The sequence below is a fragment of the Streptomyces sp. NPDC001787 genome (genome assembly GCF_040297465.1).
In the GTDB taxonomy this organism is placed as follows: domain Bacteria; phylum Actinomycetota; class Actinomycetes; order Streptomycetales; family Streptomycetaceae; genus Streptomyces.
This window is the reverse complement of sequence record NZ_JBEOZE010000019.1, coordinates 114,192-169,228: the sequence shown is the minus strand read 5'-3', so window position 1 is coordinate 169,228 and position 55,037 is coordinate 114,192. Positions and strand designations below refer to the sequence as shown.

Here is a 55,037-nt window from a genome sequence, read left to right as displayed (position 1 = left end):
GTTGAACCTGATGCCTTCGAGCTCCTCCTCGGTCAGCGCCCGCTTCACCTTGGCGGGCACTCCCGCGACGAGCGAACCCGGCGGTACGCGCATTCCCTGCGGGACCAGCGCCTGCGCGGCGATCAGTGAACCGGCGCCGATGTGCGCCCCGTTGAGCACCGTCGCACCCATGCCGACCAGCACGTCGTCCTCGATCGTGCAGCCGTGCAGCACCGCGTTGTGACCGACGGAGACGCGCGCCCCCACCGTGAGCGGGAAGCCGGGGTCGGTGTGCACGCTGCAGTTGTCCTGGATGTTGCTGTCCGGTCCGAGCGTGATCGGGCCGCAGTCGGCGCGCAGCACGGCCTGGTACCAGACGCTGGAACCCGGGGCCAGTGCCACCTCGCCGATCACCACGGAGGTCGGTGCCACGAAGGCCTCCGCGTCGATGTCCGGCTCCTTGCCGCCCATGCCCGTGATCAACGCCTGTTCTGCCATGGCCTGCTCCTCCGTGCTCCGGTGTGGTGCGCTCATGCCATGGAAACGGTAGGTGAGGGTGCTCCGCCAGCCCTCTGGGTGGGGTGAACATCACAGGTCACCGCACGGATGGGCCGGTGCGCCGCCGACTACCGTGAGCCCGTGCCGAACAACCGGAACGTGTTCTCGTCCTTCGCCCGCTGGCGCCGCCGCGCCGCCTCCCGCGCCGTCCACCGCGGCTGGGCCTGGGTGCGGGAGTCCGGCGCGGTCACCGCCCAGCACCCCGGGAGGCTGCGGTTCGGGCGGATCGGCACGGGGACCAGGCTCGCGTTCCCGCAGGGCACGGTGTTCGGTGAGCCGTGGATCGTGCTCGGCGAGCACTGCGTCATCGGTGAGCAGGTGACACTCACGGCCGGGATGATGCCGGGCCTGGATCTGGGACCCGACCCGATACTGACCCTCGGCGACGGAGTGGTGCTCGGCCGCGGGAGCCATGTCATCGCCGATACGACGGTGACGATCGGCCCGGACACGTACTGCGGTCCGTATGTCTACATCACCTCGACCAACCACAGCTACGACGACCCGCACGAGCCCGTCGGCAAGCAGTGGCCGCGGATGGAGCCGGTCGAGATCGGCCCCGGCTGCTGGATAGGCACGGGCGCGGTGGTCCTGCCCGGCGCCAGGCTCGGCCGCAATGTGGTGGTGGCGGCGGGCGCGGTCGTCCGGGGCGAGGTCCCCGACCACGCGGTGGTGGCGGGGGCGCCGGCGCGTGTCGTACGCAGCTGGGATCCGGACCGGGGCTGGCAGCCGCCCCTGCGTACACCGGCTCCCGTGCCGATCCCGGCGGGCGTCACCTCCGAGCAGTTGCTGGCGCTGGCCCGGCTGGAGGAGTCGCCGGGCACCGGGTAGCGGGGCGGGAACCCGGTGTACGCGGGCGGTCCACGGACACGGGCGGTCCGACGGCCCTGCTCGTTCGCCGCCACGGAGGCCGGGGCCGCTCGGACCGTGGGCCCGGCGGCTGAAGCCGGGCGGCGGCAGTGCCGGGCCGACCAGGGGCCGTCCCCCGTCCCGCCCGCACGCCGAGCAGTCCACACGCCGAGCGGTCCGTACACCGAGCCGTCCGTACTCCGGGACGGCCCGGGGGACAGGCACCGGGCGCTGTTAGCGTGAGGCCATGCGCGCCCCCATCGGCACCTTCGAGGATGCCTCCCCCGCTTCGGAACGGCTCGATCTGCTGGCCGGACCCGTCGCCGAGGCACTGACCAAGGGGTGGGGGGAGGCCGGAGCCGAGCGGATCATCCATGTCGACACGGACCCGGCGATCGCCGACACCGCCGTCTTCGCGGAGCACCACGGCGCGGAACTGCTCGATGTCTCCGCCAACTGCGTCGTCGTCGCGGGCAAGCGCGGCGGCGAGGTCACCCTCGCCGCGTGCGTGGTGCTCTCCCGGACCCGGGTCGATGTGAACGGCGCGGTACGCCGCCATCTCGGCGCGCGCAAGGCGTCGTTCGCCCCGATGGACGTGGCGGTCGGCGGGAGCGGGATGGAGTACGGCGGCATCACACCGATCGGGCTGCCCGCCTCCTGGCCGCTGCTGCTCGACCCCGCGGTCGCCGACGAGGAATGGGTACTGATCGGCAGCGGCACACGGCGCGGCAAGCTGATCGTCCCCGGCAGGACCCTCGCGGCCCTGCCCGGTGCCGTCCTGGTGGAGGGCCTCGGAGTCTGAGCCGCGGGTCCGCTCCGGTGCCCCGGGCGAAGACACCGGAGCCTCAGCCCCGGACCTGCCGGTGGGCGGCGAGCCAGCCGGTGGCGAAGTCCACGGCCGGGGTGAGGCGCACGAGGCGGCAGGGCGCCGATCCCACCCGGCCCGTGCGCACGGTCCCCTCGCCGGCCGCACCGGCGAAGGCCGCCCCCAGGCCCCCGAAGTCGCTGTCGTCCAGGTCGACGTCCTCGTACTCCCACCACTGCCGCAGGCCCCCGCGGGTCACCACACAGCGGTAGCGGCGGCGGGGCGGATCGGGGCGCCGGTACTCGCCCAGGTGGAAGGCGGTGCAGGTGTCGAAGCCGGTGCCCAGCATCAGGATGCGGGCATCGGCCTCGTACAGCCGGGCCAGCGGCGAGTCCTCCCCGAGATGGCAGTCGGCGCGGTGCCCCGCGAGCAGCTCGCCCGCCGCCGGGCCGATCGCCGCGAACGAGGTCTGCGGATGCCCACTGCGCCCGGCCCCCGGCGTGGTCCGTACGGTCTCGGCGAGGCGGCCCATGGACGGTGCCGCCGAGGTGTCCCGGTCGAAGGGCGGCATCGACGCGCGCACCGCCTCCCGGGCCTCGGCGCTCAGTCCGTCCACGCGCTCGCGGTAGTGCGGGGAGGTGTCGGAATTCTCCGGGGTGAAGGCGGGAACCACCAGTGTCCCCCCCGGCCCCAGGACGCGGCGCAGGGCGTCCACCATGGCCCGCGCGCCCCCGTCGACCGGTCCCACCGCCCGCAGCGAGGCGTGCACGATCAGGACGTCGCCCGGCCGTACGCCGAGTGCGGCCAGGTGGGCGGCGGCCAGATCACCGCCGAGAGGAACGCTCACGGTGGGCATTCTTCCCGTCCCGGGGCGGGTGTCATGCCACCCCGGGGACGGCTCAGGAGCCGGGAGCCAGCCTCGGAATCTCGATGGCGGGGCACCTGTCCATGACCATGTCGAGCCCGGCCGCCCGCGTGCGCTCGTACGCCTGCTCGTCCAGCACCCCCAGCTGGAACCACACCGCCTTCGCGCCCACCGCGACCGCCTCGTCCGCGACCCCGCCCGCCAGCCCGCTGTTGACGAAGACATCCACCACATCCACCGGGAACGGGATCTCCGCCAGCGAGGCGTACCCCTGTTCACCGTGTACCGGCAGCGCCCGGGGATGCACGGGCACGACCCGCTTGCCGAAGCGCTGGAGCACCTCGGCGACGCCGTAGGCCGCCCGCGACCGGTTGTCGGACAGGCCCACCACCGCCCAGGTGTCGCCCGCGTGCTGAAGAATCCGCCGGATCGTCGCTTCGTCTGCGTACATGCCCGGACAACGGACGAGCCCCGCGCGCCATTCCCGCCCGGACGCACCCGTACACCGGCGCATAGGGTGGCCGGATGCAGGAGCAGTACCGGACAGTCGCCCGCGCGGGCGTGCACGAGACCGAGATCAACCGATCGCGCTTCCTCTGCGCGCTCGCCCCCGCCGCCACCGAACAGGAGGCGCAGGAGTTCGTCGCGCGTGTCCGCAGGGAACACCCCACCGCCACGCACAACTGCTTCGCGTACGTGATCGGCGCCGACGCCTCCGTACAGAAGGCGAGCGACGACGGCGAGCCCGGCGGCACCGCGGGTGTCCCCATGCTCCAGATGCTGCTGCGCCGCGAGGTGCGCTACGTCGTCGCGGTCGTCACCCGCTACTACGGCGGTGTGAAACTCGGCGCCGGCGGTCTGATCCGGGCGTACGGGGGAGTGGTCGGCGAAGCCCTCGACGAACTCGGCACCCTCACCCGGCAGCGGTTCCGGCTCGCGACGGTCACCGTCGACCACCAGCGGGCGGGCAAGCTGGAGAACGATCTGCGCGCCACCGGCCGGAACGTGCGCGAGGTGCGGTACGCGGAGGCCGTCACCATCGAGATCGGACTCCCGGACTCCGACGTCCCGGCGTTCACGGCCTGGCTGGCCGACGCGACCGCCGGATCGGCGACGCTGGAGCTGGGCGGCGAGGCGTACGGCGATGCCTGACACCGCGCCGTGCCCGGGGAAAACCGTGATCGATGCGGGTTCCGGGGCGCACCGGCGTTAGCGTGGTCGGTGCTGACAGCGTGATCACGGGCCGGACCGGCCCGGATCCGGTGCGGGGCCGGCCCGGCCCATGGGGTGGAGGACGAGAAACATGCAGGTCGGAGCCGGCGGAGTGATGTCTTGAGGATTCTGCACACCTCGGACTGGCACCTGGGACGGTCCTTCCACCGTGTCCCGCTGCTCGACGCGCAGGCCGCCTTCCTCGATCACCTGGTGGCGACCGTGCGGGAGCGGGACGTCGATGTGGTGCTGGTCGCCGGCGATGTCTACGACCGTGCCGTGCCCCCGCTGGCCGCCGTCGAACTCTTCGACAGCGCGCTGCACCGGCTCGCCGACGCGGGCGTCCCGACCGTCATGATCTCCGGCAACCACGACTCGGCCCGTCGGCTCGGCGTCGGCGCGGGCCTCTTCGGGCGGGCGGGCATCCATCTGCGTACCGACCCCGAGGGCTGCGCCACCCCCGTCGTGCTGTCCGACCACCACGGCGACGTGGCGTTCTACGGCCTGCCCTATCTGGAACCCGCCCTCGTCAAGGACACCCTGGGAGCCGCGAGGGCCGGCCACGAGGCCGTCCTCGGCGCCGCCATGGACCAGGTCCGCGCGGACCTCTCCGCCCGGTCCGGTGCCACCGGGAGCGGTGCCACCCGGTCCGTGGTCCTCGCGCACGCCTTCGTCGCGGGCGGGCGCCCCAGCGACAGCGAGCGCGACATCACCGTCGGCGGGGTCGCCGCCGTCCCGGCCGGAGTCTTCGACGGCATCGACTACGTGGCCCTGGGCCACCTGCACGGCAGCCAGACGGTCACCGAGCGCATCCGCTACTCCGGTTCTCCCCTCGCGTACTCCTTCTCCGAGGCCGACCACCGCAAGACCATGTGGCTGATCGACCTCGACGGCTCGGGCGGCCTCACCGCCGAACGCGTCGACTGCCCGGTCCCGCGGCCCCTCGCCCGGATCCGCGGCCGTCTCGACACCCTGATCGAGGACCCGGCCCTGGAGCGGCACGAGAACTCCTGGGTCGAGGCCACCCTCACCGACCCGGCGCGCCCCGCCGAGCCGATGGTCCGCCTCGCCCGGCGCTTCCCGCACATCCTCGGCCTGGTCCTCGACCCGGACCGCGCACCCGAGGACCCCCACGCCTCCTACGCCCAGCGGCTCAGGGGGCGTGACGACCACCAGATCGCGGAGGACTTCGTGGCCCATGTCCGGGGCGGCACCGGGCCCGACGAGCGGGAGCGCACCGTGCTGCGCGAGGCCTTCGACGACGTACGGGTGGACGACGGCGTGCACGAGGTGTCGCGTTGAGACTGCACCGCCTCACCCTCACCGCCTTCGGCCCCTTCGGCGCCACCCAGGAAGTCGACTTCGACGCGCTCAGCTCGGCCGGACTCTTCCTGCTGCACGGACCCACGGGCGCCGGGAAGACCTCGGTGCTGGACGCCGTCTGCTACGCCCTGTACGGCGCGGTTCCCGGCGCCCGCCAGAGCCCCGGCACCTCCCTGCGCAGCGACCACGCGCCCGCCGGGCTGCCGACCGAGGTCCTGCTGGAGATGACCGTCGGGGGCCGCCGCCTCGAAATCACCCGCAGGCCCGCCCAGCCCCGCCCCAAGAAGAAGGGCGACGGCTTCACGACGGAGAAGGCGCAGAGCTGGCTGCGCGAGTACGACGCCGAGCACGGCTGGCGGGCCCTCAGCCGCTCCCACCAGGAGATCGGCGAGGAGATCACCCAGCTCATCGGCATGAGCCGGGACCAGTTCTGCCAGGTCGTGCTGCTGCCCCAGGGCGACTTCGCCCGCTTCCTGCGCGCCGACGCGGAGGCTCGCGGCAGACTCCTCGGGCGGCTCTTCGACACCCGGCGCTTCGCCGCGGTGGAAGAGCGGCTCGCCGAATTGCGACGCGGCGCCGAGGCCAGGGTGAAGGCGGGGGACGAGAAGATCCTCGCCGTCGCCCAGCGCCTCGCCCAGGCCGCCGGCCCCGCGGCCGACGAGGCCGCACCGCCCGGAGCGCAGCCGGGAGAGCCGGGACTGGCCGAAGAGGTACTGGAGTGGGCCGCCATCGCCCGCAGCACGGCGCGCGAACGGCTCGACATCGCCCGTTCCGTCCTGTCCGCGGTGGAGGGGGAACGGGACGCCGCCCGCCGCGCACTGGACACGGAACGCGAGCTGGCGCGACTGCAGCAGAGGTACGAGGAGACCCTGCGGCGCGCCGCGGCGCTGGAGGAGCGGCGCCCCCGGCGGGACCGCCGGCACGAGCGTCTGGAGCGGGCACGCAAGGCGGACCGGGTCGCACCGGCCCTGGACCTCCGCGACGAGGCCGAACGGGCCTACCGCACGGCGAACGAGGCCCGTGAGCGTTCCCGTGCCCTGCTGCCCGGAAGTCTGCGCGACGCGGGCGCGGAACAGCTCGCCGAACTGGAGCGCCGGTTGCGCCAGGAGCTCGGCGGACTCGATGCCGCCCGCCGCGCCGAACGCCGCAGCGCGGAGATCGACGCCGAACGGAGCCGGCTGGAGCGGCAGTCCCTGGCCGACGACGACCTGATCCAGGAGGCGGCCGGCTGGCTGGCCGGCTGGGACACCGCCCACCGGACCCTGCGGGAGCGGATCGAAACGGCGCAGGAGTCCGCGACCCGCGCCGAACAGGTGGCGGGGCGTCTGGCCCCGGCCCGCAGGAGACTGGACGCCGCACGTCGCCGCGACGCGCTGGCCGTCGAGGCGGCGTCCGCCCGTCACCGGCTGGACGAGGCCCGCGAACGCGCCCTCGCCGCCCATGAGACCTGGCTGGGCCTGCGCGAGAGGCGACTGCGGGACATCGCGGCGGAGCTGGCGGCCGAACTCGTCGACGGTGCGGCCTGCACGGTGTGCGGCTCGGCCGAGCACCCGGCACCGGCCAGCGCGGGCGACGGCCATGTCGACCGGGCGACGGAGGAGGCGGCCCTCGCCGCCCACCGGAAAGCGGAGGAGACGCGAGCCCGTGCGGAGCACGCGCTCGGAGTCGTACGCGAACGGCACACCGCGGCGCGTGCGGAAGCGGCGGAAGGGCCTGATGCCGCCGGAGCCGGGGCCACCGCGGCGGGTACCGGGCCGGGGGCGGGCGATGCCGCTCGTGCCTCGGCCGTGGACCCCGCAGCCGCCGAACTGGAAGCGCTCGTGGAACGGTTGGCGCGCGAGCATGCCGAGGCGCACCGCCTCGCGGCCGGGACGCACGCCGCGCGCGAGGCCCTCGCCGCGGCCGAGCGGGAGCACCTGGGCCGCCTCGACGAGCAACAGCAGGCCGAGCGGAGGGCCGCCGCCCGGACCTCCCAGCGGGAGGCGCTGGACCGTGAGCAGTCCGCGCTGGAAGCGGGACTCGTCATGGCCCGGGGGGAGTCGGACTCCGTCGCCGCGCATGCCGACCTGCTCGCCCGCCGGGTCGCGCTGCTCGCCGAGGCAGCGGAGGCCGTACGCACCGAACAGGACGCGGCCCAACGGCGCAAGGAGGCCGACGACCGGCTCTCCGACGCCGCCTTCCGCGCGGGTTTCGGCACCCCGCAGGAGGCCGCGGAGACCCTGCTCGACGCCGCCGGCCAGCGCGACCTCCAGCAACGGATCGACGCCTGGCAGGCCGAGGCGGCGGCGGTGGCCGACCGGCGCGCCGAACACGACGCGCGCGCCGCCGCCGAGCGCCCGCGGGCGGCGCCGGACCTCGCGCAGGCCGCGTACGACCGGTCCGAGCGTCTGCTGCGCGACACCGCGACCGCGCTCGCCGCCGCGGAGGAGCGCTGCGCCGAACTCGGCCGTCTCTCGCGGCGGGCGGCCGAGGAGGTCCGGGGGCTGGGCCCGGTGCGCCAGGAGTACGAGCGGGTCGCGCGGCTCGCCGGGCTGACCGCGGGCACCGCCGCCGACAACGAGCGCAAGATGCGCCTGGAGGCGTACGTACTCGCCGCCCGCCTCGAACAGGTGGCCGCGGCCGCCACCGCCCGGCTTCGGCGGATGTCCTCGGGCCGTTACACCCTGGTCCACTCCGATGCCCGCGCCGGAGGCCGCCGGTCGGGACTCGGCCTGCATGTCGTCGACGCCTGGACGGGCCGCGAGCGAGATACGGCCACGCTGTCCGGGGGCGAGACGTTCTTCGCCTCGCTCGCCCTGGCACTCGGCCTCGCCGATGTCGTCACAGACGAGGCGGGAGGCGCCGGGCTGGACACGCTCTTCATCGACGAGGGCTTCGGCAGCCTGGACGACCAGACCCTGGACGAGGTGCTCGACGTGCTGGACTCGCTGCGCGAGCGGGACCGCAGCGTCGGCATCGTCAGCCATGTCGCCGATCTGCGCCGCCGGATCCCCGCCCAGCTCGAAGTGGTGAAGGAGCGGAACGGATCAGCGGTGCGCCACCGGGTGACCTGAGGGCCCAGGGGCTGATCGCCCGCCGGGGCAGCGGCCAGGAGCGGACGGCGCCGGTGGTGACGGAGCCGGGGGCACCGCACCGGCGGCTGCCGGGGACTGCGGCTGCTGACCGACGGCGACCGGGCTCATGGCGTACCCCGGACCGGCGTACCGGACCGGAGCGCCATGAGCCCGCGTCGGGGCGTCGACGACTTGTCGGATCGTCAGAGCTTCGACAGCTCGTCCACCAGGTCGTCCAGACCCAGCGAACCCTGCGACAGCGCGGCCATGTGCCAGGCCTTGAGGTCGAACGCGTCGCCGTGCGCCTTGCGGGCGTTCTCCCGGCCGAGCAGCCAGGCGCGCTCGCCCAGCTTGTAGCCGATGGCCTGGCCCGGCATCGACAGATAGCGGGTCAGCTCGCTCGCCACGAAGTCGGCCGGACGGCCGCTGTGGTTGCCGAAGAACTCCTCGGCCAGATCGGGTGTCCAGCGCTCACCCGGGTGGAAGGGCGAGTCCGCCGGGATCTCCAGCTCCAGGTGCATGCCGATGTCCACGATCACCCGGCAGGCCCGCATCATCTGGGCGTCCAGATAGCCGAGCCGCCGCTCCGCGTCGGGCAGGAAACCCAGCTCGTCCATCAGGCGCTCCGCGTACAGCGCCCATCCCTCGGCGTTCGCGCTGACCTGCCCCACCGACGCCTGGTAGCGGGACAGGCTGTCGGCGACATGAGTCCACTGGGCGATCTGCAGGTGATGGCCGGGAACACCCTCGTGGTACCAGGTGGAGACCAGGTCGTACACCGGGAAGCGAGTCTCACCCATGGTCGGCAGCCAGGTGCGGCCGGGGCGCGAGAAGTCCTCGGAGGGACCGGTGTAGTACGGCGCGGCCGCGCCTCCAGACGGGGCGATCCGGGACTCCACCTTCCGTACCCGCTCGGCGAGTTCGAAGTGGGTGCCGTCGAGTGCCTCGATCGCCTCGTCCATCAGGCTCTGCAGCCAGTCCCGGACCTCCTCGACGCCCTCGATGTGCTTGCCGTGCACATCGAGGTGGGCGAGTGCCTCCCAGGGACCCGCGCCGGGCAGGATCTTGCCGGCCTCCGTCTTCATCTCGGCGAGCAGCCGGTGGTATTCGGCCCAGCCGTACGCGTACGCCTCGTCGAGATCCAGATCGGTGCCGTTGAACTGGCGGGACCAGCGGGCATAGCGCTCCCTGCCCACGGTGTCGGGCGCACCCTCGATCGCGGGGGCGTAGACCTCGCTCATCCACTCCCGCAGTGCCACGACCGCTTCCGTCGCCTGCCGGGCGGCGTCGTCCAGGTCCGCACGCAGCGCGGCCGGACCGGGAGCGGCGAAGTCCTCGAAGAACGACGGGCCGTCGATTCCGCTCCACTCCGCCAGCTGCTCGATGAAGGTGGCGGTCGGGCGCGGCCCGCCGTAGAGCTTGCGCTCCAGGCCGAGGGCCAGCGAGGCCCGGTACCCCTCCAGCGCCGCGGGAACCGCGCGCAGACGGTCCACCACCGCTGCCCAGTCCTCGTCGGTCTCGGTCGGGGTGACCGTGAACACCTCACGGATGCTGTGGGCGGGCGAATGGATGTTGGAGACGGCCCGCAGCCCCTCCTCGGCCTCATGGACGGCGAGTTCGGCCGTCAGGCGTTCACGCAGCAGCCGTCCGCAGCGGCGTTCCGCGTCGCTGTCGGCGCCGGGCACCCGCTCCGCGGCATCGAGTTCGGCCAGGGTGGCGCGGGCGAGGGCGGCGAGGGCGGCCTGACCGGCCGGTGAGAAATCGGGCAGGCGGCGCGAGCTTTCCGGCACACCCAGATAGGTTCCCGTGATCGGGTCGAGTTCGATGAATGCGTCGACGTAGGCGTCGGCGACCTGGCGTGGCAGAGCGCGGCTCGATGTGTCTGACATGCGGACATCCTCGTACGGCGCGGCCCTCCGCGTCACCATCATTCGGGCTCGGGCGTCCGGAACCGCTTTTTTTGCGGCCGTCAGGAGTCGCCGCCCGGCTTCCCTCCGCCCGGCTTCCCCACCGCCGGTGGCAGCAGCGGACCGCACTCCCACTGCTGGAAGATCAGCCGGGTCTCCACCCGGGCCACCTCACGGCGCGAGGTGAAATCGTCCAGCACGAGCCGTTGCAGATCCGCCGTGCCGGCGACCGCGACATGGACGAGATAGTCGTCGGGGCCGGTGAGGTGGAACAGCGCACGGGTCTCCGGCAGCGCCCTGATCCGCTCGACGAACGGGCCGATGAGTTCGCGGCGGTGCGGCCGGACCTGCACCAGGAGCAGGGCTTCCAGGCCACGGCCGAGCATGGCGGGGTCGAGCCGCAGCTGATGGCCGAGAATCACACCCGAGCGGCGCAGCCGGGTCACCCGGTCCAGACAGGTGGAGGGTGCCACACCCACTTCGGCGGCGAGTTCGCGGTACGTGGTCCGTGCATCGTTCTGCAGCAGTCGCAGAATGTGCAGATCCACCGGATCCAGAGCGACAGATTCGGCCATCTGGCGAACGTAGCACGGGCTTTTGCCCCTGCCTTCCGGCAGGTGTTCAGGGTGGGCCCATGGACAACGAAGTCTCGATGACGCCCCCGGCCCCAACCCGGTCCAGGGCGCTGGCCACCGAAGCCGTGCACGCCGGACGCGACGATCTCGCCTCACTCGGACTGCACGCCCCACCGCTCGACCTGTCCACCACCTATCCCTCGTACGACTCCCGGGGCGAGGCCGAACGGATCGACGCGTTCGCCACGACCGGCGCCCGGCCGGACGGTCCGCCGGTCTACGCCCGGCTGGACAACCCGACCACCGCTCGTTTCGAGACGGCACTGGCCCAGCTGGAGGGGACCGACAGCGCTGTCGCGTTCGCCAGCGGAATGGCGGCGCTGACGGCCGTCCTGCTGGCGCGCGCGAGCATGGGGCTGCGGCATGTGGTGGCCGTCCGCCCCCTCTACGGGTGCAGCGACCATCTGCTGGGCGCGGGACTGCTGGGCACCGAGGTGACCTGGACCGATCCGGCGGGCATCGCCGACGCGATCCGGCCCGACACCGGCCTGGTGATGGTCGAGACACCGGCCAACCCCACCCTCGCGGAGGTCGACATCCGGGCCGTCGCCCACTCCTGCGGGTCCGTGCCGCTGCTCGTCGACAACACCTTCGCCACTCCCGTGCTCCAGCGGCCGGCCGAGCACGGTGCCCGGATCGTCCTGCACAGCGCGACCAAGTACCTGGGCGGGCACGGGGATGTGATGGGCGGAGTCGTGGCCTGCGACGAGGAGTTCGCGGCCCGGCTGCGCCAGGTGCGGTTCGCCACGGGCGGCGTGCTGCATCCGCTGGCCGGCTACCTGCTGCTGCGCGGGCTCTCCACGCTGCCGGTGCGTGTCCGGGCGGCGTCGGCGAGCGCGGCCGAGCTGTCCCGCCGCCTCACCGCCGACCCACGGATCTCACGGGTGCACTACCCGGCGCTGGGCGGGGCGATGGTCTCGTTCGAGGTGTACGGGGATCCGCACCGCGTGATCGCGGGGGTACGGCTCATCACGCCCGCCGTCAGCCTGGGCAGTGTGGACTCGCTGATCCAGCATCCGGCCTCCATCAGCCACCGCATTGTGGATGAGGGAGACCGCCAGGCGTCCGGTGTGGGGGACCGGCTGCTGCGCATGTCGGTCGGCCTGGAGGACGTCGAGGATCTGTGGGCGGATCTGTGCCAGGCGCTCAGCGACGGACCTGTCCGCCCCGCGGACCGGGACCGTTCGGCCGGCCGGGAACTGCCGTCGGAGCTGTCGGATCCGTCGGAGTCGCCGGAGCAGTCGCCGCTGTCGGAGCGGCGGCGCCGGGAACAGCCGGAGCGGACCCCAGCCGGGCGGTGATGACCAGGGTGCCTTCCTCGATCTGGTAGTCGAGGGGCAGCCCGAGCCCGCGCATGGCCGCGACCATGCCGGTGTTGCGGGACTGCGTCACCGCGTACACGCTCTCGCAGCCCGCCTCCACGGCGAGTGCCACCAGGCGGCCGAGCAGTTCCGATCCGATGCCCCGTCGCTGCCAGTCGTCCTCGACGAGGAGTGCGACCTCGGTCTCGTCGCCGTCCCAGAGGAGATGGCCGAGCGCCACCAGGCGGCCGGAGGCCGTCCGCACGGCGAGCGTGCGGCCGAAGCGCGGGCTCAGCAGGTGGTCCAGGTACCGGTCCGCGTCACGGACCGGACCGTGGTAGCGCAGGCCGAGCGTGCGCTCGGAGCAGCGGTCGTGCATGGCGCGGGCGGCGGCGAGGTCGCCGCGGTCCGCGCGGCGCACGGTGATCTCGTTGCCCTCGGGAAGGGTGAGCACGGCCCTGTTGCGCGGGACCCGGGGGCCGAGCCGGGCGTCGAGCTCGACCAGTGCGCGGGCGCGGGCGAACTCGGTCGGTGTGAACGGCAGATACGGACGTTCGACGGCGATCACCCCGCCGGACGGGTCGCGCAGCCGCATCACGGTCTCTTCCAGCACGCCCTCCACGGGCGCGCTCTCACCGGTAGGGCGTCCGGCCACCGATACCGCGGGCAGCGAGTGGATGGTGCACCGGCCGAGCAGCCGGCGCAGTGCCAGGGGGAGTTCCGCCGCGTCGAGTGCGGTACGGGTGGCCAGCCCGAGGACGCTCGTCGGGGTGTCGACCAGATCGTGGGCGTCCGCCCGTTCGATCCAGGTGGAGCTGCCGCCGGCCGCCGAGATCTCCCGGGTCAGCTCCTGGGCCTGGAGCGTCGCGGGCGCGCGGAGGAGGAACTCGTCGACGGTGCCCTGCGCCAGCGGGTGGGTCTGCAGGGTGAGGATGTCGACACGGAACCGGGCGAGTGCGGTGCACAGCGCGGCGAGGGTGCCCGGACTGTCCCGTACGGTCGTCCGCATCCGCCACAGCACCGTCTCCCCGCCGGACCGCGCCGGTTCCTCCCCGCCGGCCGGGACGGGGCCCGCGGCCGAGCTCCTGGCCGGGGCCGTGGCGGAGTCCGTGGAGGAGCCCGCCGCCCCGCTGCCGGGGCCCGGCGGCGGGGCGTGGCTGTGACGCCGTGCCCACCATGTGTGGAAGGCGGCCGTGGCCACCAGCGCCACGGCCGAGGCGATCAGGAGATAGGGCCCGTCCGGCTGGTGGCCGATCAGATTGGCGATCGCGTCGGCAACGGCGACGGCCGTGAACAGGGCGGCCAGTTCGATCAGGTCCCGCCGCCAGTGGTGCGGACGGCGGGCACTCTTCGCAGATGTCACATCGGTCATGACCTCACTGTGACCGAGCGGTGTTGCCTGATCACGAACGTCTTGTGACTGATGGGTTAAGTGTGGATCTGGTCGCCTATCGTCGCTTTTCGGTCAGATTCCGCGACCTGATTCCGGCTACTGTCCGACCCCGTCGCAGGGCTGTCCTCGCTCGGAACGGGCACGGGCCGGGGCTCCGCCCCGCAGACGGCGAGCAGGCGGCCCGCCTGCCGCACGAGTTGCGAGGAACCCTTGCGCCCGGCGACGGCGGCGAGCCCGTCGATCGGCGCGAGCCCTGCTGCACCGCCGCGTTCCGCGCAGTCCGCGGTCACGGCGAGCATCTCGCCGAGCCCGTAGGGAGACTTGGGGTACGCCAGCAGCGGGGGCAGCAACTCCACCAGCACGGAAAGCACCGTCCGGTACGCGCCGGTGGCGGCGGCCGTCCGCGCCGAGTCCGTGAGCCGGCTGAGCTTCACCAGGTCGTGGTCGACGAGGATCGAGAGCTCGCGGCCGAGCAGGGGCGCGTCCAGACGTCCCTGTGCGGCGAGAACCAGCAGGGTGTCCACCGCCGACAGCCGGTCCTCGGCGTGCCGGGCACCCAGCCCGTAGCCCAGCGCCAGATGTATCGCTCCGCCGGCCGGTCCGCCGGCTTCGGCGAGGGAGGGCAGCCACCGGGCCGCGCCTCGCGCACCCTCGTCCGCGCCGTGCATCAGATCGGGCATCAGCCAGGCGGCCATGGTCTCCCCGTCCTCGGGCAGCGTGGCGAGCCAGTGCTCCGAGCCCCCGCCCTCCCAGTGGTAGCACTGACGCGCCTCGGGGAGATGCGGTCGCCCCAGCCAGTGGAAGGAGCGCGGGAACTCCCGCTTGATCACCGGACGCTCCTTGGTGGCGAGGAGGACCCGCCGCGTTCCGGCGGCCGAACGCTGCCACCAGTTGCCCGAGGACGGCGGGCCGTCGGGCGGGCGGTGTCCCAGCACCCTGGCGACCGGTTCGTCGGCACGTATCCAGGCGGCCAGCCGGTCACCCTCCGGGGTACCGAGCAGCGCGGCTGCCTCCGCCGCCTCCAGCTCCCCGGTACGGCGCACGCGCAGCAGTGCCTGGGCGAAGTCGGCAGGGCCCGGTACGGCGTCGAGGCGCTGGTAGGCGCGCAGCCGCGCGACCAGTTCCCGTGCGTCCAGCGACCCGGTGTGCCAGGTCGGCGTCGCGAGCAGGAACGGGATCCGTCCGCTGCGCACCGCGGCGGCGGCCTCCCACATCCGGGCGAACAGCACCCCGTCCAGCGCGGCATGGGTGCAGGTGCCCGATCCGGTCCAGCGCGCGTTTCCGTCCCGCACGGTGGCCGGGGACACCAGTCCGAGCACGGAGGCCGCGATCAGGTCCAGTCCGCGGGGGTTCCTCGCGAATCTCCTGTCGGTCTCCTCCTGCGAGGTGCCGCTGAGGAACCAGTGTCCGGACAGTGCCTCACGGAGCGCGGCGGCGAGTGCCGCACGGTCCGTCCGGGCGTGCCGGATCACCCCGTCCAGCGCCCGCTCGAAGGCCGTGGTCTCCCGCGAACCGGACCTCGTCAGAGCCGCCACCTCCTCGACGAGCTCGGCGACACTCTCCGGTGCCGGTTCGAGCCGGCAGAGGGCGGGTGCGGGCGGCAGCCGCTCCTCGTAGGAACCGCCGCCGGAGGCCTCGTCCGGCAGCTCGCCGAACAGCTCGACGGCCGCGGACCGGTGCATCGGACCCAGCTGTCCCGCGGCGAGGGCGAGCTCCTCGCGGAGCGCGCCGTCCGCGGCGGGGAGGTGCCGGGCGATCAGCTTCATTGCCCGTTCCTGGATGCCGGTGTCCTCGTGGCCGAGGGCTTCCGCGATGACCGGCAGCAGTTCGCCGGCTGTCGAGGGGTCTCTGCGCAACACCTTCCCGAGAAACACCAGTTGCCCGCGTACGAGCTTCTTCTCACTGCGGAAGAGCACCGAGCCCGAGACCTCCGCGAGGTCCCGCGGGGTGAGCCGGCCGAGTCCTTCCAGCCGTACGAGCACCTCCTGGGCGTGGCCCGCCACGGTCGAGATGCCGTCCGCGGCCATCCCCATCCAGTCGGCGATCCGCTCCGTCTCCTCCTGTTCGGTCAGGGCGAGCCGGCGGAGCATCGCCAGGAAGCAGCGCTGGTCGCCCGGCTTTCCGCCGCGCAGCAGCCGCGTCACGCACCCGCCGACCAGCATCCCGCGGTCCAGCAGGCCTTCCTCCGCCAGCGCGGTGAGCGCGGCCGGCCAGTGTCTGAGGGAGTCGGGCTCCTCGAACCAGCCGACCTGCGGCGGGAGGACCTGCAGTTCGAAGAGCCGCGGCGCGAGAACGGTCAGATGCGCTTCGGCGCGCAGGATGTCCAGCAACGACGTGGGTGAGTCCCTGCGCCACCGGGCGGAGCCGACCTGCTCCGTCCAGCCCACCACCAGGCTGTCCGAGACAGGAAGCGGGCACCGGGCGATCCGTACCAGCTCGGAGATGAACCAGTACTCGGAGCCCGATGTGGACGACCGCGCGGCCAGCCGGTGGGCCAGGTTGGCGAGCCAGGCGGGATCACGGTCCGCGAGTGCTTCCAGGACGAGCGGGTACGGCGTTCGCACCCAGTCGCGCAGAGCACGGCCGCTCATCCACGCGGCGCAGCCGGCCGCCCCCGTGTGGCAGCCCGCCCCGGCCACCAGCAGGGCCTTCTGGATCTTGTCGCGCTTCTGCCACTCCCAGCTCAGCGCCTCCTTGCGCAGCGCCTTCAGCTCGGTCAGGGCCGCCCTGCGGCCGGCGGGGTCCAGTTTCAGCACGAGCGCGGGAACGTCCTGCTTGCGGCCTTCCCGTACCGCGGTGAGCAGATCGTTCATCGCGCACCGCCGGAGACCGTCGCACCGCGGCGGACCATCCGGACGGCCAGCGCGTGTTTGCACGGGCCCCGGCGTCCCCGGTAGTCCGCCCACCACTGGCAGGTGCAGCTCAGCACCCCTTCGTGCTCCCGCACCCGGTACCTTCGCTCGCCCGAGGCGACGGAAGCCAGGTCACCGTCCAGGGTCACCGCGCCCGAACCGGCGAGCCGCCGGGCGTCGACGAGCCGCGGATTGTGCCGCTCGGCCCGGTCCGCGTCGTAGGGCAGCTCGCGGTGGAAGTACGCGGCGTCCGCCAGGTCGTAACCCACCCGGCCCGCGGTTCCCAGCCGGGTGAGCGCGGCCCGTACCCGTTCGACCGTCAGTCCCGACTGCTCGGCGAGGTCGGCCGGCTCGATCCGGGGCTCCCAGGCCAGCAGCACGGAGACCAGCTCGGCGTCGGCCGCGGCGTCATCGGTGGCCAGCGCTTCGAGGACCCCGCCCTCACCGGAGAACCCGCGCGAGGCATCGGGCGACAGGGTCAGCGTGAGACGCATCCCCGGCAGGACGACCTCCCAGGCGCTCGCCGCGGCCGCGCCGTCGGCCACGGGCCCGTACACCCGCAGGGCCGTCGCGTGGCGCAGCACCCGCTGAAGAGCAACGAGCCGCTCGGGGCCCGGCAGACACACCGCACCCGGCACCGGCCGGGTCGTCGGCCGCAGACCGCTCCCCGTGGCGATTACCCACCGCGCGCCGCGTGAGGCGTTTCCCGAGGAGCGGGGCAGGGAGCGGAGGAATCTGACGGCCTCGGCAGCGGGCAGCTCGGCCCGCAGGTCGAAGTCGGCCGAAGCCACCTGCGCCTCGGCGAAGCCGCGCAGCCACCGGTCCGGCAGCGGAACCTTCTTCTCCACCACCGGCCCGTCCAGCGTGGTGACCGTCATCTCCTCGGGGCCTACCCGCAGATGCAGCGGGTCGTCCGCCGTTATCCGCGAAAGAGCCTCCCGCAAAGGGTTGTTGACATCGACATTCGTCGTGCCGTGACCCGTCCGTTCCCCTTCCAGTCCCTCCTGCAGCACATCCAGTCGCGCGTACACCCCGCAGCATCCGGAGAACGACTCGAAGCGCAGCCGGTCCCCGTTCCCCGTCACGACCGGGTCGAGCGAAGCGGCGGCCGAACGCTGGTAGTAACGGGCGGAGGCCACATCGGCCACGGCCAGCAGACCTCGCGCGGCGATGCGCGGCGAGGAGAGGAAACCGGCGAAGAACCGGGGATGGGCCTCGGCCCCGCGCGGGGTGATACCGCCCGAGGTCTCCAGCCCCAACAGGGCTCCGGTGGGCGAGGACTCCAGGGTGGAGTGGCGTGCGTAGGCCAGGGCCTGAACGGATCGGGTCATGGGAAAACCGTAGAGGCCACCACTGACAACGGGCCTCGGCCGGCTCCGCTCCGTACCGGTCAACAGCGCCTGTTCGCCGCCCTGTCGGACCCGGCTGGAGGACCTTGCCGAACAGGACGGAGCCGCCCCGCGCCCGGACCGTCCTGCGCCCGGACCGTCCTGCGTCCGGAGCCGCTCTGTGACGCCGCGAGGTGCCGTAGCTGTCGTCGCGCGCCCGCCAGGGCCTTACGGGTACGTCTCTGGCGCCCGGGGGAGGCTGCCGCACCGACCACAGGTGATCAACCGCGATGACGCGTACGTCACCGCTGATCCGTCACCGCTTTTCCGTCACCCGCGCCCGCGCCAACAGCCCCACTCCTCGCGCGATATCGGCCGGAGTCAGATGGGCGTAGCCGAGTACGAGGCGCACGGCGCCGTCCTCGCCGTCCGGGCCGCCCGCCGTGCCGTAGTCGTCCAGCGGGCGCAGCGCGATGCCCGCACCGGCCGCCCGGTCCAGGAACCCGCTCTCGGGGCCGTACCGTTCGGGCAGCCGCGCGATGATGTGCAGACCTGCCGCGATGCCACTGATCACGACGCCGGGGAAGTGCTCGCGCAGCGCGCCCACCATGGCGTCGCGGCGCTCCCGGTAGGCGCGCCGGCAGCGTCGCAGCTGCCGGTCGTAGCCGCCTCGCGTGATGAAGTCGGCCAGCACCGCCTGGTCGATCACGGGGTTGCCCAGATCCATCGTGCGCTTGCGCTCGACGATCGCGTCGGCCATGGACGCGGGGGCGATCAGCCACCCCAGGCGCAGCCCGGGAACCAGCGACTTGCTCACCGAACCGGTGTACGCCACGTGTTCGGGGTCCAGACCCTGCAACGCCCCGACGGGCGCCCTGTCGTACCGGAAGTCTCCGTCGTAGTCGTCCTCCATGATCACCCCATCGCCGGCACGGGCCCATTCGAGCAGCCGGCTGCGGCGCTCGGCCGAGTAGCCGATTCCGGTGGGGAACTGGTGGGCGGGCGTGGTGACGACCGCGCGGACTCCGGAAGCCAGTAGCGGATCCACCGCCAGACCCTCGTCGTCCAGGGGCAGCGGCACGACCCCCAGCCCGGTCGACGCGAACAGCGACATGTGCTCGGGGCTCCCCGGATCCTCGACGCCCACGGCCGACAGTCCTTGTCCGCGCAGTACGAACCCCAGCAGGGTGGCCGCCTGCGCGACGCCGGAACAGACCACCAGCCGTTCGGGGTCGGCGACCACTCCGCGCCGCCGTGTCAGCAGCGCGGCCAGGGCCTCGCGCAACTCCGGCAGCCCGCGCGGATCGGGGTAGCCCAGGGCGCTGTGCGGCAGTCTGCCGATGACCGCGCGCTGGGTGGCGGCCCATGCCGCACGCGGGAAGAGCGAGAGGTCCGGGGTGCCGGGCCGGAAGTCCACCCGCACACCGGGCGCGCGCGGCGCCAGATCGCGCGCGCTGTGCAGCGCCGGCCGGACGCCGCCGCTGACCCAGGTCCCCGCACCCCGCCCGCTGCGCAGATAGCTCTCCGCCACGAGCTGTTCGTACGCCTCTGTGACCAGGCCGCGCGACACCCCGAGTTCGGCGGACAGCTCACGGCTGGAAGGCAGCCTGGTCCCCGCCGCGAGACGGCCCGACCGGATCGCCTCACGCAGCGCCGACCGCAGCGCACGGCCCCGCTGCCGTGCCGGAGCGGCGGTCGCGGGGAGCAGCAGTTCCCAGGCTCCGGAGCCGGAGGCGGGCGGGCCGCAGCCGGCCTCCGGCTCACCGCGACTCTCCGTGCCGGCAGGCGAATTGGTCCCCGAAGGCATCATGGAAGTGGACCTTAAACCGGACCGGTCCGAAATCTAGCGTTGCCCGCATGAACGCACCTTCCGTACGCGGGGTACTCCTCGCCGCCCTCGCCTGCGTACTCGTGGGCGCCTCCTTCACCGCGAACAGCGTCCTCGGCGACTACCCGTACGCCGGGGGTCAGGCGCTGCGCTACGGTCTGGCCGCGCTGCTGCTCGTACCCCTGCTGCACCGGGAGGGACGCTCCGGACGCCCGGAGGGACACTCCGGAGCGGCGGAGCGAGACTCAGGACTCGCTCCGCTGCGCACTCTCTCCCGTCGGCACTGGGGCAGGCTCGCCCTACTCGCGGCGGTCGGCATGGTCGGTTTCAATCTGGCGGTCCTGGCCGCCGAGCGGTCGGCGGAACCCGCGGTGCCCGGGGTCCTCGTCGGCTGCGCGCCCATCGTCGTGGGCGTGCTCGTCCCGCTGCTGGAGGGCCGTCGCCCGTCCCGGACCGTGCTGTACGCGGCCGGGCTCGTCGCGGCCGGGGCCTTCACCGTCCAGGGATGGGGGCGTACCGACCTCGCCGGAGTCCTCTGCTCGGTGGGCGCGCTCGCCGGCGAGGTCGGATTCGCCGTGCTCGCCGTACCGCTGCTGCGCCCGCTCGGCCCGAAACTGCTGTCGGCGGCCGTCTGCGCCGTCGCCGCGCTGGAGTCCGCGCTGCTCGGTGTTGTGCTCGACGGGCCCGCCTTCCTGCGGCTGCCGACGCCCGCCGAGACGACGGCGCTGCTGTGGCAGGCCGTCGTCGTCACGGTCATCGGTTTCGTCTGCTGGTACAGCGGCATCCAGCGGATCGGCGCCGAACGCGCCACGCTCTTCTCCGGCCTGATTCCGGTCTCCGCCGCTCTCACCGCGCCCCTTGTCGGAGCCGGTGCGTACGGCATCGCCCAGGGTGCGGGCAGCCTCCTGGTCGGCGCGGGCGTGGCGCTCGGCTCCGGTGTCCTGGGGCGCGGCGCGCTCTTTGGGGCCGGTACCCGGGGCGCCGGTGGGTCAGCGGCTCGTGTCGAGTACGACGCGCGCCACCAGGGCGGGGTCGTCGTGCATCGGGACATGACCGCAGCCGGGCAGGCGTACGAGACGGGCGCCGGGGATCGTGTGCTTGGCCCGGACTCCCTGGCGGCGCAGCAGCAGCCGGTCGTGGCTGCCCCATGCGACGGTGACGGGCAGCCCCGGTACGTCGTGGGTGAAGGCGGAGCCCCGGCCGACGGCCAGCGTCTCGTGGAATCCGGTCGCCCCGCGCAGGGCCATGGTTTCCGCGAGGACCGCGTCGGGTGAGCGCCGGGCGGGCCGGGAGTAGATGGTGCTGGTCAGGGCGGTACGACCGGCCGCGCTGCGCGAGAGCCGCTCGATCGTCGTCACCGGCAGCGCCAGCGCACCCCCGCGCATCGCACGGAGGACCGCGAAGGCGTAGCGCCGCTCCGGCTCGGTCCAGAATCCGGCCGGGGACAGCGTGGTCACCGAGCGGACGAGCCCCACGCGCCCCATCTCCAGGGCGAGCAGCCCCCCGAGCGAATTGCCGGCCACATGCGGACGGCCGACGCCGAGTTCCGCACAGAAGGCCGCGAGGACCCGGGCCACCGAGTCCGTGGCGTACGGGACCCCTTCCGGCAACGCCGGGGAAGCTCCGAATCCCGGCAGGTCCACGGCTATGACGTCCCGCTCGGCGGCCAGGATCCGCAGCACCGGGTCCCAGGCCTGGCGGTGGTGGCCGATCCCGTGGAGCAGCAGCAGCGGTTCCCCGGAACCGCTCCGTTCGTACGCGAGGGAGACCGGACGGGGGCCGTCGGCCGGATCGATGGTGAAGGAGACCGTGGCGGCCATGTAGCTGCTCCCTGAAGTGGGTAGACGTCGCGTCAACAACAATTACCGTCCAGTAGCCGTCAGTTCAAGGGGGTGGAGATTCCCGCTGGACAGCGTCCGGCACGTCGGTTGGGATGGGGGAGTGGCAGCCGACACCGCGACCGATGTCTTCGAGGAACACCGGCCCGTGCTCGCCGGGGTCGCCTACCGCATGCTCGGCCGCGTCGCGGATGCCGAGGACGTGGTGCAGGAGGCCTGGCTGCGATGGTCGTCGGTGGCCCACGAGGAGGTGCGGGAACCGAGGGCTTTCCTCGTACGGATCACCACCCGTCTGGCCATCGACCGGCTCCGGCATCTCGGGTCGCGCCGCGAGAACTACGTCGGGCCCTGGCTGCCCGAACCGGTGGTCACCGACTTCGGACCCAGCGTCCCCGACACGGCGGAACGGGCCGTGCTCGCCGACTCCGTCTCCTTCGCCGTGCTGGTCGTCCTCGAATCGCTCTCGCCGCTGGAGCGCGCGGTCTTCGTCCTGCGCGAGGCCTTCGGGTTCCCGTACGCGGAGATCGCCGGTGCGCTCGACCGTACGGACGCCGCCGTGCGCCAGCTCGCGGCGCGCGCCAAGCGCCATGTGGAGGAGCGCAAGCCGCGCTACGACGTCGACCCGGCGGAGCGGCGGGATCTCACCGAGCGGTTCCTGGCCGCGGCGTCGGGCGGGGACATCGAGCGGCTCCTCGCGCTGCTGGCCCCCGATGTCCGGCTCGTCAGTGACAGCGGTGGCAAGTCGAAGGCCCCGAGGCGGATCATCGAGACGGCGGACAAGGTCGGACGGTTCCTCTTCGCGGTGGCGCACGAGGTGGGGCCGGACATGGAGTTCCGGTTCGCGGAGTTCAACGGCGGTCCGGCGCTGGCGGTGTTCTCCGGAGGAAGGCCCGACAGCTTCTTCCAGGTGGACGTCAGGGACGGACGCATTCAATGTGCCTATATTATTCGAAATCCGGACAAACTCGCCGGTCTGACTCTGGAATAGCCTGCCGCCCCAGCCGTCCGGGCTGACTTCTCGCGCCCCGCGGGACTCCTGAACGCCTGGTCACAGCCCCACTGGCCGTCCCGGCCGTGGGGCTTTGTGCTGCGCGCGGCTCACGGCGTCAAGAACGTCCTGTGAACGCTCTGCGCCAGAGTCCCGTTTCGCTCCGTTACGGACTAAGGATTGGTCTTGACCAAGGGGGTGCGCCACCCTAAGGTCACCTTAAGACAGGAACCTTTAATAAATAACGTCGCGGAATAGACGCTGGGCGATTGCGGAGGACAGGGTGGGGACCACGCAGCTGGAATCGGTACAGGAGCCGAAGTACTGGCACCTCAAGACCGTGCTCAGTGAGGCACTCGACTCGGACTTTGCGGTGGGAGCGGTCCTGCCCAACGAGCGTGACCTCGCGGCCCGGTTCGGTGTCGCACGGGCCACGCTCCGCCAGGCTCTGGAGCAGCTCGAACTCGAAGGCAGGCTGCAGCGCCGCCGCGGCGTGGGGACGACCGTCGCCCCGCCGCGCGTGGGCGTCGCGGTCTCCACCGCGCAGCACGACTGGACCGGCGGTGTCGTCGGTGAGGCATGGCAGCCCCTCGATTGCACCACCGACACGGCGCCGGCCGCGGTGGCGGGCATGCTCGACACGAGCGCCGGGGAGCCCGTCCACGTGGTGCGCCGGATCCGTGTCACCCACGGCCAGCCGGTGGCCGCCGAACTGCTGTACGTCCCGGCGACCTCGGTGCCGGACCTCTCCGCGATCGACACACCGTCCGGTCCCGCCCGCGCCAGGAGCGTGCTGCGCGAACTGCACCGGCTGGGCCTCGAAGGCCAGGACCGTTCCGTGGAGCTCGGATCGGCCCGTGCCGACGATGCCAAGGAGCTCGACCGCCTCCCCGGGGCGCCCGTTCTCGTGGTCACCACCCGCTACTTCGCCGACGGCGGCACAGCGGCCGTCTCCGTGGCCACCTACCGGGCCGACACCTGCCGGCTCACCTTCGGGGACTCCGGCGCGCTGGAGATCAGCCACGAGGGGCAGGAGCGCCAGGCCTCCTGACGCCATCGGACCCCGGGCGGCTCAGGCCGTCCGGGGACCACTCGAACAGGTTCCCTGCCGGTGGAGCCACGCCCGCCCACCGGATCCGCACCGCACGGCCCGTCGCCCCGCAGCGGCGGGCCGTTGCCGTGCCCCGGACACTTCTGCCGCCGTGCCCGGACACTCAGCGGCGGGCCGTCACGCTGCCCTCCACCGCGAACAGTTCCTCCTCGACATGGTCCAGGGCCAGTCGCAGCGCGCCGGTGGCGACAGCGGCCTCACCGAGGAGCGACAGCGCCACCTTCGGCGGGCGCAGACAATAGCGCGCCAGTTCATTGCGGAGCGGGTCCAGCACACCGTCCAGACCGGCCGCCCAGCCGCCGACCACCACCAGCTCCGGGTCGAGCGCGAGCACCAGAGCCGCGACATCGTGCACCAGCCGCTGGATGAACCGCTCGACCGCTGCCTGGGCCCCGGCATCTCCCTGGCGCGCCTGGGCGAAAACGGCGGTCACGGCGTGCTCGTCCAGGGGCACGAGCGGTGTGTCGGTCGTCGACAGCAGATGCTCCGGGGTCACGTCCCTGCCGAGCAGATGCAGAGCGCCGATCTCACCCGCCGCACCCCCGAACCCGCGGTGCAGCCGCCCCCCGATCAGCGATCCGGCACCGGGGCTCAGCCCGGCCAGGACGAAGACGATGTCGTCGGACTCGGTCGCCGCACCCTTCCAGTGCTCGGCCACCGCCGCGGCATTGGCGTCGTTCTCCACGAGAACCGGACAGCGGAAGGAGCGCCGCAGGCGCTCGCCGAGCGGGAGGCCGGTCCAGTCCGGCAACGCGGTGCCCAGCCGCACGGTCCCGTCCGCCTCCACGATGCCGGGGCTGCCCACTCCGACCGCACGCAGGCTGCTCCTGGCCACCCCGGTGCGCCGCAGCACGTCGGCGATCACGGCCCTGACCTGATCGAGCCGGTCGTCCGCGCTCGCGGTCTCGGACACCGCGCGCGATCCGGCGCCGATGATCCGTCCGTCCAGCCCCGACAGCATCGAGGAGACCCGGTGCGGGCCGATCTCGATGCCCAGCAGATGGCCTGCCTCGGCACGGAAGCGGAACCGCCGCGCGGGCCGCCCCTGGCGCCGTGCCCCGTTCTCGTCGGGCAGGGCCTCGACGACCAGGCCGGCCTCGAACAGCCCCTCGACCACGCCTTCGACGGTCGGCCTCGACAGACCGGTGATCCGGGTCAGATCCGTCAGGGTCGGAGTGCCGGCCCCTCGCAGGGCATGCAGCACCACCGCGGAATTGATCCGCCGCAACAGCGAAGGGTCCCCACCGGTCAGCCGGCCCACCGTGTGTCCTCCCAGCTCGTGCGCATGTCTGCCGGATGGTACTCGCTGGCCAGGGACACGGCGAGCGACAGCGGGAGCCGGTATCGAGCCGCAACCTGCGTCACCGCGGAGCGACGAAACCGGACTCGTACGCGGCGATGACCGCCTGCGTGCGGTCCCTCGCCCCCAACTTCGCCAGCACAGCGCTGACATGTGTCTTCACCGTCTCGACGCCGACCACCAGTTTGGCCGCGATCTCCGCGTTGGACAGTCCCCTGGCCATCAACCGGAGGACCTCGGCCTCCCGCTCCGTGAGCGCCGCACGCTCCATGGCCTCCCTGGCCCGGTTCGTCCCGTACTCGGCCGCGAGCTGCCTGACCGCTGCGGGGAACAGCAGCGACTCGCCCTCGGCTACCAGGCGCACCGCGTGCACGATCTCGGCGGGCCGGGCGCGCTTGAGGAGGAACCCATCGGCTCCCGCTCGCAGCGCCTCGTACACGTACTCGTCGTTCTCGAACGTCGTGACCACCAGGACCTTCGGCGGATCCGGCACCGTGCGCAATACCACCCGGGTCGCCTCGATGCCGTCCATCAGCGGCATCCGCACATCCATCGCCACCACGTCGGGCCGCAGCTGACGCACCAGCGGGATCACCGCGGCGCCGTCGGCCGCCTCGCCCACCACCTCGATGTCGGGCTGGGCCTCAAGGACGGCACGCAGGCCGGCACGCACGAGGGGTTCGTCGTCGACCAGAAGAACGGTAACCGGCATCGGGTCAGCGTATGCGCTCCAGCGGGAGGCTCACGCACACTCTCCACTCGCCGTCGAGGGGCCCCGCCTCTGCTCTTCCCCCCAGGAGCGCCGCCCGCTCACGTATGCCACGCAGCCCGCTGCCGCCGCCCGGCAGCCTGTCCGAACCCGTCAGCGGATTGGCCACCTCCAACTCCAGCCGGTCCCGGACCACCGCGATCCTCACCCGGACGAGGACCGATCCGGCGTGACGCAGCACATTGGTGAGGCACTCCTGAAGAATGCGGTATCCCTCGCGCGACACCGCTGCCGGCACCCGGTCCAAGGTTCCCGACACCTCCGCGTCCACCTTCGCCCCCGAGCCGCGCGCCGAGTCGAGCAGCCGGCCGGCCTCGACGAGAGTCGGCCGCCTGCTCACCGGCGTTCTGGATTCCCGCAGGACCCGAAGCACCCGCTCCAGATCCTCCAGCGCGTCACGCCCCGTTTCCTCGATGGCGGCGAGCGCGCGTTCGGTGAACTCCGGGTCCTTCGCGGTCCGTGCCGCCCCGGCCTGCACGACGGCGACCGTCAGCGCGTGGCCGATGGAGTCGTGCAGCTCGCGAGCGATGCGATTGCGCTCCAGCAACTGCTCGGTGAGCTCCTCCAAAGCGGTCATCCGCTCCACCGGCGAGGGTCCGAGCAGCCGGCGCGCGACCGCGGTGGCCAGCTCGCCCGTGAGCACGACCACGGCGATGAGCAGTACCAAGGGCAGTGGAGCCAACAGCAGCGCATGCCATCCGTGCGGATCGCTGTGTGCGAACAACCCGTCGTCACCGGGGGCCTTGCCCAGGCCGGCCCGGATCAGATCGACCGTGGTGGCGGGCAGCCAGATCGTCGCCGGCCCGGCGGCGACGGCCAGCAGCAGCCGCACCTCCAGCCAGAGAACGGTTCGCCACCGGTCCGCCCAGGTGGCGGCGACGGCCGCGGAGATCGAGGCATCCGGGCGACCACGCTCGTCAGGGGTGAGGAGCAACTGCGCCTGAACCCCTTCCGCCAGGCGCATAGCGGGGACAAGACCCACTGGCACCGCGAACAGCAGGGGCATCCACGGCGTGTCCATCGAGATGAACAGCCATACGCTGACGACGGCGGCCGGGGCGAGCAGATGCAGCCAGCGGGTGTACGTGACCGGCCTGGCCAGCGGAGCGAGGAGGTGGCGCATGCCGTCATCGTGCCAGCCGCGCAGCGGGCGACGGCTCCCCCGAGCGAGGGAGATGAACCCCACGGCAGGGGGAGGCCGTGCGGCGGGCGTGGCGGCCAGGCTGAGGACATGACCACCATCGACGTGCACGGACTCACCAAGGACTACGGCACCACCCGTGCCGTGGACCGTCTCACCTTCAGCGTGCGACCGGGCCGGGTCACCGGATTCCTCGGCCCGAACGGCGCGGGCAAGTCCACCACCATGCGGCTCGTCCTCGGTCTGGACCGGCCCTCCGGCGGCACGGCCACCATAGACGGCCAGGCGTACGCGGCGCTCAGCGCGCCGCTGCACCGCGTCGGCGCGCTGCTCGACGCCCAGTCGGCGCACGGCTCGCGGACTGCCCGCAACCACTTGCTCGCCCTCGCCACGAGCAACGGCATAGCTGCCGCACGGGTGGAGGCCGTGCTGGGGGAAGTCGGCCTCGCGCATGTCGGGGGAAAGCGGATCAGGACGTTCTCCCTCGGCATGCGCCAGCGCCTCGGGATCGCGGCAGCTCTGCTCGGGGACCCGGACGTGGTCATGCTGGACGAGCCGTCCAACGGACTTGATCCGGAAGGCATCGTCTGGATCCGCGAACTGATGAAGAGGCTGGCCCGTGAGGGCCGTACGGTTCTGGTCTCCAGCCACCTCATGAACGAGACATCGTCCTTCGCCGACCACTTGGTGGTGCTCGGCAGAGGCAGGCTCCTCGTCGACATGCCGATGCGGGAGTTCCTCGACTCCCGCAGCCGGCCCCGGGTGCGGCTGCGCACCTCCGAACCCGGCAGACTTCAGGACGTGCTGACCCGCGAGGGCCATGTGCCCGAGCGGAACGATGACGGACGTTGGACGGTCGAGGGTGTCACGGCCGAGGAGATAGGCACGCTGGCGTCCTCCGAAGGCATCCCCCTATTCGAACTCATCGACGAACGGCTGACCTTGGAACAGGCCTACCTCGGCCTCACGGCTGACGAGGCGGAATTCTCGGCCGGCACGATGTCCACCGCCGACCGTCAGGAGGCGTGACCATGTCCCCGACCGCGGTGCTCCACTCCGAGTGGATCAAAGTCAGATCGCTGCGCTCCATCTCCGGCTCGCTGTCAGCGGTGTTCCTCGTCACGCTCGCCATCACCGTGCTGACCTTCGCCATCGACGGAGGGGCGGATACGGACAGCGCGGATGCGGACCCGGTGTTCGACGCCCTCTACGCCCTGAACTTCGGGCAGCTGGCGGCCATCAGCTTCGGCGCGACGGCACTCTCCTCGGAGTTCGTCAACGGTGCCCTGCGGGTATCGCTGTCGGCGGTCCCGCGCCGTGGACTCTTCTACGCGGCCAAGATGGCTGCCGTGGGCGGACCGGCCCTTGGCGTGGGGCTGGTCACCAGCTTTGCGGCGTTCCTGGTGGGACAGCTCTTCATGGGGGAGGACGCGATCGGCCTGGGGCATCCGGGTGCGTTGCGGGCGGCGCTCGGCGGTGGTGTCTATCTCGCGCTGATGGCCCTGCTCGCGGCAGGGCTGGCGGCACTGCTCCGCAGTGCGGTGGCCGTGCTCAGCCTTCTCATACCCTTCATCCTGATCGCCTCCTTCGTGATCGGGGACATCGCCGGGGACGCGGCCCAGTATCTGCCGGACCGAGCGGGGCAACTGGTGCTGCACGGGAGTCCGGACGGAAGCATCGGCCCATGGGCGGGGCTGGCGGTGACGGCGGCCTGGACCACGGCCGCTCTGGTGGCGGGATGGTGGGCTGTACGGAATCGGGACGCCTGAGCGGCCGGAGCGGGAAGGGAAGATACCCGAGGCTGGCTGGGGCTGGGGCTGACTGGGATTGAGGCTCTCCGTGACTGAGGCTCACCGGGCCGGGGTGCTTCGGAGGCCGGGGCAGAGGGGCACTTGTCAGTGCGAGGCGGTTTACTGACGGTATGACGACCGCACACCATCTCCGCCTCATCGACGGGTTGCGCACCAAGGGATTTCCCGCGGAGCGTATCCCCTCGGGCTCGGGAGTCAGTGGGCCCGGCTATCACACAGCATCCCTGCACTCGGACGAGGAGTGCTGGGACGACGGTGAGGCCGGCCGTCTGGAGCACAGAGCTCAGTGCCTCGCGGAACACGACGCACTGATCACGCTGCTCACCTCACGCTGGGGTGAGCCGCAGATGGTGAGTCTGTGGAGTGCGCAGGAGCGGATGATGGCGGGCGAGACGATCCCCGAGCCATGGGCGGATCCGGTCGCCGGCTGTGAGTACCTTCAGCTCTGGAGGATCGAGGACCGATGGGTGGCGATGGGGCTCTTCCTCGAAGAGGACGGCCCTGGCTGCGAGCTGACCGTCCTGGTGACGGTGATCGACCCGCCCTGACGCGATGGGCCCGCGCGGACCGCCGTTCGGACTCCTTGACCGTCTTGATCGTCGGCGGTCACCGGCCGGCCGCAGGCCGACCAGACGGTGGCTCCTGGCGTCGGGTGTCAGCCGTCGGTGTCACGCGGCGGTGGGTGGGGTCGAGAGGGTGGCTTCGCGGAGACGGGCGTACTCGTCCGCCATGGTCCGCACGGTCCAGTGGGCGTTGAGGCCACTGGGGTTGGGCAGAGCCCATACGCGGGCACCACCGATCGTCCGGTCCTGCGGGCCGATAGAGGCCTTGCGTTCGCCGAAGGCCGTGCGATAGGCCGTGACACCGACCACGGCGAGCCACAACGGTGCCAGGCGCTCCGTCTTCTCGGCCAGGATCCGGCCACCTTCACGGAATTCGTCGGCCCCGAGTTCGTCCGCCCGAGCCGTGGCCCGCGCCACCACGTTGGTGATGCCCAGACCGTGGTTCAGCAACTCGCCCTGCTCGGAGGGCATCAGCCTGCGGGGTGTGAAGCCCGAGAGATGGAGCACCGGCCAGAAGCGGTTGCCGGGGTGGGCGAAATGGTGGCCCGTGACGGCGGTCGTCAGGCTGGGATTGATGCCGCAGAACAGCACCCGCAGGCCGCCCGCGACCACATCGGGAACGATGCGGTCACGAGCGGCCCTGAGCTCCTCGGGTGTCATCGGGTGACAGCGACGGATGTCAGAGGATGGATCCGGGGGTGTAGGCCGCGGCGTCCGGGTGCTGCTTGGTGATGTCCTCGATCCGGGACACCAGAGCGGTGACCTGGTCTCCCGCCGCGCCGGTGAAGGAGAGCTTGTCGGCCATCAGCGCGTCGAGCTCCGCCCGGTCGAGCGGGATGCGCTCGTCGGCGGCGAGCTTGTCCAGCAGCTCGTTGCGCTCCGCGCCCTGCTCCCGCATCGCCAGAGCGGAGGCGACCGCGTTCTCCTTGATGGCCTCGTGGGCGACCTCGCGGCCCACCCCGGCCCGGACAGCACCCATGAGCACCTTGGTCGTGGCCAGGAACGGCAGGTAGCGGTCCAGCTCCCGGGCCACGACCGCGGGGAACGCGCCGAACTCGTCGAGCACGGTCAGGAACGTCTCCAGCAGACCGTCGAACGCGAAGAAGGCATCGGGCAGGGCCACCCGGCGGACCACGGAACAGGACACATCGCCCTCGTTCCACTGGTCACCGGCCAGCTCGCCCGTCATCGAGGCGTAGCCGCGCAGGATGACCATCAGGCCGTTCACGCGCTCGCAGGAGCGGGTGTTCATCTTGTGCGGCATGGCGGACGAGCCGACCTGGCCGGGCTTGAAGCCCTCGGTGACCAGCTCGTGGCCTGCCATCAGCCGGATCGTCTTCGCCACCGAGGAGGGCGCCGCGGCCAGCTGTACCAGCGCGGTCACCACGTCGTAGTCGAGCGAGCGGGGATAGACCTGGCCGACCGAGGTGAAGGCCTGGGCGAAGCCGAGGTGCCCGGCGATGCGCTGTTCGAGGTCGGCGAGCTTCCCGGCGTCCCCGCCCAGCAGGTCGAGCATGTCCTGCGCCGTGCCGACCGGGCCCTTGATGCCGCGCAGGGGGTAGCGGCCGAGCAGGTCCTCCAGCCGTCCGTACGCCACCAGCAGCTCGTCCGCGGCCGTCGCGAAGCGCTTGCCGAGGGTCGTCGCCTGAGCGGCGACATTGTGGGAACGCCCCGCGATGACCAGCTCGCGGTACTCGCCCGCCAGCTTGCCCAGACGCGCCAGGACGGCCACCGTCCGGTCGCGCATGAGCTCCAGCGAGAGCCGGATCTGGAGCTGCTCGACGTTCTCGGTCAGGTCCCGGGACGTCATGCCCTTGTGGACCTGCTCGTGGCCGGCGAGGGCGTTGAACTCCTCGATCCGGGCCTTCACGTCGTGCCGCGTGACCTTCTCGCGCTCGGCGATCGAGGCCAGGTCGACCTGGTCGAGGACGCGCTCGTAGTCGGCGATGGCCGCGTCGGGCACCTCGATCCCGAGGTCCTTCTGAGCGCGCAGCACCGCCAGCCACAGCTGACGCTCCAGCTTCACCTTCTGCTCGGGGGACCAGAGGACGGCCAGCTCCGTGGAGGCGTAGCGGCCGGCCAGGACATTGGGGATGCGAGGCTTCGCAGACACAGCAGTCACGTAAACAGATTCTACTGGCGGTTTGTGCAGGCCAGCGCCGCGGCCCCGTTTGTGGCTTGCTACGAACACGCGCCGGAGGAGCGTGGACGCGGCAGTGGAGGCGGGGCGGTGCGGATGAGGCGGCGAAGGCGGGAGCGGGCGGAGCACGCCGTGGGCGAGTATCCGAGCGGCGAGCGGCGACTGGTGCCGAGCTCCGCCCGCGGGTCCCGGAGTGTCAGCTTCCGGACTCGTCCGTCCGACGCCACCCCGTCACCGGCCCCGGATCCGAGGCGTCCTCGGGCGTGATCCAGAAGGCCCTGCCCGTTTCGGCGCTGAACTGCGCTCCCGTCCGGCCGTCCCCGGACGACCGGCCCGTGAGCCGTCGCCCGATCCAGGGAGCCAGATGCTGCCGGGCGAAGCGCAGATCGTCGGCCCGCCGCGTCGCCCAGCGGGGCGGCGGCGTCGCCGGTACGGGCGACTGCCAGTCGTGCTCGGCAGGCAGGCCGAGCGTCTGCCAGACCGCCTCGGCCACCCTGCGGTGTCCTTCGGCCGTGAGGTGCAGCCGGTCGACGTCCCACATCCGGGGATCGCCGAGCGACGGCGCGCCGTAGAGATCCACCACGAGAGCCCCGTGCCGGTCGGCCAGGTCGCCGACCAGGGAGAACAGCTCCTCCATGCGCGGACGGAAGCGCTCCATCACCGGGCCGTTGCGGCCGGGGCTGCGCATGAGGACCAGGTGCTTGCAGGACGGGGCCAGCCGCTCCACCGCTTCTTCGAGCCGTCCGCGCACCATGCCCATGTCGCACTTGGGCCTCAGCGTGTCGTTGAGACCGCCCACCAGGGTGATCACATCCGCGTCCATGGCAGCCGCGGGGCCCACCTGCTCGTCGACGATCTGGCCGATCAGCTTTCCGCGTACGGCGAGATTGGCGTACCGGAATCCGGGGGACCGGGCCGCGAGCCGGGAGGCGAGGACATCGGCCCAGCCCCGGTACGTGCCGTCGGCCAGCAAGTCCGACATGCCCTCGGTGAACGAGTCGCCGACCGCGACAAAGCTGGTGTAGGTGGCATTCAATTCCATGGCCCTGCGATCGTACCGTGACGGCCGTGCCGGGCTCCGGGGTCGCGCAAAGCCCAGTCAGCGCACAGTCCGGTCCGCGCACAGGCAAGTCGCCGCACAGCCGAAGGGGGGCGGGGGACGGCTCCGCAACCGTCCCCCGCCCCCGCGCCTGCCTGACTCACGGGCCTGACTCACGGGCCCAGGGGCCCGGGAACTCAGCGCGCCTGCGGTCTGCCCACGAGTTCGCGCAGGACGTCCTCCATCGTGACCATGCCGGCCAGCCGGTCGTCCTCGTCGAGCACGGCCGCCAGATGTGTACGGCTGCGCCTGAGCGCCGTCAGCACGTCATCGAGCGGGGTCGACGCGCGCACCCGCGCGATCGGCCGCATCGCGGTCACCGGGAAGGGGACATCGCGCGGTGTCGCGTCCAGAGCGTCCTTCACATGGAGATAGCCCAGGATGCGCTCCTCGCTGTCCATCACGGGAAAGCGCGAGAAACCGGACTCGGACGAGAGCCGCTCCAGCTCCTCGGGTGTGGTGCCGACCTTGGCGTACATCACCCGGTCGACCGGCATGAGCACGTCCTGTACGGGGCGACGGCCCAGCTCCAGGGCGTGCCGCAGCCGCTGCGCCGACCGGTCGTCGACCAGCCCGGCATCCCCGGCGTCCTTCACCAGCCGTGCCAGCTCGTCGTCCGAGAACGTCGCGGACACCTCGTCCTTGGCCTCCACGCGCAGGAGCTTGAGCAGCGCGTTGGCGAAGGCGTTGATCGTGAAGATCACCGGGCGCAGGGCCCTGGCGAGGGCCACCAGGGGCGGTCCGAGGAGCAGCGCGCTGCGGGCCGGTTCGGCCAGCGCGATGTTCTTCGGCACCATTTCGCCCAGCAGCATGTGCAGATACGTGGCCACGGACAGGGCGATCACGAACGAGATCGGATGGACCAGTCCGTGCGGTACGCCCACCGCGTCGAATACGGGCTCCAGCAGGTGTGCGATGGCGGGCTCGGCGACGATACCCAGCACCAGTGTGCAGAGGGTGATGCCGAGCTGGGCGGCGGCGAGCAGCGCGGACACGTGCTCCAGGCCCCAGATGACACTGCGGGCCCGCCGGTTGCCGGCCTCGGCCTCCGGCTCGATCTGGCTGCGGCGTACGGAGATCAGCGCGAACTCCGCGCCGACGAAGAAGGCGTTGACCACGAGGGTCATCAGGCCGATGAAGAGCTGAAGGGCGATCATCGCGCGTCCTCCGTCTCTTCCCCGGAAGCGGGCAGCGGGGCGTGCAGCAGGGCGCGTGCGGCCCTGCGCCCGGAGGCGTCCACCACATCGATCCGCCAGTCGGCCAGCTCGACGGTGTCACCCACCGCCGGGATGCGGCCGACCTCGTTGGCGATCAGCCCGGCCAGCGTCTCGTACGGTCCGTCCGGCACCCGTAGCCCGATGGTCCTGAGCTGGTCGGTGCGGGCCGCGCCGTCGGCCGACCACAGGGTGCGTCCGTCGGCGTCCTCACCGGCGGGGGCCAGGTCGGGGGTCTCGTGCGGGTCGTGCTCGTCGCGCACCTCGCCGACGACCTCCTCGACGATGTCCTCCAGGGTCACCACACCGGCCGTGCCGCCGTACTCGTCGATCACGACGGCCATGGCGATCTTGCCGGACAGCCGGTCCAGCAGGCGGTCCACGGTGAGGGTCTCGGGCACGAGGAGCGGTTCGCGCAGCATCTCCGAGACGCGCTTGCGGGGCCTCTGCTCGGCCGGTATCGCCAGCACGTCCTTGATGTGCGCGACGCCGACGACCGTGTCGAGGCTGCCGCGGTAGACGGGGAAGCGGGACAGTCCGGTCGCCCGGGTGGCATTGGCGACGTCCTCGGCCGTCGCCTGCAGATCCAGGGCGGTGACCTGGACGCGCGGGGTCATCACGTTCTCCGCGGTCAGTTCCGCCAGGTTGAGGGTGCGGACGAAGAGTTCGGCGGTGTCCGCCTCCAGCGCGCCCTCCTTGGCGGAGTGACGGGCCAGGGCCACCAGTTCCTGGGGGCTGCGGGCGGAGGCCAGCTCCTCGGCCGGTTCGAGGCCGAAGCGGCGCAGAATCCGGTTGGCGGTGTTGTTCAGATGGCTGATGAAGGGCCGGAACACCGCGGTGAACGCCCGCTGCGGAGTGGCGACCGCCTTGGCCACGGCGAGCGGGGAGGAGATCGCCCAGTTCTTCGGGACGAGCTCGCCGACCACCATCAGGACCACGGTGGACAGGGCGGTACCGATCACGAGGGCGACCGAGGACGACACGCTGGGGGAGAGGCCGATCGCCTCCAGCGGTCCGCGGATGAGTTTGGAGATCGACGGTTCGGAGAGCATGCCGACCACCAGGTTGGTGACGGTGATGCCGAGCTGGGCGCCGGAGAGCTGGAAGGTGAGGCTGCGGACGGCCTTCAGGGCACTGGCGGCGCCCCGCTCGCCCCGCTCCACGGCCCGTTCGAGCTCGCCGCGCTCCACCGTGGTCAGCGAGAATTCCGCCGCGACGAAGGCGCCACAGGCCAGGGAGAGCAGTACCGCGACGAGCAGCAGCAGCACTTCGGTCATCGGTTCACCTCCGTCCCATGATCGGGCAGGGGCAGGAGGATCGCGCGATGTCGGCGATGTCGGCTACTGGGAGGCTCGCCCATGGGCGGACGCTCACACCTTTCGTCAAGGGGGTGGTCGGATGAGATCCCATAGTAAAGGACCAGCAAAATTGCGTGCGGGGAGGAGCGGCGGGTACGCGAGGTCAGTCGGTCAGGTGGCGCACCCAGCGGCTCCACTGCGGTTCCGGCGCGTACCCCGCTGCCCGCCAGGCATGCTGCGCCAGTTCGTTGCGGTCGAGGACCATGGCGTCGCCCCTGCGCCCTCCCAGCCGGACGAACCGCTCCTCCGCCGCCGCGAGCAGCGCTCCGCCCACACCCCGGCGGCGCTGGTCCGGGTGGACGGCGAGCCGGTAGAGGTGGCATCGCCAGCCGTCGAAGCCCGCGATCACGGTCCCGGCGAGCACGCCGTCCCGCTCGGCGAGGATCAGGGACTCGGCATCGCGTTCCACCAGACGCGCGATGCCGTCCCGGTCGTCACTGATGCTCGTGCCCTCCGCGGCCACCTTCCAGAACGCGAGGACCGCGTCCAGGTCCGCGGGGGTCGCGGCACGTATCGAAAGATCGTTCATGCGGCAATCCCACCACCGGGCGACCGGAGCGTCGACCCCGTTTCGCTGTCCGGGCTGCCGCGCGGCGGAGCCCTGCGGCGGCCCGGTCGATGGCCATGCCACCCACCATGCGCGCACCCGGGCTCCTCTTGCCGGTGCTAGCGGAGGCGCGCTAGCGTGATGGCTGTGCCCAAGACTCAGCTGAACGTTCGAGTGGACGAGGCCACCGCCGAGGCCGCGCGTCAGCGCGCGCTGCAGAGGGGGATGAGCGTGAACCGCTATATAGAGGAGCTCGTCAAACAGGACGCGGGCGAAGTGGGACACACCTTCGTCGAGGCGGCTGCGGACTTCATGAAGCAGTACGAGTCGGTGTTCGCCGAGGAGTTCGGCCCGGAGCGCGAAGGTACCCGTTGAACCTACGGATCGACCTCTCCTGGCTGCTCATGGTCGCCGAGCACAAGACGCCCGGTGATCCGCAGGTCGTCGACTGGGGCGCGCTCGTCGCCGCGGTCAGCCGCCACGAGGCGGAGATCTTCGGCAGCCCCGTCTACAGCGATCCGCACTCCCGCGCCGCTGCCCTGCTGCAACTGCTGCTCCACGTTCCCGCGCTCGAACGCTCCAACGCGATGTTCGCCTCCGCTGTCGCGTACGGATATCTCGTCGCTTCCGGGCTCAAGGTCATCACCTCGCCCGAGCAGGTGCGTGATCTGGCCCGACTGGTCAAGGAGGGCAAGGCGGACGTCCGGGCCATCGCGGACGAGCTCCGGCAATGGAGCGTGTGAGCCTCCGGGAGTGGAGTGTGTGAGCCCAGCCCCACCGTCGCCGGCTCTCCCCGGCAGGTCAGTCCACCGCGAAGGGGCGGCGGGCCACTCCGAGGACACAGGGGGAGGGCGGCAGCTGCACGCCCTTCTCCGGAATCCGCAGCCTGCGGTGGGCGCCCAGCTCGAAGCCGGCCGTCTCGATCGCGGCCAGGGTGTCGCGAGCGGTGTGGCAGCCGCCGAAGAGCAGGGGCCAGACGGTCCTGTCCACGGCCCGCTGTGTCGCGGCCAGCGCCCGGCCCGGCGCCAGCCCGTGCTCGAAGAACCGCAGTTCACCACCGGGCCGCAGGACCCGCTTGATCTCGGCGAGGGCCCGGGGCAGGTCCCGCACCGTGCACAGGACCAAGGAGGCCACGGCGACGTCGAACGCCTCGCTCTTGACCGGCAGCGCCTCCGCGGCACCGGGCACCACGTCCACCGGCACCTCGGACCGCATCGCGGCACGGACCGCCAGCTGCCGGAGCGTGCGTTCCGGTTCGATGGCCACCACCTCGGACACGGCGCCCGGATAGTGCGCGAAGTTCAGTCCGTTTCCGGCCCCGATCTCGATCACCCGGCCGGAGACCCCCGCCAGCAGCTCCCGGCGATACGCGGCGATGCCGCCCCGCCGGTCGGCGTCCACGCTCATCCGCGCGTAGAACCGTGCGAAGACCGGGTGATGCACGGCGTCCCGGGGAATCTTCCTGCTGCGCAGATGCATATCGGGCCTCCGTGACGGGAAAGCAGTCGCTCCCTTCGATTCTCCCCCGTATCGGCGTCCTCAGCCCTTCATCGTCCGGGACCGGACCCCGCCGATCTCCGGAGCCAGCCAATGGGCCGCCCGCGCACGGAAATCGACGGGTGCCAGCGACCCCGCACCGGCCGGGACGGCACCCAGCAGCGGAGCTCCGGCCACCACCGGCAGATCGTCCACATTGCACGACGCGGCCAGATCCGGTTCGTCCGGCATGCTGCCCACCACCACACCGAGGCATTCCAGGCCCCTGGCCCGCAGTGCCTCCGCCGTCAGCGCCGTGGCGTTGAGCGTGCCCAGACCCGCGGGCACCACCACCAGGACCGGCGCCGCCAGCAGCCGCGCCGCGTCCGCGAGCGTGCCGCCCTCGTCGTCGAACCGTACGAGCAGTCCGCCCGCACCCTCCACCAGCACCAGATCGTGCTCGGTGGCCAGCTTTCCGGCCGCCTCGGCGACCTCGAAGGGCCGCACGGGCGCGAGACCCGCCCGCCGGGCCGCGGTCGCCGGGGCCAGCGGCTCGGGGAACCTGGCCAGTTCGACCGGCGTCACATGACCGCCGGCAAGGCGCACCACCTCGGCCGCGTCCCCGGGCTCCCCCGGGGCGAGGCCCGTCTGGGCGGGCTTGAGCACCGCGACCCGGCGGCCCCGGGCGGCCGCGGCCACGGCGGCGGTCACCACCGTCTTCCCGATCTCGGTGCCCGTACCGGACACCACCAGAATCGTCATGTCAGCCCTCCCGAGCCGCCGCGCACACGGCCCGGCAGATCCGTGCCACGTCGTCATCACCGGTCACATAGGGCGGCATCGTGTACACGAGGTCGCGGAACGGCCGCAGCCACACGCCCTCGGACACGGCTGCCCGGGTGGCGGCCTCCATGTCGACCTCGTGATCGAGCTGTACGACACCGATGGCGCCCAGCACCCGCACATCCACGACCCCGGGAATCCGGGCCGCGGCGGCCAGACCGTCCTCCAGTCCGGTGCCGATCCGCTTGACCTCCCGCTCCCAGTCCTGGCCGAGCAGCAGATCGACGGAGGCGTTCGCCACGGCGGCGGCCAGCGGGTTGCCCATGAACGTCGGCCCGTGCGCCAGCACCGGAACGTCACCCCTGGAGATGCCCTCCGCCACTTGCGAGGTGCACAGCGTCGCCGCCATCGTCAGATAGCCGCCGGTCAGCGCCTTGCCGACACACATGACATCGGGGGAGACCCCGGCATGTTCCGCGGCGAACAGCTTTCCCGTGCGGCCGAAGCCGGTCGCGATCTCGTCGAACACGAGCAGCACGTCGTTCGTGTCGCACGCCTCACGCAGGACCCGCAGATAGGCGGGCGAGTGGAACCGCATTCCGCCCGCCCCCTGTACCACCGGCTCCACGATCACCGCGGCGAGCTCGTCGGCGTGCCGCGCGACCAGATCCCGCAGACGCCGGACGTACCCGGGGTCCGGCTCCGCGTCGAAACCGTCCGGCGGAGCGTCGGCGAAGACCTGCCGGGGAAGCGCCCCCGACCACAGGTCGTGCATCCCGCCCTCGGGATCGCACACGGACATCGGCTGCCAGGTGTCTCCGTGATAGCCCCCGCGCCAGGTCAGCAGCCGACGCTTGGCCGGCCTGCCGAGCGAACGCCAGTACTGGAAGCACATCTTCACCGCGACTTCGACCGAGACGGACCCGGAGTCGGCGAGGAAGACATGCCGCAGTGGCTCCGGGGTGATCTCCACCAGCCTGGCGGCCAGCCGCACGGCGGGCTCATGGGTGAGCCCGCCGAACATCACATGGCTCATCCGGTCCAGCTGGTCGCGGGCCGCCTCGTTGAGCACCGGGTGGTTGTAGCCGTGCACGGCCGACCACCAGGACGACATGCCGTCCACCAACTCGGTCCGTCCGTGGGCGGGTTCGGCCAGCCGCAGCCGTACGCCGGACGCGGACTCCACGACCAGGGGTTCCCGCCGGCCCGGCATCGGGCCGTACGGATGCCAGACATGGGCCCGGTCCAGGGCGCGCAGCTCGGCGGGGGCGAGTGCCACCGTGTGCGGGGCCGGGCCGTTCGACGGCCGTTGCGGGGAGCGCGTCTCAGGCATTGGGTGCGAGATCCGTCCCGGCGCCCCGGCGGCGGACCGCCACCAGATCCGTACGCGCGGCCTGGACCTCGGTGGACGTGGAATCCTCGGCGGACGTCGCCGTGTCACCGTCGCCGCAGGGCGCGCAGCCGCCGTCGTGCGAACCGCAGCCGCCTCCCGCCGCCGCCCGGTGCCGGGGCAGCGTCGTCGTTCCCGCACCCTCCACCTCGAAACCGGCATCGGCGATCATGTCCAGATCCGCCTGCCCCGCCTGGCCCTCGCTGGTCAGATAGTCGCCGAGGAAGATCGAGTTCACCAGGTGGAGGGCGAGCGGCTGCATCGAGCGCAGATGCACCTCCCGGCCACCGGCGAGCCGGACCTCGACATCGGGGCAGACGAAGCGGACCATGGCCAGAATCCGCAGACAGCGCTGCGGGGTGAGGTTCCACTCCTTGGCGAGCGGGGTTCCCTCGAACGGGATCAGGAAGTTCACCGGTACCGAGTCCGGGTCCAGCTCGCGCAGCGAGAACACGACATCGACCAGGTCGGCGTCGCTCTCGCCCATGCCGGCGATCAGCCCGGAACAGGCGGAGAGCCCCGCGGCCTGCGCCTGCTGGACGGTCTCCACCCGGTCCGCGTACGTGTGTGTGGTGGTGATGTCCCCGTACGTCCCCTCGGACGTATTGAGGTTGTGGTTGTACGCGTCGGCGCCCGCCGACCGCAGCCGGCCGGCCTGCCCGTCGGAGAGGAGACCGAGGCAGGCGCAGACCTCGACGCCCGCGTTCTGTTCCTTGATCGCTTCGATGGTCTGCGACACCCGGTCGACGTCACGGTCGGTCGGCCCGCGTCCGCTCGCCACCAGACAGACCCGCTTCGCCCCGCCGGCCACGCCGGCCGCCGCGGCCTTCGAGGCCTCGTCCGGCTTGAGCCAGGTGTACTTGAGGATCTCGGCCTTCGATCCCAGTCGCTGGGAGCAGTAGGAGCAGTCCTCGGGGCAGAGACCGGACTTCAGGTTGACCAGGTAGTTGAGCTTCACGCGCCGCCCGAACCACTGACGGCGCACCTTTCCGGCCGCGGCCACCACGTCGAGCAGCTCGTCGTCGGAGGTCGCCAGCACGGCGAGCGCTTCTTCGCGGGTCGGCAGTTCGCGCCGCAGCCCCTTGTCCACCAGCGTGTTCAGCAGCAGGTCCATGGCGATGATCCTGGCCTACGGCACGGTCTTCAGCCAAGGAGGAACCAGACAGGAGAGGAGGGTGAGGGTGTGTGTATTGCCACACCATGACCTGCTGCGCCCCCGGCTAGGGTCTGTGAGCTGCCTACAAAAGGGACCGGCTCATGTCCTTCGCCCCGTTCGACTGGATCAATGACGAGGCCCGCCGCCGCGCGGCGGCCGGACTCGTCCGGACGCTCCGCCCGCGCCCCGCCGGACCGGAACTCCTCGACCTCGCGAGCAACGACTATCTGGGCCTCACCCGGCACCCCGAAGTCACGGGGGCCGCCGCCGCGGCGGCGCACCACTGGGGTGCCGGTGCCACCGGTTCACGGCTGGTCACCGGTTCCACCGAGCTGCACGCCGAACTCGAACACGAACTGGCGCGTTTCTGCGGCTTCGAGGCGGCCCTCGTGCTCTCCTCCGGTTACGCCGCCAACCTGGCGGCCCTCACCGCTCTGTCCGCCCGGGGCTCACTGATCGTCTCCGACGCGGGCAACCACGCCTCGATCGTGGACGGTTGCCGGCTCTCCCGGGCCGAGACCGCCGTCGTCCCGCACGCGGACCCCGAGGCGGTGGGCAAGGCGCTGCACGCGCACGGCGGTCGGGCGCTCGCCGTGACCGACTCGGTCTTCTCGGTCGACGGCGACGCGGCCCCGCTGCCCGCGCTGGCCGAGGCATGCCGGGCCGAGGGCGCCGCACTGCTGGTCGACGACGCGCACGGTCTGGGGGTGCTCGGGGACGGGGGGCGCGGCGCGCTCGCCGCCGCCGGACTCGCGGGCGGCGAGGGCATCGTGGCCACACTCACCCTCTCCAAGTCCCTGGGCAGCCAGGGCGGCGCGGTCCTCGGCCCGGCCCGCGTCATCGATCATCTGGTCAACACGGCCCGGACGTTCATCTTCGACACCGGACTGGCCCCCGCCGCGGCGGGCGGCGCCCTGGGCGCGCTGCGGCTGCTGCGCCGTGAACCGCGGCGCGCGGACCGGGCCCGCGAGGTCGCCCTCACCCTGTACGAACGGCTGACCTCGGCCGGGCTGACCGCCGTCCGGCCCGACGCCGCCGTGGTTTCCCTGCGCGCGCCCTCCGCGGACGCGGCCGTGCGCTGGGCGGCCGACTGCCGCGCGGCCGGGATCGTGGTGGGGTGCTTCCGTCCGCCGTCGGTGCCGGACGGAATCTCCCGCCTGCGGCTGACCGCGCGGGCCGACCTGACCCGGGAGCAGATCGCGGACGCGGTGGCCACCGTCGTACGCACCGCTCCCGGGACCCGGACCGCTCCGGTCAGCTGACCGGCCGGTCGTGCAGCCCTGTCACGAACGAGGTCCACGCCGTCGCGGAGATCCGCAGCGGGATCCGGTCCAGGTCCTTGGAGTCCCGTACGGCGAGGTGTTCGCCGTCGAGCGGCGCGGTCTCCACACAGTTGTTCATTCCGGTGCTGCGGCTGCTGCGGCGCCACCGTAACGCGGGCTGTGCGAGGCGGTCGGACATGATGCTCCCTCGGGCAGTCGGAAGGTGCGCGGGGAGCACGGCCGGTCAGCCGGAGTCCCCCTGGCCGCCGCGGCTGATCGCGGCGATGAGATCCAACGAACGCTCCGGCGACAGCGCGTGAGCCTGCAAGGTGCGGAAGGCCGAGCTGTACGCCTCAAGGTCTTCTTTCCGCTCCAGATAGAGGCTACTCGTCAAGTGGTCAAGAACGACCACATCCAGATCAGAAATGTTCGGAAAGGAGAAAATTACGAAAGGGCCGGTCAGGCCGATGTACCCCCCGACCGTGAACGGCAGTAACTGAATTTGCACGTGGGGCAGTTGACCCACCTTGGTCAGATGGCACAACTGGTCCCTCATCACCTCGGGGCCGCCCACCTCGCGCCGCAGTACGGCCTCGTCGAGTACGGCCGTCAGTCGCAGCGGCGGGTTCGCCCGCAGGACGCCCTGCCGGGTCAGCCGTACCTCCACCAGGGAATCCAGCTGTCCGGCCGGCAGGCCGTCCAATGAGGACCGGGTCACCGCGCGGGCGTAGTCGGCGGTCTGGAGAAGTCCCGGCACCACCGAGGTCTCCAGCGTCCGCGCGGTCCTCGCCTGGGACTCCAGGCTGATGAAGTCGCGGTACTGGGGAGGGATCAGCCCGCGGTACGCGTGCCACCAGCCTGTTCCGCCGCCGCCCGCCGAACCCGCGAGCACCTCCAGCAGCGCGCGCAACTGGGCGTCGCGCACGCCGTACGCGTCCAGCAGCCGGGTCACGTCGGCGGGGCTGACACCACTGGCACCCGTCTCGATACGGCTCACCTTCGACTGGTGCCAGCCGAGCAGCCGCGCCGCGTCCCGGCTCGTCAGCCCGGACGCGTGGCGCAGGCCGCGTAACTCCTCTCCGAGCTTGCGTCGGCGTACCACGGGACCGTGCAGCATGCCGGCCTCCTTCCGCTGTGCAGGGAGAGCCGGGCCCGCACGGGGACCGGCCCGCAGAGAGGTCAGTGTGCCGCGCGTTCGAGCGCCGCCGGGGCAGAGTTCACCGCTTTGAGCGACAGATATATGCATATCTTGGCCGATCGTCGTTACAGAGGGCAGCATCAGTGGCAATCTGGCGCGAAGCACAATCCCGGCCGATCGCGGGTCGGCCGGGGCGGGAAAGGGACGGCGTCGCCATGGCAGATCATCAAGAAGCAACCGTCACCCTGCCGAGTGATCCGGTCTCGGTCTCCTCGGCCCGCAGGTATGTCGCCCGGATACTGGCCGAATGGGGGCTGGCCGACGACACCGAGATCGCCGACACCATCCGGCTGATCGTTTCGGAGCTTGCCACCAACGCCGTACAGCACACGTTCGGGCTGTCCCCCACCTTCACCGTGGACCTCCGGCTGGACCGGGAGGAGGAGCTGCGGCTCGGTGTGACGGACAGTCACCCCCGCTGGCCCCAGCGGCTGCCGGCCGCCGTCCAGCAGGACAACGGACGCGGCATGGTGATCATCCGGGCCCTGGCCAAGGAGTACGGGGGACAGCTCACCGTCACTCCCACCCCCGAGGGAGGCAAGACGGTCTGGATCGCCCTGCCCTGGACGGTTCCGGGTCAGGTCTGACGGGGGAGCGGGCGCGCCGGGGTCCACCGCTCGCGGGCACGGCCCCGGCGTCCGGGCAGGGCCCCGGCGTCCCGGTCGGTCCTACCTCGGCGCCGCGCCCCGTCCGAATCCGCTGCGCATCAGTGCCAGCAGGGTCGACGCGGCGGAGGTCGCCCGGTCGCCCCGGTGCACGACGGAGATCGTCCGGCGGAAGGCCGCCGGATCCAGCCGCCGCACGGCCAGCGGGGTCGGGGACATCGCGGCGACCATCTCCGGAACCACGGCCACCCCGAGCCCGGCGCTGACCAGCGCGCACACCAGGGCGTAGCCGGGGGACTCGCACACCACGGCCGGGGTGGCGCCGGCCTCGGCCAGGGCGCGCTCCACCCCGCGCCGGGGCGGATGCGTGGGCGCGCTGCTGATCAGCGGCCGTCCCGCCAGCTCGGCGACCGGCAGCCGGCCCGTCCCCTCGGCGAGCCGGTGGCCGACCGCGGTGACGAGGACCAGTTCCTCGACCAGCAGAGGCTCGACGACGACGCCCATGGGCGGGGGACTCGCGGACGCGGGTTCGTACGCATGGGTCAGGGCGAGATCGACCTCGCCGGCAGCCACGGCGGTGACTCCCCCGGGCGGCTCGTAGTCGGTCACGGCGAGCTCCACATCCGGATGTGCGCGCCGGAACGCGCTCAGGACCGGCGGCAGCAGATGGATTCCGGCCGTGGTGAACGTGCCGACCCGCAGCCGGCCTCCGGAGAGCCCGGCCAGCCGGGCCAGCTCGTGCCGCGCCTGGTCCAGCTCGTCCAGGACTCTTCTGGCCCGGCCCGCCAGCAGCTCACCGGCCGCCGTCAGCCGTGCCCCGCGATGATGACGGACCAGGAGCGCCGCACCGGCCTCGCGCTCCAGCTTGGCCAGCTGCTGGGAGAGCGCGGGCGCGGTGTAGCCCAGACGCGCCGCCGCACGCGTGATCGATCCGGCCTCGGCGACCGCCACCAGCGCCGCCAGCCGTGTCGGGTCGTACATTAAGCGTTCCTTTTGGCAGACCCAGAAGATTGCAAGTACACGCTAAAGGCTCTTCCGGTCCAGGGTGTAACCATGGACGCACAACTGCTCGCCTTCACGGGAGTCGCCGCGGGGATGGTCGCGCTGCCCGGCGCCGATTTCACCGTCGTCGTACGCAACGCACTCGCCTCGCGCAGTTCCGGGGTCGCCACCGCGCTGGGCGTCGCCGGGGGACTGCTGGTGCACACCGCGCTGGCCGTGGCGGGCCTGGCCGCAGTGCTGGTGACCCTGCCCGTACTGTTCCGCACCGTCCAGCTCCTGGGCGGCGCGTATGTGCTCTGGCTCGGCATCGGCGCCCTGTCGGCGTTGAGACGGCGGCCCGCCGAGCCGGACCGGCCGGCGCAACCGGAGGCCGGTCCCGCGCGGAAGGAGCTGGGACGCTCCCTGCGACAGGGCTTTCTGACCAACGCGCTGAACCCCAAGGCGCCGGTGCTCTTTCTCAGCCTGCTGCCCCAGTTCGTGCCCGAGGGGCAGCCGCCGCTGCCCAGGACCCTGCTGCTCGCGGCCGTCGTCGTGGCGCTGGCGCTCGTCTGGTTCCCGGCCGTGGCCCTGCTGGTGGACCGGCTGGGGCGGTGGCTGCGCCGGCCGCGCACCGCCCGTGCGATCGAGGGCGGCAGCGGCGCGGCGCTCACCGCACTGGGACTCGTGCTGGTGACCGGACCGCTGCTGCGCTGAAGCGGGTCCGGCCGTAGGTCAGCGGACCCGTCCGTACCACACGCTGTTCGACCAGATCTTCTCCAGCCGGACCACCGCCCCGGTCTTCGGGGAGTGCCAGATCTTCCCCTTGCCCGCGTAGATGCCCACGTGGTAGACGCTGCGGCCGGAGTGGAAGAAGACCAGATCGCCCTTCTTCCGCTTCGACTTCGAGATGTGGTGGGTCTTGTTGTACTGCTGCTGGGCCGTGCGCGGGAGTTTCTTGCCGGCCTTCTTGAAGGAGTAGAGAGTCAGCCCCGAGCAGTCGAACCGGCGCGGACCGGATGCTCCGTACTTGTAGGGCGATCCCTTCTTCGACGCGGCGATCGTGAGCGCCTTCGTCGAGTGCGTGGCGGCCTCGGCCTCGTTGACCAGCCCCGGCGCCAGCATGGCGGAGCCGACGGCCAAGGTGAGGACCGAGGCCGTACCGGCCCGGGTGAGCAGAGACGGGACATGTACCTGCGCAGTCATGCGCAACCCTTCGTCAGCCGCCTGTGAAGGATGACCTGTCGGGTTCGGGCTGGCGAAGTTGCCCGGCCGCACTTGGCGGCTTCACCCCGAGGGGCGACCGGTTGCCCGGCCGACCCGTTGTGCTCGGGTCCTCCACTCCTGCCGATCCACTTCTGTCGACCAGTCATCCGGGCAGCGGCAGGACTCGGCGTCCGCCCGGACCGCCCCGCCGCGGTGGCGGGGGCTTGTCGTCCCAGGGATCTTGACTCACGGAGTGCCGGATTTCCGAGCTGAAACAGCGATTTGTGAGAGTCGTCACGACTGATCCGTTCGGGTGGACGAGCCCGATTTCCGCCCTCGGCCGGGCTGCGCGACCAGTCTCGTACCAGCGACGGAACGTCAGATTCCGAGTACTGTCCACGCGCTGAGCGCAAGTTGGGCTGTCCCTCGCGAGGGGGACCGCCTACGCCGAACGAGGGAGGAAATCTGATCTCCTTGCCGGGCGTGTCGCGGGGCGGGCGCGGAGAGGTGCGGCGGGGCGCGGAAGGGCGCATGAGGTGTGGCGGGGCGAGGCTTGGTGAGGCGTGGCCAGGCCGGACCGGGCGTGGCGAAGTCCCGGCTCCCCGTGAGCGGGAGCCGGGAGCCGGTGGCGGATGAGGTGCCGGGTACGGAGCCGGAGCCGGTGCCGGGAGAGCGGACGGGCGGAATCCCCGGCCCGGTGGCGGGCCTGGGACGGGGTCAGCCCACCGGTGGCGGGGGCATGGTGACCCGGCCGGCGCGGCGTTCCCCGTCGAGCAGGCGCATGGCCCGCGCCAGCGTCGACGCGTGGATCTGCGCCTCACCCCGTTCGTGCATCAGCGCCAGGGCGTCGCGCAGCGCCGTAGCCCGGGAGGCCAGGGCCTGTGCGGCCCGGAGCGCGCCATAGGTGTCACTGCCGCGGGCCGGGTTGATCCGGCCCAGTTGGTCGAGAACTTCCAGGTAACGGTCGATGAACTCCCCCTCGGCGCGGGTCAGCGCGGGGAGCGGCGGATACTCCGGTGGAAGCATGGTCGGTTCACCTCGGGGGGTGCGGCGGCCGGGACGGGCCGCGGTTCTCCATGACGTGGTCCACGAGCCCGTACGCCAGGGCGGCCCGGGCGTCGAGGATGGTGTCGCGCTCGATGTCGGCGGTGATCCGCTCCGTGGACCGGCCCGTGTGGCGGGCCAGCATGGCCGCGAGCATCTCGCGCACCCGCATCAGCTCGCGTGCTTCGATTTCGAGATCGGACGGCTGGCCCCGGACCGGTTCGTCAAGCGTCGGCTGCCGGATGACTACCCGGGCGCCGGGCAGGGCATGTCGGCGGCCCGGTGCGCCCGCCGCCAGCAGCACGGCGGCGCTGGAGAAAGCCTGGCCGAGGCAGAACGTCTCCACGTCGCACGCCAGGTACTGCATGGTGTCGTAGATCGCGGCCATGGCGTTGAACTCGCCGCCGGGGGAGTTGATGTAGAGCGAGATGGGCCGGTCCGGTTCGGCGTGCTCCAGATACATGAACTGCGCGATCAGGTCGGTGGCCGCGGTGTCGTCGACCGGGGTGCCGAGAAAGACGATCCGCTCGGACAGCAGCTTGGAGTAGGGGTCCAGGGTCCGGGTCCCGGTCGCGGTGCGCTCGGTGAACTCCGGCAGGACGTAACGGGCGGCAGGTCGGATCATGGCGATGCCTCTCCTGGGATCTGCGCGGTTTTTCTCGGTGGGTCGCTGTTCTGCGGGCACGCCGCTCCCGGGCACGTGGTCCCTGGAGTGCCTGCGGCCGCGTCCGTAAGAAATGTACAGGACGTACAGAAGGTGATGGTGGGGGTGTGGAAGCGGACGTGTTGTTCCGGGCGGTTCAGGAGGACGCGCGGGCGCGGGTGGGGCTCATCGCCGCGGCGCCCGCCCTCCTGCCGGGGCTGTTCGCGGAGTTCGCCGAGGCGCGGTTGCCGGGAGCGGCGTGCTCGTCCCGCAGGAGGTGCGCCTGTCGGGCCGGCGTGGTCGAACCACCGCATTCGAGGTCATCCGCCCCCCGGGAGTGTCCGTATTTGTGCGCCAATCGATGAATTCGGTGCGATTTGCCGAGATGTGAATATCTGTGAACTCGAAACGTGAATGAGTCAATTCAGGCAGTGATGTGAGTCACTTGACATATACATCTAGCAGGTCTTAACTTCCCACGGCAGTTGAAATGAATACCGGGAATTCCGTCCGGTATTCATATCTCCTGTCGTCGGACAAGCGTCTCGTTCATCACGCATGGAGGTTTTCATGAAGCTCGTTCGCCTCGTCAACAAGTTCCGCCCGGAGAAGAGCCTCAAGGCTTACGCCTGGTACGGCTGGATCTAATCAGTTAGTTTCCATGCCGGGCTCGCGTCGGTCAGGAATTCTTGTCGACGCGAGCCGCCTACCCACGGAGTTCACCCATGTCTATGCTCCGCGCCGGCGGGAGCGGTCGGGTCATTGAGTTCGCGCCCAGGCTCGACGAGCTGTTGAGCCGTTATCGCGATGAGTCGCTGTTCCGTCTGGAGCCCGACACGATCGGCGTGTCCGGTGCCGATCTGATGGATGGCCTGCTGCGAAGCAGGCCGGCCAACGCGGAGGAGAGGCCTACCTTCAAACCCGTCCAGAAGCGGCTTGTCAGCCGTGCCGATGCGTCCACCTTTATGCAAGCCGTGGGCTCGGACGTACGAACCGCGTTGCAGCGTCCCCTCGACGGCGCGGTCGACCTGACCGGCCGGTGGCCGCATGTGGCGCACGTCTACCTGCGGGATCTCGTTTTCGGAGACGAAAGCCGGCGATTCCGGGTTCTGGTCGACCGCCGACTGGAGTTGACCCCGAAACTGACCTGGTCGGCCGTCGCCTCCGGTGCCGCTTTGTTGCGCAGGCCCGGTCCGGACGTACCGCTGTCAAAACTCGCGGCTCTCGTTGTCGATTCCAAGAACTACAGTGACCGACGCTATGCCATGTACCTGTACCGGCGAGTGGCGGCACCGGTGTGTTTCACCGTCTCCGCGCTCGTCACCAGCGCCCTGTGGCTCGGAGCTCCGTTCAGCGACGACGTATCGAATCGGAATATCCTCCTTGAGGCACTCCGGCTGCTTCCCCCGTCGTGGAATATCTTGCGAGTGGCTTCCCCGGAGTTCTCGGACGTGGACGCACGGATCGGCCCGAAGGACGATGTCCTGCTGCTTCCCCTGCTGAGCCATCGTGACCCCGGGCTCTGGGAGGAGCCCGACGATTTCCACCCCGACCGCTGGGACGAGCTGGATGGAGACAACCATCCCGGCTATCTGCCCTTCGGCCATGTGAGCGAACGGTGCTGGGGCCGTCATATGGTTCTGCCCCTGGCCGAACGGCTCCTGGAAATCGTGCGCCGGGACGGTCTCGTGGTGAGCCCGGACCAGACCAGGGGGAAGGTCGAACTCGATGGATTGCTCGAAGTGTCCGAAGTGCAGATGACTCGACCGTGACGGTCCGGATCTGGCGGCATCGCCGCATGGTGCCCGCGCGGGATTCACGAGCATGGCTGTGAATACGCGTACTGGTTCCGGCTCGGCTTCAGTGAATCCGTAGCCGCGCAGGTGAGACGGTGCTGCCGGCCGTGCGGCAGCACCGGTTGGCCCAACTCCACGGCGCCGAGACCGGGACGACCGAGACCTCGGTGCCGACCCGGTCGCGTAGTTCATGGCACTCGTGGCCGGTACCGAGTTCGTCGAACTCGTCGGCCATCCCGTGAACCGCGGTTTCAGCGGCTCTCGCTGCCCGTACGGCGCACATTCCGCAGACGCTGAAGTGCCCGCAGGGGCGGCACCTGGCCTCGATAGCCTGATGGACATGACATCGCCTCGTTCTTCCCGCAGAGTGTCGATCGACGCTCTCGAATCGCTGTGCGAATCTGCTGTCCGGGTCGCGGGCGGGGCCGCGGAGACAGCGGCGGTGCTGGCTTCCGCGACGGTGGCTGCCGAACGGCGAGGCAGGCGCGAGGTGGGGGTGGCGCATCTGATCGACTACCTCGATGCGTTCCGGGGAGGCCGGCTGAACCGTGACGCCCAGCCTCAGGTTTCCGGGGGGCGTGCCGCGGTCGTCACCGTCGATGCCGACCGCGGCACCGCTCAGCTCGCCTTCGCTCACGCTTTCGCGGAACTGGTCGAGCGTGCCAGGGCCTGTGGCGTCGCCGTACTAGCCGTGTACGACTCCTACAGTGCGGGAGAGCTCGGTCATTACGCGTCACGGGTGGCCGAGGAGGGGCTCATCGCGCTGGCGTGCGCGAACTCGCCCGCGCTCATGGCCGCCTATGGGGCGAGGGAGCCGATCACGGGCACCAATCCGCTCTCGTTCGCGTTGCCGCACCCGTCGGGTCCGCGGATGTTCGATCAGGCTACGAGTGCGACCGCCTGGGTGACGATCCGCGATGCCGCGCTGCGCGGTGAGGCGATCCCCGACGGGTGGGCGCTCGATGCCGACGGCAACCCGACCGGTGACGCGGGCGCGGCCCTGGGCGGCGCCCTGCTGCCGTTCGGCGGTGTCAAAGGTGCCAACATCGCGATCATGATCGAGATGCTGGCCGCGATGGCCGGTGGATCGTTCTCGCTCGACGCCGCACCCTTCGACTCCGGGGCGCAGTCCCCTCGTCTGGGTCTGTTCGTCGTGGCGATCGACCCCACCGCCTTCGACCCCTCCTACGTGCACCGGGCGGAGACCCACCTGCAACTGCTCGCGACCGCACACGGCGCGGACTTCGGCCGACGGAAGCCGCCCGTCACCGAGGTCGAGCTCTCCGAAGACCTCTACCTGCGGCTTGTGACTCCCTGATCATGTCCGTGTCGGGCACGCCCACGCCGACTTCGCCGACCCGGAGGGCGGCGATACCCCCGGACCGCGCCCCACACTCCGTGGCTGGGCGTGCTGTGATGGCGGAGAGTTGCCTGCCTCCCGCTTCGCGGCAGCCTCGGGAGAACAGGGCACACGCCGTGAAGGCGGCGGGGGCGGGACGCGCAGCTTCTGGAACCGGACCGGACCGGGGCTGTGCGCGTGGTGTGCCGGTCTCGGCAGGCCGTCCGCCGATGCCTTCGGTCTCGGCCGCGAGACCTCGCGGCACAGGATGTCCGCGCCGCCTCGATCGCGTCATGTGGGGCGCCGGTCCCCGCTGAGACCTGCCGGGATTCGGTGCGACCAGGAAACTCTCCGTCCCACTCGTCTCACACATCTCTCACCGACGAGAGCGCCCGGGAGCCCGCGAACGCCTCTGACCTGGCTATTTCGCTGTTGTCACGGGCCACGGCGGACCAGGTGGACATTGCATAGGCTAGGGGCATGGCCTACGAGATTCCGGTGACGCAAGCGCGGGCAGAGCTCGCCGAACTGATCAACCGTGTCGTCTACGGCGGCGAGCGTGTGGTCGTGACGCGGCACGGCAAGCCGCTGGTCGCACTGGTCTCCGCCGCCGACCTCCAGCGACTCGAAGGCGAGGAGGCCGCAGCGCAGGAGCAGGTGATCAGCTCGGTGTCCTCGATCAGCTCCACGAACTCCGCTCCGGGCGAACGGCGCCGCTTCGGGATCGCCGCCGAGCACCGAGGGCACCACGACCGTGACGACTGAGGGCCGGCAGCTCTCTTCGGCGCTTCGGGACGTCCGTCCCGCAGCGCCGTCGAACGGGGTGCGCGGCCCGATCTCCATGGATCCGCAAAAGATCAGTTAACGCCACGGAAAAACTTCCGCCCTAACGTGCAATACCTGGCCGTGAGGCCCCTGTTCGGCCTTCAACAGACTGTTGAGGGCGGGATAGGGTCCCGCTGCGACCAGGGCCGGTACTGGGCGGAAGACGATGAGGTGGAAGCGTGCAACTGACCCCGCACGAGCAGGAACGCCTGCTCATCCATGTGGCCGCCGATGTCGCGGAGAAGCGCCGGGCACGCGGGCTTCGGCTCAATCACCCCGAGGCGGTCGCCCTGATCACCTCGCATCTGCTGGAGGGCGCCCGGGACGGCCGCACCGTCACCGAACTGATGGCGTCCGGACGCGGACTGCTCACACGGGCCGAAGTCATGGACGGCATACCCGAGATGCTGCACGACGTACAGGTCGAGGCCACCTTCCCGGACGGCACCAAGCTCGTCACCGTCCATGACCCGATCGTCTGACGGGGAGCGCCGCCGATGATTCCCGGAGAGATCCTGTACGCGGACGGCCCCGTGCCGGTCAACGCGGGCCGCCCCGTCACCCGGCTCACCGTCCTCAACGCCGCCGACCGCCCTGTCCAGGTCGGCTCCCACTACCACTTCGCCGAGGCCAACCCGGGGCTCCGCTTCGACCGGTCGGCCGCCCATGGACTGCGGCTCCACATCGCCGCGGGTACGGCGGTGCGCTTCGAACCCGGCATCCCCGTCGACATCGAACTCGTCCCGATCGCCGGGCGCCGCGTCGTCCCCGGCCTGCGCGGCGAGACCGGAGGCGGCCTCGATGCCTGAACTCAGCCGTGCCGTGTACGCCGATCTGTTCGGGCCCACCACCGGCGACCGTATCCGGCTCGCCGACACCGACCTCCTCGTCGAGATCGAGGAGGACCGCTCCGGCGGCCCCGGACTCGCCGGGGACGAGGCCGTGTTCGGCGGCGGCAAGGTGATCCGCGAATCCATGGGCCAGGCACGCGCCACGCGCGCCGAGGGAGCCCCCGACACCGTCATCACCGGCGCGGTGATCATTGATCACTGGGGCATCGTCAAGGCCGACATCGGCATCCGGGACGGCCGGATCACCGGGATCGGCAAGGCCGGAAACCCCGACACCATGGACGGAGTCCACCCCGACCTTGTCATCGGGCCCGAGACCGAGATCATCGCGGGCAACGGGAAGTTCCTCACGGCGGGTGCCGTCGACGCGCATGTCCACTTCATCTCGCCGACCATCGTCGACCAGGCGCTCGCCTGCGGGGTGACCACACTGGTCGGCGGCGGCACCGGTCCCGCCGAGGGGACCAGGGCGACCACCATCACACCCGGCTCCTGGCATCTCGCCCGGATGTTCGAGGCACTGGAGGCGTACCCGGTCAACATCGGGCTGCTCGGCAAGGGCAACACGATGTCCCGGGACGCCATGCACGCACAACTGCGCGGCGGGGCGCTCGGATTCAAGATCCACGAGGACTGGGGCGCCACCCCGGCCGTCATCGACGCCTGCCTCGGCGTCTGCGAGGAGACGGGCGCCCAGCTCGCCATCCACACGGACACCCTCAACGAGGCCGGATTCGTCGCCGACACCCTCGCCGCGATAGCCGGGCGCTCCATCCACGCCTACCACACCGAGGGTGCGGGGGGCGGGCACGCCCCCGACATCATCACCGTGGTCTCGGAGCCCTACGTCCTGCCGAGCTCCACCAACCCCACCCGGCCGCACACCGTCAACACCATCGAGGAACACCTCGACATGCTGATGGTCTGTCACCACCTCAACCCCGCGGTCCCCGAGGACCTCGCGTTCGCCGAGTCCAGGATCCGGCCCTCCACCATCGCGGCCGAGGACATCCTGCACGACCTCGGAGCGATCTCGATCATCTCCTCCGACGCCCAGGCGATGGGCCGCGTCGGTGAGGTCGTCCTGCGGACCTGGCAGACCGCCCATGTGATGAAGCGGCGGCGCGGCGCGCTGCCCGGCGACGGAGCCGCCGACAACCACCGGGTCCGCCGGTATGTCGCCAAATACACGATCAACCCGGCAGCGGCGCAGGGGCTCGACCGCGAGATCGGCTCGGTCGAGACCGGCAAGCTCGCCGACCTGGTGCTCTGGGATCCGGTCTTCTTCGGGGTCAAGCCGCAGACCGTCATCAAGGGCGGGCAGATCGCATACGCGCAGATGGGGGACGCCAACGCGTCCATCCCCACTCCGCAACCGGTGCTGCCCCGACCGATGTTCGGCGCGACCGGCCGGGCGCCCGCCGCCAACTCCGTCAACTTCGTCGCGGCCGTCGCGATCGAGGACGGGCTTCCCGAACGGCTCGGCCTCGGCAAGCGGTTCGCGCCGATCACCAGTACCCGGGGTGTCACCAAGGCGGACATGCGCGAGAACGATGCCCTGCCGCACGTCCGTGTCGACCCCGACAGCTTCGCCGTCACCATCGACGGCGAGAGGGTCGAACCCGCGCCCGCCGCGGAACTCCCCATGGCCCAGCGCTACTTCCTCTTCTGAGCGGAGGAAGCAGCCATGTCGCGCGCAGCTCTGCTCGTCCTCGCCGACGGCCGGTTCCCGGCCGGAGGCCATGCCCACTCCGGCGGCGCCGAACCGGCCGTCACGGCAGGACGCATCCGTACCGCCGACGACCTCGCCGAATTCTGCCGGGGCCGGCTGCACACCACCGGACTCACCGCCGCGGCACTCGCCGCGGCGGCTGCCCACGGCCTCGACCCGCTCGCGCTCGACGAGGCCGCAGACGCCCGCACTCCGTCACCCGCCCTGCGCGCCACCGGGCGCCGACTCGGCCGACAGCTGATGCGGGCCGCCCGCGCCACCTGGCCGAGCGCGGAACTCGCCGCGCTCGCCGCCGCCCGGCCGCGCGGTGCCCACCAGCCCGTCGTCCTCGGCCTCACCGCCCGCGCCGCGGGACTCGGGCCCATGGACGCCGCGCACTGCGCCGTGTACGAAACGGTCAGCGGACCTGCCTCCGCGGTGGTCCGGCTGCTCTCCCTGGACCCTTTCCAGGCCACCGCCGTCCTCGCCCGGCTCGCCCCCGAAATCGACCATGTCGCCGAGCGGGCCGTCGCTGCCGCGCGTCAGGGCATCGACGCCCTGCCCGCCGCATCGGCCCCGCTGCTCGACATCACCGCCGAGGCGCACGCGGCCCGGCCCGTCCGGCTGTTCGCCTCGTAACTCCGCAGGAACCAGGAGCCGCACCCCATGCACCTCGACCACTCCCACGACGGACCCGCTGCCATCGGCGCGGACGCCGCACGCCCCGACGGCACCCGCCGGGCCCTGCGGATCGGACTCGGCGGACCGGTCGGTTCGGGCAAGACCGCGACCGTCGCCGCGTTGTGCCGCACCCTGCGCGACCGGCTCTCCATAGCCGTCGTCACCAACGACATCTACACCCGTGAGGACGCCGCCTTCCTCCTCCGCAACGCCGTGCTGCCGCCCGAGCGCATCCAGGCGGTGGAGACGGGGGCCTGCCCGCACACCGCCATCAGGGACGACATCTCCGCCAACCTCGAAGCGGTCGAGGACCTGGAGGATTCGGT

At 71.6% G+C, this 55,037-nt stretch carries 53 protein-coding genes, 2 pseudogenes and 1 riboswitch (2 of these 56 cut by a window edge); of the genes and pseudogenes, 26 read left to right on the top strand and 29 right to left on the bottom strand.

Annotated features, from left to right (window positions below):
- Positions 1–477 carry the 5' portion of a gamma carbonic anhydrase family protein gene (locus ABT170_RS25025; RefSeq protein ID WP_329943183.1) on the bottom strand. 54 nt of this gene lie to the left of the window's left edge, so the window shows 477 of its 531 coding nt (coding positions 1–477); its start codon is at positions 475–477; its stop codon lies off the left edge, out of view.
- A 141-nt stretch (positions 478–618) separates the two neighbouring features.
- Between ABT170_RS25025 and ABT170_RS25020 the strand changes: the two genes are divergently transcribed.
- Together ABT170_RS25020 and ABT170_RS25015 are read left to right on the top strand one after the other, a co-directional pair.
- Entirely contained in the window at positions 619–1,368 is a 750-nt protein-coding gene (locus ABT170_RS25020) for an acyltransferase (protein ID WP_351870919.1), read from the top strand.
- A gap of 265 nt (positions 1,369–1,633) precedes the next feature.
- A complete protein-coding gene (locus ABT170_RS25015; protein WP_329943049.1) occupies positions 1,634–2,188 on the top strand; it encodes a YbaK/EbsC family protein in 555 nt (184 codons plus the stop codon).
- 43 nt (positions 2,189–2,231) lie between these two features.
- Here ABT170_RS25015 and ABT170_RS25010 read toward each other — a convergent pair whose 3' ends face one another.
- Together ABT170_RS25010 and ABT170_RS25005 are read right to left on the bottom strand one after the other, a co-directional pair.
- Complete coding sequence (locus ABT170_RS25010) at positions 2,232–3,047, bottom strand: AAC(3) family N-acetyltransferase (protein WP_351870916.1); 816 nt, start codon at positions 3,045–3,047, stop codon at positions 2,232–2,234.
- 43 nt (positions 3,048–3,090) lie between these two features.
- Complete coding sequence (locus ABT170_RS25005) at positions 3,091–3,507, bottom strand: CoA-binding protein (RefSeq protein WP_329943051.1); 417 nt, start codon at positions 3,505–3,507, stop codon at positions 3,091–3,093.
- A 74-nt stretch (positions 3,508–3,581) separates the two neighbouring features.
- Between ABT170_RS25005 and ABT170_RS25000 the strand changes: the two genes are divergently transcribed.
- From ABT170_RS25000 to ABT170_RS24990, 3 genes are all read left to right on the top strand, one after another.
- Positions 3,582–4,208 carry a YigZ family protein gene (locus tag ABT170_RS25000; RefSeq protein ID WP_329943052.1) on the top strand — a complete coding sequence of 209 codons (627 nt, stop codon included), beginning with the start codon at positions 3,582–3,584 and terminating at the stop codon, positions 4,206–4,208.
- A 180-nt stretch (positions 4,209–4,388) separates the two neighbouring features.
- A complete protein-coding gene (locus tag ABT170_RS24995; RefSeq protein WP_351870913.1) occupies positions 4,389–5,570 on the top strand; it encodes an exonuclease SbcCD subunit D in 1,182 nt (393 codons plus the stop codon).
- On the top strand, positions 5,567–8,644 hold the full coding sequence (locus ABT170_RS24990) for an AAA family ATPase (protein ID WP_351870911.1): 3,078 nt from the start codon (positions 5,567–5,569) through the stop codon (positions 8,642–8,644). Before ABT170_RS24995 ends, ABT170_RS24990 begins: the two co-directional genes overlap by 4 nt.
- 203 nt (positions 8,645–8,847) lie before the next feature.
- Here ABT170_RS24990 and ABT170_RS24985 read toward each other — a convergent pair whose 3' ends face one another.
- Together ABT170_RS24985 and ABT170_RS24980 are read right to left on the bottom strand one after the other, a co-directional pair.
- Positions 8,848–10,533 (bottom strand): DUF885 domain-containing protein, encoded by a 1,686-nt coding sequence (locus tag ABT170_RS24985; RefSeq protein WP_351870908.1) that lies wholly within the window; start codon positions 10,531–10,533, stop codon positions 8,848–8,850.
- Positions 10,534–10,613: 80 nt separating this feature from the next.
- Positions 10,614–11,126 (bottom strand): Lrp/AsnC family transcriptional regulator, encoded by a 513-nt coding sequence (locus tag ABT170_RS24980; RefSeq protein ID WP_351870905.1) that lies wholly within the window; start codon positions 11,124–11,126, stop codon positions 10,614–10,616.
- 59 nt (positions 11,127–11,185) lie between these two features.
- Between ABT170_RS24980 and ABT170_RS24975 the strand changes: the two genes are divergently transcribed.
- Positions 11,186–12,487 (top strand): trans-sulfuration enzyme family protein, encoded by a 1,302-nt coding sequence (locus ABT170_RS24975; protein ID WP_329943057.1) that lies wholly within the window; start codon positions 11,186–11,188, stop codon positions 12,485–12,487.
- Here ABT170_RS24975 and ABT170_RS24970 read toward each other — a convergent pair.
- The 4 genes and pseudogenes from ABT170_RS24970 to pdxR all read right to left on the bottom strand — a co-directional run.
- Positions 12,408–13,859, bottom strand: a pseudogene (locus tag ABT170_RS24970) (GNAT family N-acetyltransferase); the annotation flags it as partial. The gene ABT170_RS24975 and the pseudogene ABT170_RS24970 overlap by 80 nt on opposite strands.
- 56 nt (positions 13,860–13,915) lie before the next feature.
- A complete protein-coding gene (locus ABT170_RS24965) occupies positions 13,916–16,693 on the bottom strand; it encodes a DUF6493 family protein (RefSeq protein WP_351870901.1) in 2,778 nt (925 codons plus the stop codon).
- Entirely contained in the window at positions 16,690–18,063 is a 1,374-nt protein-coding gene (locus tag ABT170_RS24960) for an SWIM zinc finger family protein (protein WP_351870898.1), read from the bottom strand. The genes ABT170_RS24965 and ABT170_RS24960 overlap by 4 nt, the downstream gene beginning before the upstream one ends.
- Positions 18,064–18,376: 313 nt before the next feature.
- Positions 18,377–19,870 carry a MocR-like pyridoxine biosynthesis transcription factor PdxR gene (pdxR, locus tag ABT170_RS24955; protein ID WP_329943060.1) on the bottom strand — a complete coding sequence of 498 codons (1,494 nt, stop codon included), beginning with the start codon at positions 19,868–19,870 and terminating at the stop codon, positions 18,377–18,379.
- A 47-nt stretch (positions 19,871–19,917) separates the two neighbouring features.
- Between pdxR and ABT170_RS40625 the strand changes: the two are divergent.
- Positions 19,918–20,373: pseudogene (locus ABT170_RS40625) on the top strand (EamA family transporter); the annotation flags it as partial.
- 504 nt (positions 20,374–20,877) lie between these two features.
- Here the strand turns inward: ABT170_RS40625 and ABT170_RS24945 are convergent.
- A complete protein-coding gene (locus tag ABT170_RS24945) occupies positions 20,878–21,708 on the bottom strand; it encodes an alpha/beta fold hydrolase (protein ID WP_351870895.1) in 831 nt (276 codons plus the stop codon).
- Between the two features lie 121 nt (positions 21,709–21,829).
- Here ABT170_RS24945 and ABT170_RS24940 point away from each other — a divergent pair, with 121 nt between their 5' ends.
- On the top strand, positions 21,830–22,714 hold the full coding sequence (locus ABT170_RS24940; protein ID WP_351870892.1) for an RNA polymerase sigma-70 factor: 885 nt from the start codon (positions 21,830–21,832) through the stop codon (positions 22,712–22,714).
- A gap of 283 nt (positions 22,715–22,997) precedes the next feature.
- The gene (locus ABT170_RS24935; RefSeq protein ID WP_329943063.1) at positions 22,998–23,765 is read left to right on the top strand and encodes a GntR family transcriptional regulator; all 768 of its coding nucleotides are present in this window, start codon (positions 22,998–23,000) and stop codon (positions 23,763–23,765) included.
- Positions 23,766–23,928: 163 nt separating this feature from the next.
- Here ABT170_RS24935 and ABT170_RS24930 read toward each other — a convergent pair whose 3' ends face one another.
- The 3 genes from ABT170_RS24930 to ABT170_RS24920 form a co-directional block, all read right to left on the bottom strand.
- Positions 23,929–25,086: an ROK family transcriptional regulator gene (locus ABT170_RS24930; RefSeq protein ID WP_329943064.1), complete on the bottom strand. Its 1,158-nt coding sequence runs from the start codon at positions 25,084–25,086 to the stop codon at positions 23,929–23,931.
- 100 nt (positions 25,087–25,186) lie between these two features.
- On the bottom strand, positions 25,187–25,837 hold the full coding sequence (locus ABT170_RS24925; RefSeq protein ID WP_329943065.1) for a response regulator: 651 nt from the start codon (positions 25,835–25,837) through the stop codon (positions 25,187–25,189).
- 4 nt (positions 25,838–25,841) lie between these two features.
- Entirely contained in the window at positions 25,842–27,017 is a 1,176-nt protein-coding gene (locus ABT170_RS24920) for a sensor histidine kinase (protein ID WP_351870887.1), read from the bottom strand.
- Between the two features lie 108 nt (positions 27,018–27,125).
- On the opposite strand from ABT170_RS24920, the gene ABT170_RS24915 reads away from it, so the two are divergent.
- The 3 genes from ABT170_RS24915 (at position 27,126) to ABT170_RS24905 (ending at position 29,394) form a co-directional block, all read left to right on the top strand.
- Entirely contained in the window at positions 27,126–28,064 is a 939-nt protein-coding gene (locus ABT170_RS24915; protein ID WP_329943067.1) for an ATP-binding cassette domain-containing protein, read from the top strand.
- 2 nt (positions 28,065–28,066) lie between these two features.
- Positions 28,067–28,804: an ABC transporter permease gene (locus tag ABT170_RS24910; RefSeq protein WP_329943068.1), complete on the top strand. Its 738-nt coding sequence runs from the start codon at positions 28,067–28,069 to the stop codon at positions 28,802–28,804.
- A 152-nt stretch (positions 28,805–28,956) separates the two neighbouring features.
- Entirely contained in the window at positions 28,957–29,394 is a 438-nt protein-coding gene (locus ABT170_RS24905) for a hypothetical protein (protein WP_329943069.1), read from the top strand.
- A gap of 120 nt (positions 29,395–29,514) precedes the next feature.
- Here the strand turns inward: ABT170_RS24905 and mug are convergent, their stop codons facing one another.
- The 6 genes from mug to ABT170_RS24875 form a co-directional block, all read right to left on the bottom strand.
- Complete coding sequence (gene mug / locus ABT170_RS24900; RefSeq protein ID WP_329943070.1) at positions 29,515–30,069, bottom strand: G/U mismatch-specific DNA glycosylase; 555 nt, start codon at positions 30,067–30,069, stop codon at positions 29,515–29,517.
- 19 nt (positions 30,070–30,088) lie between these two features.
- The gene (gene purB, locus ABT170_RS24895; RefSeq protein WP_351870883.1) at positions 30,089–31,531 is read right to left on the bottom strand and encodes an adenylosuccinate lyase; all 1,443 of its coding nucleotides are present in this window, start codon (positions 31,529–31,531) and stop codon (positions 30,089–30,091) included.
- Between the two features lie 214 nt (positions 31,532–31,745).
- Complete coding sequence (locus ABT170_RS24890) at positions 31,746–32,591, bottom strand: SGNH/GDSL hydrolase family protein (protein ID WP_329943072.1); 846 nt, start codon at positions 32,589–32,591, stop codon at positions 31,746–31,748.
- 194 nt (positions 32,592–32,785) lie between these two features.
- Entirely contained in the window at positions 32,786–33,805 is a 1,020-nt protein-coding gene (locus ABT170_RS24885) for a hemolysin family protein (protein ID WP_329943073.1), read from the bottom strand.
- The gene (locus ABT170_RS24880) at positions 33,802–35,139 is read right to left on the bottom strand and encodes a hemolysin family protein (protein ID WP_329943074.1); all 1,338 of its coding nucleotides are present in this window, start codon (positions 35,137–35,139) and stop codon (positions 33,802–33,804) included. Before ABT170_RS24880 ends, ABT170_RS24885 begins: the two co-directional genes overlap by 4 nt.
- 184 nt (positions 35,140–35,323) lie before the next feature.
- Positions 35,324–35,749: a GNAT family N-acetyltransferase gene (locus tag ABT170_RS24875; RefSeq protein ID WP_351870878.1), complete on the bottom strand. Its 426-nt coding sequence runs from the start codon at positions 35,747–35,749 to the stop codon at positions 35,324–35,326.
- Positions 35,750–35,914: 165 nt separating this feature from the next.
- Here ABT170_RS24875 and ABT170_RS24870 point away from each other — a divergent pair, with 165 nt between their 5' ends.
- Together ABT170_RS24870 and ABT170_RS24865 are read left to right on the top strand one after the other, a co-directional pair.
- The gene (locus ABT170_RS24870) at positions 35,915–36,142 is read left to right on the top strand and encodes a hypothetical protein (protein WP_014157595.1); all 228 of its coding nucleotides are present in this window, start codon (positions 35,915–35,917) and stop codon (positions 36,140–36,142) included.
- Positions 36,139–36,510 (top strand): fic family toxin-antitoxin system, toxin component, encoded by a 372-nt coding sequence (locus ABT170_RS24865; protein ID WP_073718785.1) that lies wholly within the window; start codon positions 36,139–36,141, stop codon positions 36,508–36,510. Before ABT170_RS24870 ends, ABT170_RS24865 begins: the two co-directional genes overlap by 4 nt.
- A 58-nt stretch (positions 36,511–36,568) precedes the next feature.
- Here the strand turns inward: ABT170_RS24865 and ABT170_RS24860 are convergent, their stop codons facing one another.
- Genes ABT170_RS24860 through bioB form a run of 4 tightly spaced genes read right to left on the bottom strand, consistent with a single transcriptional unit; the run spans position 36,569 to position 40,530 of the window.
- Entirely contained in the window at positions 36,569–37,246 is a 678-nt protein-coding gene (locus ABT170_RS24860) for a class I SAM-dependent methyltransferase (protein ID WP_329943076.1), read from the bottom strand.
- A gap of 60 nt (positions 37,247–37,306) precedes the next feature.
- On the bottom strand, positions 37,307–38,005 hold the full coding sequence (gene bioD / locus ABT170_RS24855) for a dethiobiotin synthase (protein ID WP_329943077.1): 699 nt from the start codon (positions 38,003–38,005) through the stop codon (positions 37,307–37,309).
- Position 38,006: 1 nt separating this feature from the next.
- Entirely contained in the window at positions 38,007–39,359 is a 1,353-nt protein-coding gene (locus ABT170_RS24850; RefSeq protein ID WP_351870873.1) for an adenosylmethionine--8-amino-7-oxononanoate transaminase, read from the bottom strand.
- Complete coding sequence (gene bioB, locus ABT170_RS24845; RefSeq protein WP_351870870.1) at positions 39,352–40,530, bottom strand: biotin synthase BioB; 1,179 nt, start codon at positions 40,528–40,530, stop codon at positions 39,352–39,354. Before bioB ends, ABT170_RS24850 begins: the two co-directional genes overlap by 8 nt.
- Positions 40,531–40,673: 143 nt before the next feature.
- Here bioB and ABT170_RS24840 point away from each other — a divergent pair, with 143 nt between their 5' ends.
- Positions 40,674–41,834 carry an aminotransferase class I/II-fold pyridoxal phosphate-dependent enzyme gene (locus tag ABT170_RS24840; RefSeq protein ID WP_351870867.1) on the top strand — a complete coding sequence of 387 codons (1,161 nt, stop codon included), beginning with the start codon at positions 40,674–40,676 and terminating at the stop codon, positions 41,832–41,834.
- Here ABT170_RS24840 and ABT170_RS24835 read toward each other — a convergent pair.
- Positions 41,827–42,033, bottom strand: coding sequence for a DUF397 domain-containing protein (locus ABT170_RS24835; protein WP_351870864.1), 207 nt, complete (start codon positions 42,031–42,033; stop codon positions 41,827–41,829). The two genes, ABT170_RS24840 and ABT170_RS24835, sit on opposite strands and share 8 nt — an antisense overlap.
- A gap of 45 nt (positions 42,034–42,078) precedes the next feature.
- Positions 42,079–42,951, bottom strand: a complete 873-nt coding sequence (locus ABT170_RS24830; protein ID WP_351870861.1) for a helix-turn-helix domain-containing protein — start codon at positions 42,949–42,951, stop codon at positions 42,079–42,081.
- Positions 42,952–43,187: 236 nt separating this feature from the next.
- Between ABT170_RS24830 and ABT170_RS24825 the strand changes: the two genes are divergently transcribed.
- Positions 43,188–43,619 (top strand): ATP-binding protein, encoded by a 432-nt coding sequence (locus tag ABT170_RS24825; RefSeq protein WP_329943083.1) that lies wholly within the window; start codon positions 43,188–43,190, stop codon positions 43,617–43,619.
- Between the two features lie 81 nt (positions 43,620–43,700).
- On the opposite strand, the gene ABT170_RS24820 is transcribed toward ABT170_RS24825, so the two are convergent.
- On the bottom strand, positions 43,701–44,618 hold the full coding sequence (locus ABT170_RS24820) for a LysR family transcriptional regulator (RefSeq protein WP_329943084.1): 918 nt from the start codon (positions 44,616–44,618) through the stop codon (positions 43,701–43,703).
- A gap of 72 nt (positions 44,619–44,690) precedes the next feature.
- Between ABT170_RS24820 and ABT170_RS24815 the strand changes: the two genes are divergently transcribed.
- Positions 44,691–45,332 carry a LysE family translocator gene (locus tag ABT170_RS24815; protein WP_329943085.1) on the top strand — a complete coding sequence of 214 codons (642 nt, stop codon included), beginning with the start codon at positions 44,691–44,693 and terminating at the stop codon, positions 45,330–45,332.
- A gap of 18 nt (positions 45,333–45,350) precedes the next feature.
- Here the strand turns inward: ABT170_RS24815 and ABT170_RS24810 are convergent, their stop codons facing one another.
- The 3 genes from ABT170_RS24810 to ABT170_RS24800 all read right to left on the bottom strand — a co-directional run bounded on the left by ABT170_RS24810 (position 45,351) and on the right by ABT170_RS24800 (position 47,490).
- Positions 45,351–45,821: a C40 family peptidase gene (locus tag ABT170_RS24810; protein WP_266928980.1), complete on the bottom strand. Its 471-nt coding sequence runs from the start codon at positions 45,819–45,821 to the stop codon at positions 45,351–45,353.
- A 3-nt stretch (positions 45,822–45,824) separates the two neighbouring features.
- A riboswitch (cyclic di-AMP (ydaO/yuaA leader) is annotated at positions 45,825–45,989 on the bottom strand.
- A gap of 549 nt (positions 45,990–46,538) precedes the next feature.
- Positions 46,539–46,847, bottom strand: a complete 309-nt coding sequence (locus ABT170_RS24805) for a hypothetical protein (RefSeq protein ID WP_329943086.1) — start codon at positions 46,845–46,847, stop codon at positions 46,539–46,541.
- 7 nt (positions 46,848–46,854) lie between these two features.
- On the bottom strand, positions 46,855–47,490 hold the full coding sequence (locus ABT170_RS24800) for an ATP-dependent Clp protease proteolytic subunit (protein ID WP_329943087.1): 636 nt from the start codon (positions 47,488–47,490) through the stop codon (positions 46,855–46,857).
- Between the two features lie 576 nt (positions 47,491–48,066).
- On the opposite strand from ABT170_RS24800, the gene ABT170_RS24795 reads away from it, so the two are divergent.
- From ABT170_RS24795 to ureG, 9 genes are all read left to right on the top strand, one after another.
- Positions 48,067–48,156, top strand: a complete 90-nt coding sequence (locus ABT170_RS24795) for a tryptorubin family RiPP precursor (protein WP_351870854.1) — start codon at positions 48,067–48,069, stop codon at positions 48,154–48,156.
- Positions 48,157–48,233: 77 nt separating this feature from the next.
- On the top strand, positions 48,234–49,280 hold the full coding sequence (locus ABT170_RS24790; protein WP_329943088.1) for a cytochrome P450: 1,047 nt from the start codon (positions 48,234–48,236) through the stop codon (positions 49,278–49,280).
- 223 nt (positions 49,281–49,503) lie between these two features.
- Positions 49,504–50,622 carry an Ldh family oxidoreductase gene (locus ABT170_RS24785; RefSeq protein WP_351870851.1) on the top strand — a complete coding sequence of 373 codons (1,119 nt, stop codon included), beginning with the start codon at positions 49,504–49,506 and terminating at the stop codon, positions 50,620–50,622.
- A gap of 501 nt (positions 50,623–51,123) precedes the next feature.
- On the top strand, positions 51,124–51,408 hold the full coding sequence (locus ABT170_RS24780) for a type II toxin-antitoxin system Phd/YefM family antitoxin (protein WP_351870848.1): 285 nt from the start codon (positions 51,124–51,126) through the stop codon (positions 51,406–51,408).
- Positions 51,409–51,647: 239 nt separating this feature from the next.
- The gene (locus ABT170_RS24775) at positions 51,648–51,950 is read left to right on the top strand and encodes an urease subunit gamma (protein ID WP_266928964.1); all 303 of its coding nucleotides are present in this window, start codon (positions 51,648–51,650) and stop codon (positions 51,948–51,950) included.
- A 15-nt stretch (positions 51,951–51,965) separates the two neighbouring features.
- Positions 51,966–52,277 (top strand): urease subunit beta, encoded by a 312-nt coding sequence (locus ABT170_RS24770; protein WP_329943091.1) that lies wholly within the window; start codon positions 51,966–51,968, stop codon positions 52,275–52,277.
- Positions 52,270–53,991 (top strand): urease subunit alpha, encoded by a 1,722-nt coding sequence (locus ABT170_RS24765; protein WP_329943092.1) that lies wholly within the window; start codon positions 52,270–52,272, stop codon positions 53,989–53,991. The genes ABT170_RS24770 and ABT170_RS24765 overlap by 8 nt, the downstream gene beginning before the upstream one ends.
- Positions 53,992–54,006: 15 nt before the next feature.
- Positions 54,007–54,669, top strand: coding sequence for an urease accessory protein UreF (locus tag ABT170_RS24760; RefSeq protein ID WP_351870843.1), 663 nt, complete (start codon positions 54,007–54,009; stop codon positions 54,667–54,669).
- Between the two features lie 27 nt (positions 54,670–54,696).
- Positions 54,697–55,037, top strand: partial view of an urease accessory protein UreG gene (ureG, locus tag ABT170_RS24755; protein ID WP_351870840.1) — the 5' portion only. The gene runs 337 nt beyond the window's last position; 341 of the gene's 678 nt are visible here — the first part of the coding sequence; its start codon is at positions 54,697–54,699; its stop codon lies beyond the right edge, outside the window.

Excerpts from the sequence above, each read along its gene's own strand:
- ABT170_RS24840 (WP_351870867.1), top strand. The coding sequence starts at position 40,674 with ATGTCCTTCGCCCCGTTCGACTGGATCAATGACGAGGCCCGCCGCCGC.
- ABT170_RS25000 (WP_329943052.1), top strand. The coding sequence starts at position 3,582 with ATGCAGGAGCAGTACCGGACAGTCGCCCGCGCGGGCGTGCACGAGACC.
- ABT170_RS25005 (WP_329943051.1), bottom strand. The coding sequence starts at position 3,507 with ATGTACGCAGACGAAGCGACGATCCGGCGGATTCTTCAGCACGCGGGC.
- pdxR (WP_329943060.1), bottom strand. The coding sequence starts at position 19,870 with ATGATGCCTTCGGGGACCAATTCGCCTGCCGGCACGGAGAGTCGCGGT.
- ABT170_RS25015 (WP_329943049.1), top strand. The coding sequence starts at position 1,634 with ATGCGCGCCCCCATCGGCACCTTCGAGGATGCCTCCCCCGCTTCGGAA.
- ABT170_RS24925 (WP_329943065.1), bottom strand. The coding sequence starts at position 25,837 with ATGCCGGTTACCGTTCTTCTGGTCGACGACGAACCCCTCGTGCGTGCC.
- ABT170_RS25010 (WP_351870916.1), bottom strand. The coding sequence starts at position 3,047 with ATGCCCACCGTGAGCGTTCCTCTCGGCGGTGATCTGGCCGCCGCCCAC.
- ABT170_RS24905 (WP_329943069.1), top strand. The coding sequence starts at position 28,957 with ATGACGACCGCACACCATCTCCGCCTCATCGACGGGTTGCGCACCAAG.
- ABT170_RS24760 (WP_351870843.1), top strand. The coding sequence starts at position 54,007 with ATGTCGCGCGCAGCTCTGCTCGTCCTCGCCGACGGCCGGTTCCCGGCC.
- ABT170_RS24945 (WP_351870895.1), bottom strand. The coding sequence starts at position 21,708 with ATGGCCGCCACGGTCTCCTTCACCATCGATCCGGCCGACGGCCCCCGT.
- ABT170_RS24780 (WP_351870848.1), top strand. The coding sequence starts at position 51,124 with ATGGCCTACGAGATTCCGGTGACGCAAGCGCGGGCAGAGCTCGCCGAA.
- ABT170_RS24915 (WP_329943067.1), top strand. The coding sequence starts at position 27,126 with ATGACCACCATCGACGTGCACGGACTCACCAAGGACTACGGCACCACC.
- ABT170_RS24920 (WP_351870887.1), bottom strand. The coding sequence starts at position 27,017 with ATGCGCCACCTCCTCGCTCCGCTGGCCAGGCCGGTCACGTACACCCGC.
- ABT170_RS24985 (WP_351870908.1), bottom strand. The coding sequence starts at position 10,533 with ATGTCAGACACATCGAGCCGCGCTCTGCCACGCCAGGTCGCCGACGCC.
- ABT170_RS24805 (WP_329943086.1), bottom strand. The coding sequence starts at position 46,847 with ATGCTTCCACCGGAGTATCCGCCGCTCCCCGCGCTGACCCGCGCCGAG.
- ABT170_RS24980 (WP_351870905.1), bottom strand. The coding sequence starts at position 11,126 with ATGGCCGAATCTGTCGCTCTGGATCCGGTGGATCTGCACATTCTGCGA.
- ABT170_RS24795 (WP_351870854.1), top strand. The coding sequence starts at position 48,067 with ATGGAGGTTTTCATGAAGCTCGTTCGCCTCGTCAACAAGTTCCGCCCG.
- ABT170_RS24965 (WP_351870901.1), bottom strand. The coding sequence starts at position 16,693 with ATGAACGATCTGCTCACCGCGGTACGGGAAGGCCGCAAGCAGGACGTT.
- ABT170_RS24860 (WP_329943076.1), bottom strand. The coding sequence starts at position 37,246 with ATGCATCTGCGCAGCAGGAAGATTCCCCGGGACGCCGTGCATCACCCG.
- ABT170_RS24835 (WP_351870864.1), bottom strand. The coding sequence starts at position 42,033 with ATGTCCGACCGCCTCGCACAGCCCGCGTTACGGTGGCGCCGCAGCAGC.
- ABT170_RS24830 (WP_351870861.1), bottom strand. The coding sequence starts at position 42,951 with ATGCTGCACGGTCCCGTGGTACGCCGACGCAAGCTCGGAGAGGAGTTA.
- ABT170_RS24890 (WP_329943072.1), bottom strand. The coding sequence starts at position 32,591 with ATGGAATTGAATGCCACCTACACCAGCTTTGTCGCGGTCGGCGACTCG.
- ABT170_RS24825 (WP_329943083.1), top strand. The coding sequence starts at position 43,188 with ATGGCAGATCATCAAGAAGCAACCGTCACCCTGCCGAGTGATCCGGTC.
- ABT170_RS24810 (WP_266928980.1), bottom strand. The coding sequence starts at position 45,821 with ATGACTGCGCAGGTACATGTCCCGTCTCTGCTCACCCGGGCCGGTACG.
- ABT170_RS24765 (WP_329943092.1), top strand. The coding sequence starts at position 52,270 with ATGCCTGAACTCAGCCGTGCCGTGTACGCCGATCTGTTCGGGCCCACC.
- bioD (WP_329943077.1), bottom strand. The coding sequence starts at position 38,005 with ATGACGATTCTGGTGGTGTCCGGTACGGGCACCGAGATCGGGAAGACG.
- ABT170_RS24800 (WP_329943087.1), bottom strand. The coding sequence starts at position 47,490 with ATGATCCGACCTGCCGCCCGTTACGTCCTGCCGGAGTTCACCGAGCGC.
- ABT170_RS24850 (WP_351870873.1), bottom strand. The coding sequence starts at position 39,359 with ATGCCTGAGACGCGCTCCCCGCAACGGCCGTCGAACGGCCCGGCCCCG.
- ABT170_RS24875 (WP_351870878.1), bottom strand. The coding sequence starts at position 35,749 with ATGAACGATCTTTCGATACGTGCCGCGACCCCCGCGGACCTGGACGCG.
- ABT170_RS24975 (WP_329943057.1), top strand. The coding sequence starts at position 11,186 with ATGGACAACGAAGTCTCGATGACGCCCCCGGCCCCAACCCGGTCCAGG.
- mug (WP_329943070.1), bottom strand. The coding sequence starts at position 30,069 with ATGACACCCGAGGAGCTCAGGGCCGCTCGTGACCGCATCGTTCCCGAT.
- ABT170_RS24960 (WP_351870898.1), bottom strand. The coding sequence starts at position 18,063 with ATGACCCGATCCGTTCAGGCCCTGGCCTACGCACGCCACTCCACCCTG.
- ABT170_RS24910 (WP_329943068.1), top strand. The coding sequence starts at position 28,067 with ATGTCCCCGACCGCGGTGCTCCACTCCGAGTGGATCAAAGTCAGATCG.
- ABT170_RS24885 (WP_329943073.1), bottom strand. The coding sequence starts at position 33,805 with ATGATCGCCCTTCAGCTCTTCATCGGCCTGATGACCCTCGTGGTCAAC.
- ABT170_RS24815 (WP_329943085.1), top strand. The coding sequence starts at position 44,691 with ATGGACGCACAACTGCTCGCCTTCACGGGAGTCGCCGCGGGGATGGTC.
- ABT170_RS24820 (WP_329943084.1), bottom strand. The coding sequence starts at position 44,618 with ATGTACGACCCGACACGGCTGGCGGCGCTGGTGGCGGTCGCCGAGGCC.
- ABT170_RS24790 (WP_329943088.1), top strand. The coding sequence starts at position 48,234 with ATGTCTATGCTCCGCGCCGGCGGGAGCGGTCGGGTCATTGAGTTCGCG.
- bioB (WP_351870870.1), bottom strand. The coding sequence starts at position 40,530 with ATGGACCTGCTGCTGAACACGCTGGTGGACAAGGGGCTGCGGCGCGAA.
- ABT170_RS24770 (WP_329943091.1), top strand. The coding sequence starts at position 51,966 with ATGATTCCCGGAGAGATCCTGTACGCGGACGGCCCCGTGCCGGTCAAC.
- ABT170_RS24880 (WP_329943074.1), bottom strand. The coding sequence starts at position 35,139 with ATGACCGAAGTGCTGCTGCTGCTCGTCGCGGTACTGCTCTCCCTGGCC.